Origin of the sequence: Streptomyces sp. NPDC006925, from assembly GCF_042869575.1 — a bacterium.
GTDB lineage: Bacteria > Actinomycetota > Actinomycetes > Streptomycetales > Streptomycetaceae > Streptomyces.
In genome coordinates this window covers 1-57,671 of sequence record NZ_JBIAGB010000021.1, presented here as the reverse complement: position 1 = coordinate 57,671, position 57,671 = coordinate 1, and the positions used below count along the sequence as shown (strand labels likewise).

The window sequence follows — 57,671 nt, the reverse complement described above, 5'->3', positions numbered from 1 at the left end:
TCACCGTGCGCACCCCGTCGCGCACCACCGTGCGGCGGGGCAGCACGGTGGATGTGCCGCTGCGGATCAGCGCCGACAGCTCGGTCGGTACGGGCAGTTACCGCATCCCGGTCTCCTTCGGCGGGGAGCGCCGCACGCTCACCGTACGGGCCTACCCGCGCACCTCCGGGCCGGACCTCGCACGCGAGGCCCGCGCGACCTCCTCCGGGGACGAGACGAAGGACTTCCCGGCCGCCGCGGTCGCGGACGGCAAGCGCGGCACGCGCTGGTCCTCCCCCGCCGAGGACGGCGCGTGGGTGCAGGTCGAACTGGCCGAACGCGCCCGCGTGGGGCAGGTCGTCCTGCGCTGGCAGGACGCCTACGCGGCGCGCTACCGGATCCAGGTCTCCCCCGACGGCAAGCACTGGCGCACCGCGGCCACGGTGCGGGACGGCGAAGGCGGGAAGGAGTCGGTCCGGATGGACTCGCCCAAGGACACCCGCTTCGTCCGGGTGGTGGGCGACAAGCGGGCGACGCGCTTCGGGATCTCGCTGTGGTCGATGGAGGTCTACGCCGTGGACTCCTCGGGCCGGGCCAAGCACGCACGGCGAGACGGCGACAAGGGCGGCGGGTAGCGCCCGGGAGCCAGGGGGCGCCGCGGGGCGGCACCCCCCTCCGGGACGTCTCCGGGACGTACGAAGGCCGCACCCGCGGGGCGGGGGCGGCACGACAAAGCCCGGGTCTCAGGCAGTGGATCTGCCGTCGATCCGGGCGAGATCGTCATCCGCGCCGTACGGCTGGAGGTAGGGGAGCCACCGTGGGTCCCTGTGCCCCGTGCCGATGATGCGCCAGGCGAGGCCGGAGGGCGGGGCCGGTTGGTGACGCAACCGCCAGCCCAGCTCGGCGACCTGGCGGTCGGCTTTCACATGGTTGCAGCGGCGGCAGGCCGCCACGACGTTCTCCCAGGCGTGCGCCCCTCCCCTGCTGCGGGGGATGACGTGGTCGACGCTGGTTGCGATGCCACCGCAGTAGGCGCAGCGGCCGCCGTCCCTGGCGAACAGCGCACGGCGGGTGAGGGGGACACTGCCGCGAAAGGGCACCCTCACGAACCGCTTGAGACGGACGACGCTGGGGGCGGGTATGACGTGGGTGGCGCTGTGCATCAGGGCGCCGGAGTCCTCGAGGCTGATCGCCTTTCCGTTGAGGACGAGTACGAGCGCGCGGCGGAGCGGTACGACGCCGAGCGGCTCGTACGACGCGTTGAGGACCAGGACATGCGGCACGGTGCCTCCTTGTACGTCGGCGGCGCGTGGCTCGCGCCGGGACGATCTCCCCTCAGTGTGTCCCGTGCCCTGGTCACTGCGCCACCACGACCGGGAAAGGAGATGTGCGTGTTTTGGACCACACCGGCCGCCTCCCGGCCGGAACGGCCTCCCCGCCCGAACGCCTGGCCCCATACTGCTCGGTGGCACCAGATGTGAAGCCCCTGCGCCGTTAGTGTGGTGCCGGCATTCGTACGGGTGCCTTGCCGAGGTGACACGCACGGAAGGTCGACCTGTGTACTGGCTGCTCAGCGCATCGCCCCCGCCGGACGGCCCCCAGCCGCCGAAGTCCCTGGAGGACGCCCAGGACAGCGCGGGAGAGGCGGCCGGATGGGTCCAGGAGCACTGGTCGGACTGGCTCGCCTCCGGGGTGCGCATCGTGTTCGTCTGCGTCGTCGCAGTGGTGCTGCGCTACCTGGTCCGGCGCGCGATCACCCAGCTGATAACCCGGATGAACCGCAGGTCCGAGATCAGCGACAGCGGCAAGGCGCTGCGCGGGCTGCTGGTGAGCGGCGAGCGGCGCAAGCAGCGGTCCCAGGCGATCGGCTCCATCCTGCGCAGCGTCGCCTCCTTCGTGATCATGGGCACCGCGGCCCTGACGGTGCTCTCCGGGCTGGGCATCAACCCCGCGCCGCTGCTGGCCAGCGCCGGCGTGGCGGGCGTAGCACTGGGCTTCGGCGCCCGCAACCTGGTGACGGACGTCCTGGCGGGGATGTTCATGCTGCTGGAGGACCAGTACGGGGTCGGCGACCGGGTGGACGCCGGAGAGGCGTCCGGGGTCGTCCTGGAGATCGGACTGCGGGTGACGCAGCTGCGCGGGGACGCGGGCGAGATCTGGTACATCCGCAACGGCGAGATCAAGCGCATCGGCAACCTCAGCCAGGGCTGGTCCATGGCGGCCCTGGACGTCCGGGTACGCGCCGAGGAGGACTTGGAGGAGGTCCGGGCCGTGATCGTCGCGGTGGGCGAGGAGATGAGCAGGGAGCGCCCCTGGGACGAGATCCTGTGGGAGCCCGTGCAGGTGCTCGGCCTGGACGAGGTGACGCTCGACTCCATGGTGGTGCGTGTCTCGGTCAAGACCATGCCCGAGAAGAACCTGGCGGCGGAGCGGGAGCTGCGCTGGCGGGTGAAGAAGGCGCTGGACGAGCGCGGCATCCGGATCGTCGACGAGCCCTCACTCGCCCTGCAGTCCCTGCCGTCGCCCTCCCTGGAGAAGTAGACCCCGCGGATCGTTCCCGGAGGCCCCGGAGGCCCTCACCGAAGAAGCAGTACCGGCGGGCGGCGGCCCGGACCGGCCCGGCGCCGCGCCCCCGGCCGCCGGGAGAGTGCCCGGCGCCGGGGGACACGACCGCCGCCGGGCATGCCGGACCGCCGCAGGGGGCGTGGGGGCGCACCCTCACGCCCCCCCCTGCGGCCGGGACTGCCGTTCGGGACTACCGGGACTACCGGCGCACGAGCGTGATCGTCGTCCACGCGCCCACATGGACCCGGTCGCCCTCCTTGAGGGGGACGGGCACGAACGGCTGGACCGGTTCCTCGGCGCCGTTGATGGTGGTGCCGTTGGTGGAGTCCTGGTCGACGACGGACCAGCTGCCGTCGGGCTGCTGCACCAGCACCGCGTGCTGATGCGAGACCCCGGGGTCCTCGGGGGAGCGGCCCAGATCGATGTCCGGGGCCTCCCCCGTGGACGCGCGGCGGCGGCCGATGGTGACCTGCGGGCCGGTGAGCGGCAGCTGCTGCTCCGGGGAGTACGCGGGAAGGTTGAGCGCCGCCGCCTCGGGGCCGCTGCGCTGCATCATCGCCATGAAGTACGTACGGTCCGGGCCGATCATCGCCGTCCACGCACCGCCGCCCTGCGGCACTCCGCCGCCCTGCGCAGCATGGTCCGGCCCGCCGTGGTCCGGGATGCCGTGGTCCGGGATGCCGTGGTCCGGGGCGGGCTGACCGCCGTACTCCGCGGGCCCGCCCTGCTGCGGGGAGCCCGGGCCGGGGCCGTGCTGGGCCGGTAGGCCGGGCGGGGCCGGAGGCGGCCCGGGATGTCCGCCGGGCGCCTGCGGGGTCGCCGGGGGTGTCGGCGGTGCTGCCGTCTGCTGCTCGGCGGGGCCGGGCGGGGACAGCTCCCAGTCGCCGCCCGCGGGCTGAGCATGCGGACCGCCGTACGGGTCCGCGGGAGGAGCAGGGGGATAGGGCTGTCGGCCCGGGTAGGGCTGCTGGCCCGGGCCGGGGAAGCCGCCGGGGCCGACCGGGCCGGGCGCGGGTGCTCCGGGCCCGCCGGGGGCCTGCTGCTCGCCGCGGCCGTCCGTCCCGTAGCCGTGTCCGGGGCCCTGGCCGGGTGCGCCGGGCATGCCCGGCGCACCGGGCTCACCCGGGTGACCCGGCCCGGCGCCGGGGCCCTGCGGACCCGGGCCGTCGAATCCGGGCGGACCGGACGGGCCGGGGGCCTCGGGACCACCGGGGCCACCCGGACCGCCGAAGGCGGGACCGCCGGGGCCGGGGGGCGGGGGCGCACCGGGGCCGCCCATGCCGGGGCCCGGGGCTCCCGGGTCCGGGGCGCCCGGCCCGGAGGGGGGCGGGAAACCGGGACGGGCTGCCTGCGGCTGCTGGCCCGGCGGGACATAGGTGGTCGGCGAGTGGGTCAGGAAGTTGTAGCGGCACTCCTCGCAGAAGGGCGCCTGGGACTCGCGCGGCGTCCCGCACTGGGGGCACGGCTCGGACGGACCCGAGCCGGGTCCCGGGTAGCCGTAGCCCTGTCCGGGCGGGGGCGGGCCGGGCGCGGGCGGCGGACCGGGCGGGCCCGGGTAGCCGTAGCCGCCCGGGGCGGGCGGCTGAGGAGGCGGCGGTGCGGCACCGGCGGGCGACCCCGGCGCTTCGGCCATGCGGTGGCCGCAGACCTCGCACCAGTCGTCGGCCGCTGACTGGTGGCCGTTCGGGCAAGTCGGCATGGTGGTGCCTCCCCCTCCGTGCTCCTGCTCGTCGGTACCTGCTGGTGCGGGTCACGCCGGTCGTGCGGAGGCGCCGCGGCCGGGACGCTAGCGCTTCACGCGGACCGTCTTGGTGGACCGCGTCTCCAGCGTCATCTCGTCGGCCTCGGCGACCTTCGTCTTCAGTCGAACAGTACCCGTCGCGGCATCCACCACGTCGACCACCTTCGAAAGCAGTTTCGCAGTATCCGTGTTCCCCGACGCGTTCGCCAACTGCACTGCTCGCCCCAGTTTGGCCGTTGCGCCCGCTTCGTCCCCCGCCTTTCGGAGATCGAGACCCGTACGGATCACCTGGGCCAGTTCGGCCTGCCCTGTGTAGTGCGCCACCTGCGGGTTGATGGAGGTGGTGGCCGCCAGGTCGTCCGTCCACACCGCCCGCACCAGCGCCTGCCCGAGTGTCTGCGCGGTACCGCCGTCCGGCGCGGGCAGCACCAGCGAGACCCGCGCGGCGAGCATCTCCTGGCCGATCCCGGCGGCCGGCACCTCCACACAGACGTGGTAGTCGCGCGACTCGTCCCCCCAGGACCCGGTCGGGTAGTCACCGGCGCGCGGACCGGCCTCCGTGCGGCGGCCGGTCAACTCCTCGACCGTGGGGGCCACCTGTTTGACGAACGCGATCCGGGAGCCCTGCGGTGTCCACAGCCGGAGCGCCACGTCGGCGACCTCCTTGCCCATGGCGCTCTCCATCATCCTGGTGAAGTCCGCCGCCAGCCCGTCCGGATCGGCCACGATGTCGGCGGTACCGAGCAGCGCCGAGGCGATCCCGGTGACCTCCTGGACCTCCCAGTCGGTGCCCACTCCCCGTGCGTCGCAGGTGAAGTGGCCCGCGCACGCCTCCAGCGCCGCGCGCAGCGCGGCGGGTTCCTCGTGCTCGTTGCGCCCGTCGGTGAGCAGGATGCCGTGCCGGATGGTGACGTCGGCGGCGCTCAGCAGTCGGTCGGCCAGCCGCAGCCAGGTGCCGATCGCGGTGCCGCCGCCCGCCGACAGGCCGCGCAGCGCGTCCTTGGCCTGGGCCCGGGTGGTGGCGTCGGCGACGGCGAGCGCGCCACCGCCGGGAAACACCTCCTTCGCCCTGTGGGTGCCCGCCACGACGGCGAAGGAGACACCGTCGCGGAGCGTGTCGATCGCGGCGGCGGTGGCGTCGCGCGCGTTGCGCATCTTGGTGGGCGGGTAGTCCATCGAGCCGGAGCAGTCGAGCATGATGACGACCGCCGCGTCGGCCCCCTCCGCAGCCGGAACCCGACCCGGCCCGGTCACCGGCAGCGGTATGCCGCCGGTCGTACCACCCCCCGTGGAGGTGACGGTGACCACGGCGTTGACCTCTTGGGCACCTTCGGGCAGATACGCGTTCTGGTAGACGTCCACCGAGAAGCGCGGCGCGTTGGACTTCGCGAAGTTGGCCATCTGTTCCGCTCCTGTTTGCTCTCCAGTGACAAGTGGACAACGGGGCGGGGCGGAAGCGCGGTGGCACGTGCGGTACTTCCCCCCGGACAGCGCTCCCGTCGCCCCCGGCACCGCACAGCGGCGTCCGAAGGCCCCCCGCAGCACGCTCGGTTCAGGCCGAGCCCGCCCCTCCCGACGGCACGGGGAACGGCAGCACGGCCACCGTCACGTTGTCGTGCCCACCACCGTCCAGCGCATAGCCGACCAGGTGCTGCGCGGCCTGCAAGGGGCGTGCCGAGGCGTCGGCCGGTACGGCCGCGGCCATCTCCCCCGCCGACTCCGCGTAGTTCCACAGCCCGTCGGTGCACACCACCACGACACCGGGCTGTTCGGGTTTGAACGAGCAGGTGTGCGGGTCGATCTCGTAGGCGTCCGCGCCGAGCCAGCCGGTGATCGCGTGCGCCCGCGGGTCGGCGTAGGCCTCGGCCTCGTTCATCAGACCCGCGGCGACCATCTGGGCCGCCCAGGAGTCGTCCTCGGTCAGCCGCGCGGGGGCCGAGGCGCGGTCGTCGGGCACCCAGTAGACGCGGCTGTCGCCGATCCAGCCGACGGTCACGACGCCCTCCACGCTGACCGCGCCGACGACGGTGCAGGCCGGAGCGTTCTTGGACGGCTCGACCGGGGTGTCGGCGGCCAGCGCGTTGACCGCCTCCGAAGCGGCCACCAGCGCGTCGTGCATGGCCTGCTGCGGATGGCGGCCCGCCGGCACCTCCCGGCGCAGCGAGGCACCCGCGGCCTCGGCCGCCGCCGCCGACGCCTCGTCGGGGCGGGTGGCCGAGGAGACGCCGTCGCAGACGACGGCGAGCGTCGCGGTCGCGCCCTCCGGCGTGGCGGCCTCGGCGATGGCGAAGTAGTCCTCGTTGCGGTGGTGCCGCAGCCCCCGGTCGCTGGCGGCCGCGACGGTGCCGAGCGCGGACTCCATGTGGTCGCGTTCCCGGGGCTGCTTGTGGCCGCAGTGCTCGCAGTAGCCGTCACTGTCGATCGTCCCGGTGCCGCAGGCCACGCAGACCGGCCCGGAGGACTGCGGCGCGGCGGCGGCCGTACGCGGATCGGAGGCCGCCGCGGCGGAGCGCGCCGCGTCCGGCTCGCCGCGCGGGTCCGGTGCGGCGGGTGCCACCGGCGCGGCGGACGGGGCGGCCGGGGCGCTCCCGGGCGGCGCGGGGGCCGCCCCGTGCGCTCCGGCAGCGGACGGCTGCGCGGCGTCAGGACCGGTCGGCGCCGGAGGGGGCGGCGGCGGGGGCGGCGGCACGCTCGGGACCGGGGGCACCGGGCCCGAGCCGGCCGGGCCTCCCGCGGGCCCATCCGGTGCCGCGGGAGGCGCCTGGCCGGGTCCGGCCTGCGGCGGAGCCGCGGGGGGCGGTGGCACCTGAGGCGGCGGCGGGACGTCCTGGCCGGGCGGTGCGGCCGCCGGGAGGCCGTCCGGAAGCGTGGGTTCCCGCCGCGGCGCCGGAGGGGTGCCGCGGCCGGCTGCGAGGCCCTGCACGGCGGCTGCCAGGTCCGCACCGCAGGCGCCGCAGAAGCGGTCGCCCTCCTCGAGCGGTTCCGCACAGCTCGGGCAGGCGGAGAGTTGGTCCAACTGAGGCATGGTCACACCCACGTCCTGGGGCGGAAACGGTTGGCCCGCTCCACCAGTTCGATCCTCGCGGTTCCGCTCTGCGCGTGCCGGGCGAGCAGCCGGTAGGAGCGCTCCAGGCCGAAGCGCAGCCCCTCTTCGGTGAGCGGGCTGTCCAACAGCCGTACCCCGGCACCCGGCGGTGCTCCCGGCGCACCCGCAGGCGCGGGCCCGGAGGAAGCAGCCCCCCGGGCGGGAACAGCCTGGCACAGCAGCCAGTCGAGTGCGCACCCGAGTACCTCGCAGGTCAGCTCGTGGCGGCGCACCTCGTCCAGTCCGACGTGCTGGAGATCGGCCACCTGCTGCGCGGCCGCGCGCAGTTCCTCCAGCAGCGGCTCGTGCGGCGAGCGCTGCCGCAGCCGGGCGCGTACCGCCGCGATGCGCGCGGCGGTGTAGTGGATGGAGGACTCCGGCACCGACTCCAGCACCTGGACGGCGCCCGGCCGGTCGCCGGTCGCCAGCCGCACCCGGGCCAGCCCGAACGCGGCGCTCACATACGACGGATCGGTCGTCCACACCAGCCGGTAGTACTCCGCCGCGTTGTCCGACTGGCCGAGCACCTCCGCGCAGCAGCCCAGGGCCAGCTTGGGCGCGGGCTCGCCGGGGAACGCGTCGTAGACCGCGTCGAAGGAGAGCGCAGCGGTCTCCCGGTCGCCGGTCGCCAGCGCCGCCAGGCCGCGGTACCACACGACCCGCCAGTCGTCGGCATGCCGGGCCTCCAGGGCGTCCAGCGCGTCGAGTGCGGCCCCGGCGCCCTCCTGGCCCGCGTCGCTCTCCAGGAGGGCGCGCAGAGTACGCAGCCGCACCTCCGGCGAGTCGGCCGGCGCCCCGTCCAGCGCGGTGAGCAGCTCGGCGGGGGAGGAAGCCGACAGCCCGGCGAGGAAGCCCGCGTTGGGGTCGGCGGCGTCGACGCGCGGGACGGGCAGCGCCAGCGCCGTCAGCCGGGTACGGAACGGGGCCAGCGCGACGCCGCCCCCGGGGGCGGCGGCCGGGCTCTCGCCCCCGGGCTGGGGGAACGAGGCGAGCGGCGCGGGCGGCGCGGTACGGGCGGCCGGCACCTCCGGCGCTCCGGCGGGGGCGGGCGGCGCGGCGATGCCGCCCGCCGCCTGCGGCACCTCCGGAGCGGTGGGCGCGCCCCCGGACGCCGCGGAACGGCCCGCTCCCGCGAGCGCGGCCCGCCGGGCGCGGCGCTTCCCCGCCGCCGGATCGCGCGCCCCCAGCAGGGAGGCGTCGCCGGACTGCGGCGCGAACAGCTCGGTGTCCACGACCCGCGGTTCCGGACCGAAGAGGGTGGACAGGGCGGGGCGCGGCTTCCCGGTCTGCAGCGCCACGACCTCCCGGAGCACCCCCAGAAGCTGGTCGGCCATCTCCTGCGCGGAGGCGAACCTGCGGCGCGGGTCGGGGTCGGTCGCCCGCACCAAAAACCGGTAGAAGGACTCGTACCGCTGGAAGACCCCGATGTTCTCCGGGTTGGGCAGGCTGTCGACGTAGACGTTGGTGTAGCCCTGGAAATCGAAGGTCAGGACGGCGAGGGTGCGCGCCACGGTGTACAGGTCCGAGGCGACCGAGGGACCCTCCTCGGCGACTTCGGGCGCCTGATACCCGACGGTGCCGTAGATGGCGCTCTCGTCGTCGTCCATGCGGCGCACCGCGCCCAGGTCGATCAGCTTGAGCTGGTCGTCCTGCTGTATCGCGTTGTCCACCTTGAAGTCGCAGTAGAGCAGGTTGCGGCTGTGCAGATGCCCCAGGGCCTCCAGGGCCTCGATGCCGTAGGCGCACGCCTGCTCCACGGGCAGCGGGTCGCGCTTCCCCGCCGGGGTGCGGCGGTCGTTGGCGATCTGCTTGAGGGAGCTGCCGCCGACGTACTCCATCACGATGTAGCCGTCGAGGCTGCCGGTGCGCTGGTCGAGGTGCTCGACGAAGTTGTAGATGCGGACGATGTTGGAGTGCTCGATCTCCGCCAGGAAGCGGCGCTCGGCGATCGCCGCCGCCATCGCGTCCTGGTCACCGGTGTCCAGCAGGCCCTTGAGGACCACCCAGCGGTCCGAGACGGCCCGGTCGACGGCCAGGTAGACCCAGCCGAGTCCGCCGTGCGCCAGGCAGCCCGCGACCTCGTACTGGCCGTGCACGATGTCGCCGGGACGCAGCTTGGGCACGAACGAGTAGGGGTGGCCGCACTTGGTGCAGAACCCCTCCGTGCGGCCGGGCCGGTCGCCGCGCACCCGCCCCACCGCCGCGCCGCACTCCCCGTTGCTGCAGAAGCGCTTGCGCTCGGGCACCTCCGGGTCCGCCAGGACGACCCCGGCCGGATCCGGCCGGGGCACCTGCGGGATCTGCACCAGTCCGGCGCCCAGCCTGCTCCGCCCGGAACTCTTGGCGGAGGTGCTGGAGCTGCGGACGGAGACCGAGCGCTCGGTGCCGCGCCCGGACAGCGCGCGGGAGAGCCGCCCGGAGACCGAACGGCGCGAGGAGCGCGAGCGCGCCGAGCCGCGGGAGGAGGTCCGCGCGGAGCCCGAGCGCGCGGAGCCGGAGGAGCGGCTGTGCCGCGCCGGGCCGGTCATCCCGGTGGGCGCAGCGCCCAGCATTCCGCCGGGTGCCACCACGGGGGCGAGCCCGCAGGTGCCGCAATACAGCTCGCCTCCTCCCATGTCCTCGTACACGCCGTCGCACTGCGGCCGCTGGCACGGCCGCTCCGGTGCGCTCGTCTGCTCGCTCACTCTGCCCCCATGTTCATCGCTCCGCCCGCGGCGTCCCGGGTCTGCCGCCGGTGCTGCAGTGCCTCCTGTGCGGCCCGCTGGTAGCGCAGTACGGCGTCCTCCGCGGCCCGCAGGTCGCAGGGGGCGCTCCACAGCATCCGGCGCGCCGTGTCGTAGCGCTCGATGAGCAGGCTGTCCTCGGCGAGACCGTGCTGGGCCACCTTTGCCTTGTACGCGTCCAGGCGGCCGCGCAGTTCCGCCCGCACGGCCAGTGGCGCGGTGACGGCGGAGAGTTGGGCGCGGGCCCGCTGCAACTCGTCCTCGGCACTCACCTCCAGCTCCTCCAGCAGCGGTGAGAGCCGGTGCCACTGCGCGTACCTGCGGTGCCCGACGGCTTCGGCGAGCCGGCTGTGCAGCGCCGCGGGCGGTCCGCTGACGGCGGGCACCTCGGAGGCGGCGATCTTGGCCAGCACCTCGCCGCGTGCCGCGCGAGCCTCGGCGAGTGTGCGGTCGGCGCGGGTGAGCAGGTCGCGCAGTTTCATCAGCCGCTGTTCGGCGTCCTGCCGCACGGCGAGCACGGCGTCGATCTCACGCCGTACCTCCTCCAGCGCGCGGGCGGCACTGTCGTAGCGGGTGGTGTCCGGTCTGCCGCCGCCCGGCGCGCCGCTGCCTCCGGTGGGTGTCCAGAAGGCGAGCGGATCCCGGACGACCTCCTGGCGCAGCACGGTGAGTTCGCCGGTGATGCGTTCCAGATCGTCGGCGGACGGGTGCTCACCGGGGCGCACGCCCACCGAGTGCGCCAGGGAGCGCACGCGGCCCAGTTCGGCAGCGAGCATGTCGATCCGCGCCGGCAGCGCGGACCACACGGAATCGGCCGCCGCCACCACGTCGAGTGCCTGCGCGTACCACCCGTTCATCCGCTCGACGAGCTGCCCGAGGGTCACCTCCTCGGCCAGCTTCTGCGCCCCGGACAGGCTTGCCCCCTCGGTACCGGGCAACCCCGCGCCGGGGACGGTGAGGGTGCCGCGCAGCAGCCGGGTCAGCTCGACCAGGTCGTCACGGCTGGGCCAGCGGCGGCGCTCCCGCAGTTCGCGGGCCTGGCGCAAAGTGCGCGCGTAGACCTCGAACCCGTTCCACAGCGCGGTGATGGCGGCCTCGGCCCGGGCCCAGCGGTGCGCGGTCGTCCCGGCGAGCTCGGCGCCCTCCAGGAGCCTGCGCCCGGCGTGGTCCTGGAGCGCCAGCAAGGAGGACTCCACCGCCTCGTGCTCGGCGTCGAGCCGCTCCAGCACCCGGTCGGTCTCCTCCCGGCTCATCACCTCTCCGGCGGCTCCCGCGGACCCCATCGATCACCTCGCTGTTCGACTCGTACTCACGGACCCGTTCCCACGAACCGGTACGCAACGGCCACTTCGGCAGCCGCCTCGGCGGCCATGTCCGCAGTGCGACCGCCGCGTCCGGTTCAGTCGCGGTAGAGCGGCTCGGGCGGTGCGGGCTTCTTCCCTTCCGTACCCATCATGTCGTCGGCCAGCCAGCGGTCGTAGGAAGACTTCCACTTGTGCTTGCGGTAGTCCTCCAGCACCTTGTTGACCCTGCGGACCAGATCCTCGTCCTCCAGGTTCATCGCGACGCCGTACGGCTCCAGCGTCTCCGGCTCCCCCACGAGTTCGACCGAGGGGTCCTGCGCGGCCTGCCCCGCGCCCAGGGCGCTGTCGGTGACCGTCGCGTCCGCCTCGCCGAGCTGCATCCGCACCAGGCAGTCGAGCTGGTTGGGCACGACGACCGGGCGCGCGCCCAGTCCCGCGTACGCGGGGGTCTTCATCATCTTCTCCGCCGTGGAACCCGAGGCGTAGCACACGTGTTTGCCGCGCATGCTGCTGTCGAAGCCCTTGACGCGCGCGTGCTTCTTGGGCACGACCAACTGCTGGCCCGCCTGGAAGTACGCGGTGGAGAAGGCGACCTGCGCGCGCCGGGAGCAGTTGATGGTCATCGTCCGCACGACCATGTCCACATCACCGCTCTGGATGGCAGGGACACGCTGGTCGGTGGGGATGGTGCGGTAGACGATCCGGTCGGCTCCGTCCTTCCCCAGCAGATCCCGCGCGATGGCCTTGACCAGGTCGATGTCGAAGCCCTCGATGGTGCCGGTGGCCGGGTCCCGGTAGCCCCACAGATAGCTGTTCTGGTCGACACCGACAACCAGCTTGTCCTTCTTCTCGATCCGCTCGACCGCCTTCCCGGAGGCGCCGGACGGCTTGAGGCTCTCGGCGGGATTGCTGCCGTCCGCGCACTTCTCCGGCCGCGGCTCGGCCCCGGGCTCGGTGGCGGAGGCGGGCCGCCCCAGCGCGGCACCCGGACCCGAGCGCACCGCTCCGCGGTCAGCCGAGGAGCCGCTCGGGGCTCCGGTGCCCGCGACCGCGGGGACCAGTACCGCCGCCGCGGCCGCCAGCCCGCCCGCGGCGACCGCCCACGGCCTGCGGGAGGCGCCGCCCGGCCGCCCCCGTGCGGGCACCCGCTCGCTCCGGCGGCCCGGCTCGGGCCTGTCGCCGGGGCTCCGGCCCGCCGCGGCGCCGGCGGCCGCATCGCGTGCGGCGGCGTGTGTGTCCGCGGCGCGCGTCGCGTCCGCGGCACCTGTGGCACCTGTGGCACCTGTGGCACCTGTGGCACCCGCTGCGTCCGCCGCGCCCCTGGCCTCCGGCGCGTCCGATGCATCCGCTCCCGTCGCTCCCGTCGCCGACATGGCGTCCCCCTTCCTCACCTGTACTCCGCGAGCCGCCGCCCGACGCCCAACACCGTGCCCACCGCCCCGAGCACGGCCAGCAGCAGCGCTCCCACCAGCAGCCCGCCGAACCGGCCACGGCCCGCCGCGGCGGCCTCCTCGAACTGGCGCTGCTCGTGCGCCGCGGCCCGGCCCAGGCTCGCGTCCGCCGCGTCGAAGCTCTCCCGCGTGCTGTCCTCGGCACCGATCACCCGGGCGACCGCGTCCTCGTAGTGGCCGCCGTCGTCCTCGGCCCGCGCCTGCCGGTGCCGCTCCTGCCAGGTCCGCACGGCCCGCTGCGCGTCCCGCACCGCGTCACCGCCGCTGCGGTCGTCCGCGACCCGGCGGGCCTCCCCCAGCAGCCCGCCCTCGGCGCGCCGTTCACCAGTGCCCGCGACCGCGGACATCTGCTTGCGGTAGCTCTTCTCGTACGCCGCGCCGCCACCGCGCGCGACCAGCGTCATGTTCTCGTCACCGCGCGCCTGGAGGGTGCCTATCCACGCCTCGTTGAGAGCCTGCAGCGAACGCGCGCCCTTGGTGTCGGACTCGTCCAGACCCGCGCGCGCCAGCATGTGCCCCGCCCCGAGCCACACCAGCAGCGCCAGCACGGCGGCGGTCGCGCCGAGCAGACCACGGTCGAAGACCCGGTTCGTACGGCGATAGTTGCGGCGCTGCGCCCAGCCCAGCGCGGCGAGAGCCAGCACGCCGGTGCCGAGCCCGAGCAGCGGCCGACTCTCGGCGTCCGTGTAGTCGCCGCCCAACTGCTCGGTCTCGGCCGTGTACAGCTTGCGGGCGGCGGGCAGCAGTTCGCCGCGCATCTTCTCGTTGGCGTACCGCAGATAGGCGCCGCCCAGCGGCAGGCCCTGCCGGTTGTCGGCGCGCGCGGACTCCACCAGGCCCGTGTAGACCGGCAGTCCGCGGTTGAGGACGGCGATCTGCCGCTCCGCGGTCGGCGACCCTCCGGAGGCGGCCGCCGCCTCGGCGAGCAGTTCGGACGCCTCCCGGATGTCCTTCTCGTAGCGTCGGCGCTCCGAGCGGGGCTCGTCACCGCCCGCGAGGAAGCCGCTGGAGGCCGAGGTGTCGGCATCGGCCAGCGAGCGGTAGATGTGCGCGGCGTCCGCGCTCAGCGGCTGGCTGTGGTCGACCACGGCGTCCGCCGCCGCCACCCGGTCGGAGACCTGCCACGCCGACACGGCCCCGAACAGCAGCACGAGCACGACCAGGGCCGCGCCGATCGCCCGCAGCCTGCCCGGCTCGGTGGTGGCGGCCGTGCGCAGTCGCCGCACCCCCTCGGACCAGGCCGTGCGGCGCGGAGGCGGCGGCGCCGCGGCCAGCGGCCCGCCGCCCGCGGGGGCCCGGTCCGCTCCCGCCCCGGGCCCGTCCGGCGGCGCCCCGGACAGCGGCGGCGGGGCCGGTGGCACGGTCGGCTGCTGAGTCACGGCTGGAGCCCTCCCCCTCGGTTGCTGGCAGACACCCTGCCGCGTGCGTTCCCTCCGCTCCGTTCCGCGCAGCCCCCGGCTCCCCCGCCCGGGACCGCGAGCGTCGGGACGCTCCGGCCGTGGTGTCCAGGCCAGCAGTATGGCTGCCGCGGGCAGCGGTGACAGGGACTTGGCCGGGATCTTGTTCGGATCGCGACCGAATGCCCGGTCCGGGCACATCCCCCGACACCTGGCGGGGCGCGTTCCCCCGGCCGGCGCCTCCGCCGGTCGAGCGCTGCCGCCGCGCCCGCTCCTGCCCTCCCTCACGCACCCCGCGGGCCGCCCGGTTCCCGGCTTCCTGGGACGGGGGCGTGCCACGTGTGCGGGGGCCCGGGTGGCCCGGCCGCACCCGGGCGTCGCCGCTGCGTGATCCGACCGATGGCCAGGCGAGACGGAACAGATGACCGCGCGAGACCGGAATACGGGATTCAGCCATTAGCCTCCGCTCATGTCCAACGCGATCACAGCCGACGGGCTGCGCAAACGTTACGGGGAGACGCAGGCCGTCGACGGTGTCTCCCTCGAAGTGCAGCGCGGCGAGTTCTACGGCATCCTCGGGCCGAACGGAGCCGGCAAGACGACCACCATGGAACTCCTGGAAGGGCTCCGCGAACCCGACGAGGGAACCGCGCACCTGCTGGGATCCCCCTCCTGGCCCCGCGACCCTGCGCTGCTGCGCCGAATAGGCGTGCAGCTCCAGGCGTCCGCGTTCTTCGAGCGACTGACCGCCCGGGAGCAGATACGCACCTTCGCCGCGCTCTACGGCATCGAGGAGTCGCACGCCGACCGGATGCTGGAGACCGTGGGACTCGCCGAGAAGGCGAACACCCGGGAGGACAAGCTCTCCGGCGGCCAGGCGCAGCGGCTGTCCATCGCCTGCGCCCTGGTGCACGACCCGGAGCTGGTCTTCCTGGACGAGCCCACCACCGGCCTGGACCCGCAGGCCCGGCGCAACCTGTGGGACCTGCTGCGCACCATCAACTCCTCAGGCCGCACCGTGGTGCTCACCACGCACTACATGGACGAGGCCGAGACACTGTGCGACCGGGTCGCCGTCATGGACCACGGAAAGGTGCTGCGGGTGGGGCCGCCGCGCTCGCTCGTGCAGGAGTTGGAAGTCGACACCCTGGAGGACGTCTTCCTCCAGTTGACGGGGCGGGAGTACCGGGAGTGAGAGCGTTCCTCAATCTGTCGCTGGCGATGGCACGCGGGCTGGCCCGCGACCGTGCGGCGGTCTTCTTCACACTGATCTTCCCGCTGATGTTCCTGATGCTCTTCGGCGCGCTGTTCAAGGACCAAGGGGTCGGCAAGTCCGACATCGTGCAGGTCGGCAGCGTCAAGGTGCTCGACGGCATGCCCGACAAGCAGCGCGCCGGGCTGCGGGACATCCTGGAGATCGAGAAGACGGACGGTTCTGCCGCGGCCCGCCGCGAGGCCCTGGAGAAGGTCCGCAAGGGCGACGCCGACGCGGCCGTCTTCCAGCGGGACGGCAAGGTGGAACTGCGCTACTCGGCGGCCGACCAGGTGCGCTCGGGCACCGTACGGGGAGTGCTCAACAGCATCGTCCAGCAGGCCAACCAGCGGGCGACCGGGCAGCCGCCCGCCTTCGCGCTGCAGACCGACACCGTCGAGGACGAGGCCACCAAACCGATCCAGTACCTCACGCCGGGGCTGCTGGGCTGGGCGGTGGCGATGGGCGGCGTCTTCGGCTCCGCCTTCAACCTGGTGAGCTGGCGCCGGAAGCGCATCCTGCGCCGCCTGTGGCTCGCCCCGATCGGTGCGCGCAGCGTGGTCGGCGCCCGGATCGGCGTCAACCTGATGACCGCCTTCGCGCAGACGGCGATCTTCCTGGCGGTCGCCTCGCTGCCCTACTACGGGCTGGAACTCACCGGCGACTGGTGGCTGTGCCTGCCGCTGGTGGTCTGCGGCACGCTGGCCTTCATGTCCATCGGACTGCTGGTCGGCTCCTTCGCCAAGACCGAGGAGGCGGCCAACGGGATGGCGCAGCTGGTCATCCTGCCCATGGCGTTCCTCTCCGGCGCCTTCTTCCCGCTGGACAACGCACCGGGATGGATCCGCGCGGTCAGTGAGTTCCTGCCGCTCAAGCACCTGGCCTCGGCCATGCAGGACGTCCTCACCCGCGGGGAGAGCTGGGGCACCGCGCTGCCCGTCATGGGCGGACTGCTGCTGTTCGCCGCGGTGCTGACGGCGATCGCCGCCCGGGTCTTCCGCTGGGACGCCGCCTGACCGGGGCCGGGGCCGGGGCCCGGCAGCGGGGTCGGTAGTCGACTGCGGTGTCCGCCCCCCGCACCGGTGCCCGGCTGCCGGGCGGTGCCCGACTGCGAGGCGGTGCCCGACTGCGGGGCGGTGCCTGGCCGGGCCGGTTGCGGGCCGAAGGCGCGCCGGGCCGGAGGCGGTGTGATGCGGGGTCCGGAGGAGGGCGCTCGGAGGACCGGTCCTAGGTCCGCGGACCTCCTCCGGGCCGTCTGCGACCATGGACGGGTGATGGAGATTCCGCGCGGCAGTCTGGAAACGCAGACCTTCTACGAACAGGTCGGCGGCGAAGAGACGTTTCGACGGCTGGTGCACCGCTTCTACCAGGGAGTCGCCGAAGACCCCCTGCTGCGGCCCATGTATCCGGAGGAGGACCTGGGACCGGCCGAGGAGCGGCTTGCGCTCTTCCTGATGCAGTACTGGGGCGGCCCCCGCACCTACAGTGACGCGCGGGGTCACCCCCGGCTGCGGATGCGGCACGCGCCCTTCACGGTGAACCGGGCCGCACACGACGCCTGGCTGCGGCACATGCGCGACGCCGTCGACAGCCTGGAGCTGCCCGCCCCGCTGGAGGCCAAGCTCTGGGACTACCTCGTCTACGCCGCCGGCTCACTGATCAACGCCGCGGACTGACCGGCACCGGGACGGCCCTGCCGGGGCGCCGCCGCCGGCACCCGCCCTGGCTGGGACCCATCCGCTGGAAGGGCGGCGCGCGTGGCGGTGCGCCGTGGGCACGGCGGGCCCGCAGCGGGCGGGTCCCGGTGTACGGCTGCGCACGCTCTGTCGCATGCGCTCTCGGGGGTGGTCATGGCCGGGGCCCACCCGCGCGGTGCGGGTGGGCCCTTTTCCGAACGTCGCCGAACGTTCTGCACGCTTCCCCGGCGGCGTTCTGCACGCTTCCCCGGCGGGCTTCCCCCCGGGCGGCCCGAGCCGACGGTCACCCCGCACCCGGCCGTAGGGCTCATACAGGGGTGACGCTCAGCCCGCCGCCCGCTCCGGGACGCTCCCGGCGGCGCACGGCCACAGACCCGTAGACCGTCCGCAGCCGTAGCCACGCCCCGGACTCCAGCAGCGCCGCCGGGTCCGTCCCGCGCAGGAAGCCGAGCGCGTGCGCCGCGTGTGCGGCGCGCAGCGGCAACTGCGTACGCCCCAGCGGCCGGGACCAGATCTCCTCCGCGAGGGCGTCCAGGGTCTGTCTGCCCCGGCGCTCGGGCGGCAGCTTCTCGGCCCGCTCCCGGAACTCGCCGACAGCGGCGGCCGCCACCGATCCCACCGCGTCCACCGGCACCCGGGCGAACTCCTGCCAGCCGCCGCGCGGCGGCAGCACACCCGCCCAGGACGGACCGGTCACGGCCTTCGGAACGGCGACGGCCTCCCGGTCCTCCTCGACGAGCTCCAGCAGTTCACCGGCGGCCACCGTCACATCGAGCTCCACCGGCTCCAGCAACCGCCCGGTGCGCACGGCCAGCACCTCGAAGCGGGCGGGCCTGGCGAACACCCCGGCCACCCCACCGCCCGCCTGGATGCGCACCGCGGCGTTCTTCTCCCAGCGCACCAGCCGCTCCAGGAAGGCGGCGAGTCCCGCCGCCTCCCCGGGGTCGGCGAAGACCAGCCGGTCAGCCGCTGTGGCTGTCATCGATGTACCCCTCCAGGAAGGAGCGCTCGGCGGCCGACAGCCGCCGCGGATAGCCCTCCTTCAGGTTGTACGGCACCACGACCGTCCGTGCCCGGACGAACGGGCCGCCCGCGGACTCCGGGTCCCTGATCTCGTAGCCGAACGTCACCGACGCCGCGGTCAGCTTCACCACCCACGTCTCCACCGTGACCGGATCCGCCTGGTGGACCAACTGCCGCAGATAGTCGACCTCGTGCCGCGCCACGACGGTGCCGCCCGTGAACGCCTCCGGGTCCGCCTCCCGCGCCGCCCGGGTCAGGAAGTCGATCCGGGCCTCCTCCAGATAGCGGAGGTAGACGGCGTTGTTGACGTGCCCGAAGGCGTCCATGTCCGACCAGCGCAGCGGACACCGGTAGCTGTGCCGCACGCGTTCAGCTCCGGGTGAGCTTCTTGTAGGTCGCCCGGTGCGGACGCGCCGCGTCCGGCCCCAGCCGCTCGATCTTGTTCTTCTCGTAGGACTCGAAGTTGCCCTCGAACCAGAACCACTTGCTCTCGCCCTCGTAGGCGAGGATGTGGGTGGCCACCCGGTCCAGGAACCAGCGGTCGTGGGAGACGACCACCGCACAGCCCGGGAAGTCCAGCAGCGCGTTCTCCAGCGAGGAGAGCGTCTCCACGTCCAGGTCGTTGGTCGGCTCGTCCAGCAGCAGCAGGTTGCCGCCCTGCTTGAGGGTGAGCGCCAGGTTCAGCCGGTTGCGCTCACCGCCGGAGAGCACACCCGCGGGCTTCTGCTGGTCCGGGCCCTTGAACCCGAACGCGCTCACATAGGCGCGCGACGGCATCTCGACCTGGCCGACGTTGATGTAGTCCAGCTCGTCGGAGACGACCGCCCACAGCGTCTTCTTCGCGTCGATGTTCGAGCGGCTCTGGTCCACGTAGGAGATCTTGACCGTGTCACCGACCTTGATCGAACCGGAGTCGGCCTCCTCCAGCCCCTGGATCATCTTGAACAGCGTGGTCTTGCCCGCACCGTTCGGGCCGATCACGCCCACGATCCCGTTCCGCGGCAGCGTGAAGGACAGGTCGTCGATGAGCACCTTGTCGCCGAACGCCTTGCTGAGGTTCTCCACCTCGACGACCACGTTGCCCAGGCGCGGCCCCGGCGGGATCTGGATCTCCTCGAAGTCCAGCTTCCGGGTCTTCTCCGCCTCGGCGGCCATCTCCTCGTACCGGGTCAGCCGCGCCCGCGACTTGGCCTGCCGCCCCTTGGCGTTGGAGCGGACCCACTCCAGCTCCTCCTTGAGGCGCTTCTGCCGCTTGGCGTCCTTCTGGCCCTCCACCTTGAGGCGGGACTGCTTCTTCTCCAGGTACGTGGAGTAGTTGCCCTCGTAGCCGATGGCACGGCCGCGGTCCAGCTCCATGATCCAGCCGGCCACGTTGTCCAGGAAGTAGCGGTCGTGGGTGATGGCCACGACGGTGCCCGGGTACTTGGCCAGGTGCTGCTCCAGCCACTGCACCGACTCGGCGTCCAGGTGGTTGGTCGGCTCGTCCAGCAGCAGCAGGTCGGGCTGCTCCAGCAGCAGCTTGCAGAGCGCGACGCGGCGCTTCTCGCCACCGGAGAGGTTGGTGACCGGCCAGTCGCCGGGCGGGCAGCCCAGCGCGTCCATGGCCTGCTCGAGCTGCGCGTCCAGATCCCAGGCGTTCGCGTGGTCGAGCTTCTCCTGGAGCTTGCCCATCTCCTCCATCAGCTCGTCGGTGTACTCGGTCGCCATCTGCTCGGCGATCTGGTTGAACCGGTCGAGCTGCTGCTTGGTCTCCGCGACACCGTCCTGGACGTTCTCCAGCACCGTCTTGGACTCGTCCAGCGGCGGCTCCTGCAGCAGGATGCCCACGGTGTAGCCGGGCGACAGCATCGCGTCACCGTTGGAGGGCTGCTCCAGACCCGCCATAATCTTGAGCACGGTGGACTTGCCCGCGCCGTTGGGGCCCACGACACCGATCTTCGCGCCGGGCAGGAAGCTCAAGGTGACGTCGTCGAGGATCACCTTGTCGCCGTGCGCCTTGCGCGCCTTGCGCATGGTGTAGATGTACTCAGCCAAGAGGAACCGTCCGGCAATCTGTAGGTAGTCGTACGCGGCCAGGCCGCGCGGGTCGTCATGCGGCAGCGGGCCGCAGGTTGAGGTGCGGCCGCTCCAGCTAAGGCATACGCTCCCATCTTGCCGCACCCGGGCCCCGGGCCGGAAACCGCACCTGCGCCCGGCACCGCGCAGCGCACCGGATCCGGCCGGACGCACCCACCCCGGACACGCCGGACGCACCCTCCCCGGGCCCGGGGAGGGCAGGAGGGGACGGCGCCGGGGCACCCGCGTCCGGGACCGGGCGGGGACCGCGCTCACGGCTGGCCCGCTTCCGGGTCCGTGCTCGTGTACAGGCCCTGGCCGGGTCCGCGCCCTGCTCGTGGCCGGGCTCTGGACGCTTCGGGGCCCTGGCCGCTTCGGGGCCTGGCCGCTTCGGGGGCCTGGCCGCTTCCGGGCCCTGGCCGCTTCCAGGGCCCACAGGCCGGGAGGCGGCCTGGCAGCGAGGCCCGAGGCCGGGAAGCGCCGAGGCCGCAGCCTGGGGGCCGTCTCAGCCTCGGCGACGCACGATCCGGAGCGTGGTCACTCCCACGGCCAGCAGCGCGATGGCCACGGCGGCGAACAAGCGGGTGCCGCCACCGCCGCCGGTCTCCGCCAGGTCACCGTCCGATGCCGGGACACTGCCACCACCCACGGTCGCCGGCCGCTCGACCGTCGCGGGCGCGTTCTGCCGGGCCACCCCGCCGCCTGCGGCGGCCGTCGTGCAGTCGAGAACGCCGCTGAACGTCTTCCGGTACCCGTGCGGTCCGCGCACCGGGATCCGGTACGGCTGGTCCTCCGCCACCGGGACGGTCACGGTGCCGTGCTCGCCTCCCGCGATGTCCTCGCGCTGCTTGCCGACCCGCAGCGGGAAGGAGGAGTCGCCGCCGTTGGAGACGGTGATGTCCACCCCGGAGTCGGCGCAGTTCTCCCTCGCCGTGGTGGCGGGAGCAGGCCCGCGCTCGGCCCAGTTGACCGTGGCGGTGGCGGAGACGGTGGACTGGCTCGACCCGGCCAGGATCTGCGCCTGCCCCCGGCCGCGCTCACCGGAGCCGGTGAACACCCGGCCCAGCGGCACCTTCGTGGCGACCTGCGCGGTCAGCGAACCCTTGCCGGCCTCCACGCCCTCGGGCAGCTCGAAGTAGAGCTTTGTGCCATCGCGCGCCGTACGGACCCGCTTCCCTTCCCGGTCGACGATCCGCATCCCCTGGGAGGCGGCGTGCGGTCCGGGCGCCACGCTCACGGCGGCGGCGTTGGTGCGCACGGTCACCGGGCCGGGACGCTCGACGGTACGGCCGGAGACCTCCGCCTTGTCGAAGGTGAGGGAGGCACCCGGTTCGGGCATCGACCGGGCCTTCTTCACGAGATGGTCGGCGAGCTGCTGGGCGGCGGGGTCGGTGGCGGTGATGTCGGGCGGCTTCGGGGGCCCCTCCCCCCTCCCCTCACCCTTCGGAATCCCGCTCGCGCCGTTCTCGGCCAGCCGCCAGATCGCCACCTGGGTGCCCGCCGCCGCGGTCTGCGGGGTGAGCCGCTCGGCGCCCGCGGACTTCGACAGCGCCTGGAGATCGTTGCGTCGCGGATAGGAGTGCTCGACTATCCAGCGGATCTTCCCCGCGTTGCGGTTGCCGGACAGCGACGAGGTCTTCCACTCTCCCTCGGCGTAACGCGACTGCTCCTGTGTCGGGTTGAGCACGTCGAGTCCGTATGTCTGCAGTGTGCCGCCCCCGTCCACGGACATCTCGAAGAGCCCGGCGCCGACCGTCTGCTTCTCGCCGTCGGCGGCGACGACCGCCCGGTCGTGCGTGCGGAGGCCGTCGAGCGCGGCCACCGCTCCGCTGCGCTGCTCGGGCCCTCCGTCGGCGAACGCCCCGCCCGCGCCGGCTCCGGCGGTGGCCCCGGCCCTCGCCGGAGCCGCGACCGCCGATCCGGCGGCACCCGCCGGGCCTATCGCGCACAGCGCGGTGGCCGCCGCGACGACGGTGAGCCGACGGGCCGCCCGCGCCCGTACAGAAGTCATGGTCTTCCCCTCTTGGCGGACTCTCCCCCGGCCGCGTCGTCCGCGAGCCGCCGGCCCACCGCAAAGCTCTGAACCCCCTGGTCAGTACGCGTGGGATGGTAAGGAGCCAAACGCCACGCGATCCCCACAATTCACGGTGGCCACACATTCCGACTCGGAATCGTTATCGCCGAATCCGACGGACCGGGACGATCACGACGCGCCGCGCTGACCCGGAACACCGCCCTCCGTCAGCGCCCCGGGCAGGAGTTCACCATCTGGCATGGCCTCTTCCGGCACGGGACCGGAACCCGGTGTGTCCGCCCCGTCACCCGGCGCCCCGAAGGGCGGTGGTCCTGCTGCGGCCACCGGAGGCCAGGCCGGGGCGGGGCCACGGGTGGACTCCGGGTTCGCGCGGGGCGTCCGCACGAACGCCGAGGTGCCGCGCGTCAGATCGTGCCCCACCGTCGTCGCGAGCAACTCGGCCGAGAGATACCGGCGTCCGTCCCGTTCGTCCTCCACGACGCGCAACTGGCCGCGGACGATGACGGGTTCACCGCGGGCGACGGAGGAGGCCAGATGTCCGGCGAGCCCTCGCCAGGCCCAGACCGTGTAGAAGCTGGTGGAGGCGTCCGCCCAGCGCTGGTTCTGCTTGTCGAACCGCCTGACCGTACTGGCCAGCCGGAACCTGGCGACCGGAAGTCCGGACGGCGAGGTCCAGTGGTCGACCTTCGTCGCCACGTTGCCGGTCACCGTCACATAGGTCTCGTTCATGTGCGTCTCCCCCTGGTCGCTGCCGATTGCCGCCGGTGGACAACGCCGGGGCCGCCGTACGAGGACGGCGGCGGCCCGGCGGAGCCCCGGCGGGTGCCCGAGCGCGGCGGCCCCGGGGCGACCGGCATGCCGCGGTCCCGTCGGGGCCGCCGCAGGTTGCCGCCCTCGGCGCCGTCGTGCGGATTCCAGAGTGGGGGGAGAACGGCGGGCGTGGGGAAAGAGGCTCTCAGCTGTGGATTACTCGGAAGTTGTGCACAACTCGGTCACACCGGTGGGTGACCCCGCGGTGCCGGCACCGGCACCGGCCTCCCGGCCCGCGGCCTCCGACGCGGCGGGGCCACCGAGGCCGCCCGGGCCACGGGAACCACTCGGACCGCCCTGCTCGCCGGTTCCGAACGAGGCTCGCGGGCCGCCCGCGAACGCTCCCGCTCCCGCTCCAGGACCTTCCACGCCGCCGTCCACGCCGCCGGCCGGGCCTCCAGCAGCGGCAGCACCGCCCTGGGCTCCGACGGCCGCAGCGCCCCGCGAACCGATCCAGGCGTCCGACGGCCGCTCCTCCGCGGCCGAGTCGACCGCACCGGCGGCGATGGCGTACTGCTCCCGCACCTGGCGGTAGCGCAGCAGTTCGGCGGCCACCGGCTCCAGCACCCTCGTCCCTCCGCAGCAGGCCGCCAACTGGCGCAGGCGCCGCTCCTCCTCCAGCCCGTAGGTCCGGGCCGGCCCCCGTGCGGCGCGGCGACACGCCCAGGCGAGCCCCGGGCCGGCGAAGGTGGCGGCCGCGAGGAGAACACAGGGCAGCAGTGCGGTGCGGTCGAGCCCGTGGGCGACGAGGGCGACGACGGCCACCCAGCCGGCTCCGGCCACCTGGAGGGCGAACAGCAGCCACTGCCCGGCGAAGGCGGCGGTGTGCCAGGTCGGACGCGGCACGCGTGGCCCGGACCCCGCGGTCCGGTTCGCGTCCGGCGACGTCCCGCCCGTCTCCGGGGACGGCCCGGCGATGTTCCGCGACGGCCCGCCCAGGTCGCGCACGGGTCCGCCGGGTGCCTCTGCCGTCCTCTCAGGTGCCCTGTCGAGTGCCGGGGAGGCCGGTGCTCCCGGCACCCCGGAGCCGACGTCCGGACCATCAGCCGGACCGTCAGCAGGAGCGCCACCGCGGAGCTCCGGGCCGCGGGCGCGGCCGGGGTCGCTCGCGCCGCGGGGGCCCGGAGCGCCGGGGGCGGACTGCTGACCGGGCACGGCCGCTGCCGTGGCGGATGCGGGCTTGGCCGCCTGAGGCGTCTCCGCTCCGCAGGGGAAGTCCGTCAGCGACGCCGTGATGGCGGCGGTCCGCTCCGCGTCCGGCCCGGCGGAGCAGGCTTCCATGACCTCGTCCAACGCCTCTGGAAGCCCGGCGGCCCCGCGGCGGGCCGACTCGCGGACGGTGTGCCCCCAGGCATCGGGCAGACCGCTCGCAGCCGCGTCCGCCAGCTCCCGCACGGCCTGGGCGACCACCGGCCGTGCGGCCAGAGGCTGCTGGAGGGTGTCGCGGCAGAAGCCGGCACCGGGGGTGGGACCGTCCGGCTGTTCCTCGGCCGCCGCCCCGGACCACTCGCCGCGCTCCGCAGTCGGCCTGGAGGCGTACCAGCGCAGCGCGCGTACCCAGGGGATGGCCGAGGAGTGCTCGGCCTGCCGCAGCCACGCCCGCTCCGCGGCCTGGCCCGCCGCCGCGGCGCCCACGGCGACGGCGAGCCGGTCCTCGAAGTCCTCGCGGGCGCGCTCGCTCAACCCGACGGGGCCGCCCTCGGCGCCCGGCCCCGGCTCGGTGTAGACGGGACGCAGCCGGTCCATGGCACCGTCCAGGTCGGCGGTCAGCCGCAGGACCGCGGCACGTTGCTGCGCGACGAACTCGCCGAGTTCCTCCCGCAGCACGTCGATGCCCTCGTGTGTCAGTGCCGAGGCGGACAGCACGACGGCGCCCGGTTCGCCGTGCTCGCCCAGTGCCATGCCGTCCTCGTCCAACAGTCGCCGCAGATCGTCCAGCACGGCGTCCACGGAGTCGCGGGTGAGCCGGTCGGTCTGGTTGAGGACGACGAAGGTGACCTCGGCGTGCCCGGCGAGGCGGCGCAGGTAGTCCTCGTGCAGCAGCGCGTCCGCGTACTTCTCCGGGTCCACCACCCACACCACCGCGTCGACCAGTTCAAGCATCCGGTCCACCTGCTCGCGGTGGCCCGGGGCGGCGGAGTCGTGGTCGGGCAGGTCGACGAGGACGAGGCCGCTCAGCGTGCCGTCGTGCGTGCGGTGGCGTGCGTGCTGCGGGATGCCGAGCCTGTCGAGGAGCCCGTCGGGGCTGCCGTCGCTGTAGCGTCCCGCTTCCCAGGTGCAGGCCACCGGAGCGGCGGTGGTGGGGCGGCGCATCCCCACCTCGGAGAGCCGGCCGCCGGTGAGTGCGTTGAACAGGGACGACTTTCCGCTGCCTGTCGCGCCCGCCAGAGCGACGGTCGTGTAGGAGCGGGGCAGCCCTCTGCGGGTCGCCGCCTCGTCCAGCACGGTGCCCGCCTCGGCGAGCACGTCGGCGTCCAACCGGGTGCGCGACAGCCCGATGAGCTCGCGCAGGGCGCCGAGCCGCTGGCGCAGGACGCTCTCCCCCGCGTCGCAGCGCGGGTCCCGGCGGATGTCCCTGCGGAGGTCCCGGCTGACTTCGTTCCGGTCACTCCGGTCGCGCTGCTCGTTCCCGGTGGTCCGGACGGGAGCCGTGTCGGCGTCCCGTCGCGCGGCACCTCCTGCGACTCCGACGTCGCGGAGAGCGCTTCCGGCGCGATCCTGGGCACAGTTCCCTTCGACACGCCGGGTGGAGTCCCCGAGGCCGCCGCGGGGCGCGGCGGCCGCCGCGGCACCGTCCGGCTCCGGGTGCGGCCGGAGCGGGTACCGGTGTGGGTGCTCCTCAGGTGCGGGGCCGGGGGATTCCGGCCGCGCGCGCGAGGGCGCGGAGACGTCCTCAGCGGTCGCGCGGGGCGCCTGCGCCGCCGAGGAGGGCGGCGTGTCCGGTACGGCAGGGGCGGGCTCCGGTAGGGCACGAGCGGGCTCCACTGCTGCCGCTGCGGGCGCCCGCTCGGCGTCGGCCGGGTGGGTTTCGGGAGCAGTGCCGGGGTCGGTGGCGCGCGGGGGCTCCGGCCAGGGCGTGCCGCGCCAGGGCGGGGGCGCGGCGAATCCCGGCCGGGGGTGCTCCGCCCCGCGGGACGGAGTCTCGGTCGCGGAGGCGTGGCTGCGGGGGTTGGGAGCCCGCGGACCGGTCTCCGGTTCGACGGCACGCTCGGGCCGGGCGGAATGGCCGGGCGGCGCGGAGGGCTCGGGCCGCGCGACGGGTTGGGCCGACTCGGCGGCTCCGGCCGACGCCGCGCGCCCGGTCGACTCGGCCGCTCCGGCGGGCTGGGTGGCTCCGGCCGGGCGGCCCGGCTCAGTCGACTGAACCTGCTGGACCTGCTGGACCTGTCGCGTCTGTTGGGTTTGCTGAGCCTGCTGATTCTGCTGGGCCTGCTGATTCTGCTGGGCCTGCTGGGCCTGCTGGACCGGGGGCGCAGGCGCTACGGGCGGGGCGGGGGCGGGGGCCTCGGCCTGCGCGACCGGCGGGGCGGCACGTTCCGCGCGTGCCCGGCGGGCGATGACGCCGTCGTCCCATCCGCAATCCGGTCCGGCGGCATAGACGTGTGCGTCCTGCGGCTCGTCCTCGCGGTGCGCGCTGCCGCTGTCACCGGGCAGGTCATGGCAGTCGTGGCCAGGACGGTGCTCTGTGGCCGCTGCCTCGGGGGCCGGGGCCGCCGGGGCCGCCTGCGCCTGCGCCTGCGCCACCGAGGCAGTCACGGCTTCCCGAGGATCAGAAACCCTCTGTTCTCCCCGTTCCACCGAACGGCCAGGCCCGCCGACCACGCCATGCGCACCGGGCCCACCGGCCCCGTCCGCTTCACCCGGCCCGCCCGGCCCGCCCGGCCCGACCGGCGCGTCCGGCCCTCCCGGTTCGTCCAGTCCTTCCGGCCGGCCCGGCACGCGTCCTCCCTCGGACGGGCCGTCGACCGAAGCCTCCGACTGCTGGCGCGGCAGTTCCGCCGCCGCGACGTGCCCGTGGCCCTCGGGTCCGTCCGGGCCGCTCCGCGCAGGGGGCTCCTGGGGCGGCGGCTGCTGCTCGTCCAGGCTCAGCTCCAGTTGCCCTTTGACGGGCTCGCTGTGCGGGCTGCTCCAGCCGTCGGGCCAACTGCCGGACCAGCGCTCGGGCGGCTCGCCCGCTCCGGGGTTGGTGGCATCGGTGGATGTCACTGCTGTCACCTCTCCATGTGCGCGCTCTGCAGACCGCGCGCGCCGTTCTCCGTACCGAGCGGTGCACGCGTCGGCGGGAATTCGCGGGCGGTCACGTCCGTCCTGCTCTGCTCCTGAGGGCCGCCCGCTGCGCCCTCCGGCTGCTGCGGCCGGTGAAGTTCCCGCAACTGGTGCGGCTCGTGGAGCCCGTGCGTTCTGGTGAGCTTGTGGAGCACCGAGAACGCGGCGATCAGTTCCATCTGCGGTCCGGGACCGGCGTCGAGCTCCGCCAAGGGGAGGAGGCGCAGGTCGCGCTCCCCGTCCAGGACGCGCCGCACGCAGTGCTCCAGCAGCTCCGCGCACTGCTCGCGCAGTTCGTGGGCGGCTTCCTCGCCGAGCAGGTCCTCGAGTGCGTCGTCGGCGCCCGCGACCCGCACACCGCCGAGCAGGGAGGCGGCCAGCAGGCCGGCGACGTGCTCGGCGTCCTCCTCGCCGCACGAGGCGCGGCCTGCCGCACGGGTCTCCTCCTCGGCCAGCTCCTCGACGCAGCGGCGCCATCTGCGCACCATCACGCCGATCCGGCCGACGGCCTCGTCGCGTTCGCTCTGGCCGCCGGGGAGGAGCCGGCCGCAGCCCTCCAGGCCCGGTACGCCTCGGCGCAGTTCGGCGATCCGTTCGTCGGCGGCGGCTACCGCGCCGGACAGGAGTGCGGTCAGGCCCTCGGCGAAGGCGTCGAACAGTTCTCCGCCGTCGCTGTCGGTGGGGAAGCTGCGCCAGTGCTCGGCGACGTCGCCCGCCAACAGTTCTCCGTCGGCGATGCGGGTGCGCAGCCGCTCTCCGGCGGTCCCGTAGGCGTTCTCGATGTACCGGGTGAGTCGCTCGGCTGCCGCGTGCTGCGCTGCGGAGGAGCCGGCCAGGGCCGTGATGCGGGGACGCAGCGAGGCGAGCGTCCCGTCGGCGGTGCGGCTGGCGGCTGCGTACCGGGCGTCGGCGTCCTGGGCGTGCTCCTCCAGCCAGTCGCGCAGTCCGCTGACGGCGGAGACGGGCAGCAGCCCGGATCCGCCCGCCGATTCGGGCAGTTCCGGGATGGTGAAGCAGGGGATCCTCCCGAGTCCCGCCCGGTCGAGGAGCAGCCCGTACTGCGCCGTGACCTCGGCGGCCATCTGGTGCGGCACCCGGTCGAGGACGGTGGCGAGGGTGACGTCGTACTCCTTGGCGGTGCGCAGCAGGTGCCAGGGGATGGCGTCGCCGTAGCGCGCGGCGGTGGTGACGAGCACCCAGATGTCGGCGGCGCAGACCAGTTCGGCGGCCAGGTCCCGGTTGTGCGCGACGAGGGAGTCGATATCGGGCGCGTCGAGCAGGGCGAGGCCGGGAGGCAGGCCGCTGTCGGTCTCGACTCGGAGGACGCGCGGCGGCTGGTCCGGGTCGGTGTCCCACTCGTACTCCCACTCCGCACCGACTGCGGCGTCCCGGCCCGGGCTCCGGCGGGGGTCCCAGTCGGTGGCCCAGGCGCTGTCCCAGTCGGTGGCACGGTCGGCCGGCCGGCCGGCGAACCGGTCGCCGCTCTCCGCGGCACCGGCCGGATCGCCGGAGCTGCCGGGCGTGTCGTGCGGGCCCGGGGCGCCCGGTCCGCCGAAGGCGCCGGGAGCGGTGCCCATGCCGGGCGCGGCGGGCGTCCCGGGCGGGTCCTGCCGGGGGGTCCAGGCCCGGTCCAGGCGGGGCAGCACCCGCTGTCCGACGAACCAGCCCCGGTCGTCCGGATGACAGACCAGCACGGGTGTGCGGGTCGTGGGCCGCAGTACGCCCGCCTCGCTGACCTTGCGCCCCACGAGGGAGTTGACCAGCGTCGACTTGCCCGCCCCGGTCGAACCGCCGATCACCGCGAGGAGCGGCGCCTCGGGGGTGCGTACGCGCGGGACGAGGTAGTCGTCGAGCTGGGCCAGCAGCTCGTCCCGGGACTGCCGGGCGCGCTCGGCGCCCGGCAGCGGGAGAGGAAAGCGCGCGGCTGCGACGCGCTCACGGAGTGCGGTGAGCGCGTCGAGCAGTTCAAGCCGTACGTCCAAGATCGCCACATAGGGCAGAATGCCCAATTTTGCGGCAGTTTTGAAGCTTATCCACGGTTGCGAGCGAGGAAAATGTGTAGTTTCAGTCGTGAAAGACCACTTTTGAACCCGTTCACCCCGCATGGCCCACCTGCCACCCAGCCGCCCCCATAACGACTACGCAACACCCGCAACCCACACGGCCAAAACCGCTGCGTGAATCGCACCCGCCTGCGATTATCGGGACCGCTTCACGGAACCTCCACATAGCGTCGCGGCCGTGGAGCGAACAGGACGAGCCGCCAGGCCCCCTATCCTTGACACCGCCGGTCACGGGGGGCGGCGAGCCCGCCCACCCGCGACGGAGGACGGCCCCCGTAGCTCAGTGGATAGAGCAGGCGCCTTCTAAGCGCTTGGCCGCAGGTTCGAGTCCTGCCGGGGGCGCCCATAGCCTCTCACCTGCGAAACGCTGGTGAGTCTCTTCCATGCCCGGAAGCACACCGCTCATGGACCAAGCGCTGGCTGCGCACGGCCGTGGGCTCGGCGTCTGCGCCGGGCAGGGTTGCTTGCAGGTCGAGCGCAGACGTTCGGCGTCCCTGCCGCCTGCGCCACCGTGGCGGGGCCGCGGTGGCGTCATGAGCTCTTGCGTCGAGGCTCGGCCACATGGCCACCCGACGTTCCGACATGCGGCCATGTGGCCGAACGAGGGCACCTCATGCAGACGCCGGAACGCCTACCGAGCCCGCTGCGTAGGGACAGTCTTCACAAGAGTGGATTCTCAGGGGATTGATTGTTGAGCGTGAGGCCATGTGCCATCCTCAGACACGTGAGTGCTGAGGATCTGCGATACGAACGTGATCTGAAGACGTCGGCGCTGACGGCCATCGCCCGCCAGCAGCAAGTGATCCGACGGCTGGAGGAGGACATACGTGGCGAGCGGAGAAAGCTCGCCGAACTCGTATGCGTGGCCACCACCAGGACGCCCGGCAACCCGATCCCCTACGGCCGTGTCGAACACGTCGCATGCCTTCTCGGCGTCAAACGCGACCGTATCGCCAAGATCCGCAACGCGGTCCGCAGCAACCGGGCCGGAAGGACGCCACAACCGTCGCAGCCGACAACCACCGTGCCGTCCTCGCTCCACACTGCCGCCTGACCGGCGAGCCGAAGGGAACCCCCACCGCTCATGTCCACCGCACCCCTCGAAGGCGGGATGACGGTCCCGCCCATGCCCGAGCGGACTCCGAAAGCGCTGCGCGCCGCCATCGCCCAGCATGCGCCGCAACTCCTCGTGGACTTCGACCGCCATTGGCGTCGTGACATCGCCGACGCCTACGACCTTGCCCCCGTCCCCGCCTTCATGGCCCGCTGGTGGGGCGAGTACGCCCTCGCCCGTAACCCCGAACTCGAAGCCATGGTCCACCGCCTGGAAGACGAAGCCACCCAGGAGAGCGACTACGCGCGCGCCAAGGCGATGATCGAGGAAGCCGGGCGCGTCCGCCGGAAAGCCGCGAAGGCGGAACCCGGCGAGTGACAGACGACTTCATGGGGCCACCCTGGCAGGCCGACTGGACCACGGAATCCGAGGACAACAGGAACACCCTCCCCGACCGGGCCCGCGCCCTGGTGGATGCCGCCCGCGCCGAACTCGTGACCGCCGCAGACCCGTATTTCCGGGGCATTGACAGCGACCGGGACCTGCCTCCGGGCATGAGCGTCGAACCCGTCCAGTCGACCCGGCCCAGCGGCGAACACATCCTCTACTTCGATCACGGTCGCGGCTGGCTGAGGTACCACTTCACACCCCGCACCACCGACCCGCAAATCGTGATCGACGAATGCTTCTGGCAGTGACTCTCCCACGGTGGAAGCTTCGAGCCCAGCAGGAGACGTGCGGTCGGCCATGGTCAAGGTGTCAGCAGGGCATAGCCCGTGCTTTCGGGCGACCGCCGGGGCGATGTCCACTGATTCCGGCGGGTCAATTCCCCTGCGGCGGCGTTCTCACGCACGAGGGTTCAGGCCACGAGCAGGCAGAGGCCGAGCTCTGCCGCCTCGAGGGCGACGAGGTCGCGGTTACGCCGGCCCACCGGCCCGAGGAAAGGTCGTCCCGCAGTCTGTTCACCGCCCGTTCCTCGGCCTCCGGCCCGACTCTGAGCCATACCGATACCGCGCGGCGCACATGTTCGTCCAGGACACCTCACAGGTTCCAACCGCTTGGCCGCAGATTCGAGTCCTGCCGGGGGCGCCCGCTCAAGGGCCGGCCGGCGGTCGGCGCCGCAGCGCGCCGGGCCGGCCCCACCGAGGCCCGCCGCGGGAGTCGGTCCGGCTCGCCCGTCTTCCTCCGAGTGGGGAGCCGGCCCCCGGCCCGGCGTCATCCGGCGAGCGGCCTCCGGTGTGGCGGGAAGGGGACGGTCACGGCTCCTGCGGGTCGGGCACCCGGGGCGCCAGGGCACGGCGGATGAACCGTCGTTGCCAGGGCACCTCGACCGCGCGGGCGTGGTACTCCTCCCGTACCCAGGTGACGGCTTCCTCGGGGTTCAGGCCCTCGAAGACGCACATCGCCGACAGGGCCGTTCCGGTCCGTCCGACTCCTCCGCCGCAACACACCTCGACACGTTCACTCGCGGCCCGCCGGTGAGCGAGGCGGAGTGTGCGCAGCGCGGTATCGGGGTCGGTGGGGAGCCAGAAGTCGCGCCAGGGAACCCACAGGGACTCCCAGGACGGCTCAGGCGGCCGCCGGCCGGTGAGGTGCACGGTGAGTGCCGGTGTCGGGCCGGCCGGCAGGTCGTGCCGCAGGCCCCGTCCCCTGATCATTCGTCCCGAGGGGAGCCTCAGCACCCCTGGGGCTCCGGATTCCCACACGTCACTGCTCATGATTCCCCTTGTTTCCCTTCCCCCTGGATCGACGGCCACGGAATGCGGGTCGCCGCGCACCGCGCCCATGGCGGCCGGGGTCGCGGCTGTCACGACCCGAGATAGCGCAGCACTGCCAGGACTCGGCGGCTGTAGGCAGTGGAGCGGTCGAGGTCGAGTTTGTCGAAGATGGCGTTGACGTGTTTCTCGACCGCGCTCTGCGAGACGTACAACTGGGCGGCGATGGCCGCGTTCGTGTGCCCCTGTGCCATGGCGGCCAGGACTTCGCTCTCCCGCGGCGTGAGCCTTTGCAGAGGGTCGGAATGGCTGCTGCGGGCGAGGAGTTGCCGCACCACCTCGGAGTCGAAGGCGGTTCGGCCGGAGCCGACGCGTTCCAGTGCGTCCAGGAACTCGTCGACCTGGACGACCCGGTCCTTGAGCAGGTAGCCCACGCCGGTGGCATCGGTGGTCAACAGCTCGGTCGCGTAGCGGTGCTCGACGTACTGCGACAGGATGAGGACGCCGGTTCCCGGCCGGCGGCGCCGGATCTCCAGGGCGGCCCGCAGCCCTTCGTCGGTGTGGGTGGGGGGCATTCGGACATCGAGGATCACCGTGTCGGGTGGTCCGCTCTCCACCGCGGCCAGCAGTTCGGTCGCGGTGCCGACCGAGGCGGTGATCTCGTGCCCCTCGTCGGCCAAGAGCCGCACCAGCCCCTCGCGCAGCAGTGTCGAGTCCTCCGCGATCATCAGTCGCACGGCAGCTCCGCGGTGATGCGGGTCGGGCCGCCGGCGGGGCTGTGGACGGTGAGGTGCCCGTCGAGGGCGGCCACGCGCCGGGCCAGGCCGAGCAGACCGCCGCCCGAAGGATCGGCGCCGCCGCGGCCGTCGTCCTCCACGCGCACATCCAGCACATCACCCCGCTGCTCGACGTGCACCGACGTGTACGAAGCCCTGGAATGCTTGACCGCGTTGGTGACGCACTCGGCCACCACGAAGTACGCCACCGTCCGTACGGTCCGGGGCAGGCCGTCACCCACGCGCGCGGAGAGCCGCACCGGGATTCCCGCACGCGCGGCGACGGTCTCCAGCGCCTCGGGCAACCCGTCCTCGTCCAGTACCGCGGGGTACACGCGCCAGGCGACCTCCCGGAGTTGTGTCAGCGCCTGCTGGGACTCGGCGTGCGCCTGGAGCACCAGTTCCCGGGCCCTGGCCGGGTCCGTGTCGCGGCGTGCCCGGCCCAGCAGCATGCCGAGCGCCACGAGACGCTGCTGTACACCGTCGTGCAGATCGCGTTCGATCCGTCTCCGTTCGTCGTGCACGGCCTCGACCACCCCGGCGCGGCTGGCGGCCAGTTCACCGATACGGCGTTGCAGGACTTCGTGTTCGCTCCCGCCGGCGAAGCGCCGGGCGAGGTGTGCGTCCAGCGACGCCACCCCGTGCAGGCCCTGGGCGCACAGGAAGAGCAGGAACAGCCCGCCGAGAGCGGACAGCAGCACAGTCGCGGGATACTCGATCTCCGCGAGGACGAACCAGCCCCATGCCAGGAACGAGGCGTAGCCGGCACCGACGGCCGCGGCCAGCAGGACGACGCCGCCCAGCAGCCCGACGCCGCACCGCGCCGCGAGATAGGCGAAGGCGGCGCTCCCGCCGGCGGGCACGGCCGGGTCGGTTCCGTACCAGGCGGCCATCCGTCGGCGCTCCCAGCCGGCCAGCCGTCCGGCTGTGACCGCCACCCCGCGCGGCGGGCCGGTACCGGTGCGCCCGCCCGACACGGCGAGCGACCACAGACCGCCCGCGAGAACGAGGACCAGTTCGGCCACCGCTGACAGCGCACCGCAGAGAACCCCTACGGTCACCCGGAACCACCGGCGTCTCAATGTGCGCATAGCCCTCACGCTAGCCGCACCGAGTGCCCCTGGGGACTGCGGAAAACCACACCCTTCCGCTGTGCGTTTCCCCAGCCGGCCGTGCGGCGGTCCGCATACCGGCCCGCCCCTGCGCTTTCTACCGTCGACGGCGTGATCATCAATGCTGCTTCTCAGCTGCCGGCCGGCGGCGTCGCCGGGTGGGCCGCCGATCTGACGGAATCCCTGGGCGCCGTGGGCGCGGGCGTGGCCATCGCCCTGGAGAACCTCTTCCCGCCGCTGCCGAGCGAAGTCATCCTGCCGCTCGCCGGATTCGCCGCCGCCCGGGGGGATCTCTCGCTGGCCGCGGTGCTGTGGTGGACGACCGCCGGCTCGGTCGCCGGCGCGCTGGCCCTCTACGCGCTCGGAGCCCTTCTCGGCCGGGAGCGCATGGTGGCGTTGGCGGCCCGGATCCCTCTGGTGAAGGTCTCCGACATCCACCGCGCCGAGGCGTGGTTCGCACGGCACGGCACCAAGGCCGTCTTCTTCGGACGGATGATTCCCCTCTTCCGCAGCATGATCTCCGTCCCCGCAGGCATCGAACGGATGCGCCTTCCGCTCTTCCTGGCCCTGACCACGGCCGGCAGCGCCTTGTGGAACGCGCTCTTCGTCCTCGCCGGTTACCTGCTCGGCGAGCGCTGGCACCAGGTGACCGACCTCGCCGGGACCTACTCCACGGCGGTCCTGGCCGCCACCGCGCTCGCCGTTCTCGGCTTCGCCGTTCTCCGCCTGGTGAGGGCCGGAAGCGGCGGACGTCGCGCCGGCGGCTGACGGGTCTCCTGACCGGAATTCCCGTTCACCGAATCCGATCCAGCTCTCTGCCCCCGAGGCCCGACCGGCTTCCCGCGTCGGGCTCGCCCTACCGGAAGGAAAGACGTGCCGAAGAAACCGGCAACGGTGCGGATCGCACGATGGAGCGCCGCACATCCCTGGTCCGCCATCGGCCTGTGGGTCGCGTTCGTCGCCGTGTGCCTCTTCCTGGGGGGAGCGGCCGGCACCAATGCGATCAGCGACGAGGAGTCGGGGGTGGGCGAGTCGGGCCGGGCGGGAAGAATCGTGCACTCCGGGGATTTCCCCGAGAAGCCCGAGGAGAACGTACTGATCACCGCCGAGGACGGCGGAGAGCTGGACCGGACCGCCGGACAGGCGGCGGCAGCGGAGGTGGTACGGAGGATGACGGCGCTCGCCGAAGTGGAGAGCGTCGGTGATCCGGTCCTCTCGCCGAACGGCAAGGCGCTGCTGGTCCCCGTCACTATGAAAGGCGACACGGAGAACGCCGACCGGCGGGTCGGGCCCCTGCTCGAAGCCGGCGCGGCCGTCGAGGACGGTCACGAGGGCCTGCGGGTCGACGAGGTGGGCACCGGCTCCACGGCGAAGGGTCTGTCGGAGACCCTCGGCGAGGACTTCGAGCGGGCCGAACTGATCAGCCTTCCGCTGACGCTGCTGATCCTGCTCGTCGTCTTCGGTGCGATCACCGCGGCGGGCGTGCCCGTGGTGCTGGCACTCTCCTGCGTCGGCGCCGCCATCGGGCTCTCCTCGCTCGCCTCTCACGTATTGCCCGAGACCAGCGCGGTCAGCAACGTCATCCTGCTCATGGGCATGGCCGTGGGCGTGGACTATTCGCTCTTCTACCTCAAGCGGGAGCGCGAGGAACGCCGTGCGGGGAAGTCCCACGTGGACGCGATCGAGATCGCGGCGGAGACCTCCGGGCACACCGTGGTGGTGTCCGGCACCACGGTGATCGTGGCGATGGCGGGGCTCTATCTGGCCGACGAGGCGACCTTCGCGTCGCTGGCCACCGGTTCGATCATCGTCGTCGCCGTGGCCGTGCTTGCCTCGCTGACCGTGCTGCCCGCCCTGCTCGCCAAGCTCGGCCGCTGGGTCGACAAGCCCAAGGTGCCGGTGCTGTGGCGGCTGACCCTGCGGCCCGGCGAGTCGCGGGTGTGGCCCGCGCTGCTGCGCCCGGCGCTGTCCAGGCCGTTGACCACGCTGGTGGTGTCGGTGGGCGCGCTGCTGCTGCTCGCCGCGCCGGCCCTCGGGATGAAGCTGAAGCAGCCGGGCTCCGACGACCTCTCCCGCGACATCCCGGTGGTGCGGGCCATGGACCGGCTGACCGAGGCCTTCCCCAGCAAGGGCACTGTGCACCAGGTCGCCGTCCGGGCACCCGCCGGCCGGGCCGAGGAGGTGAAGGCCGCGTTGGAGGCGTTGCTGGAGCGCACCGCGGACGACGGGCTGTTCGCACACGACTCGACTCCGACGATCGAGGAGTCGGCTGACCGCCGAGTGCACACCGTCGACATCGGCACGCCCCACCGGCCCGAGAGCGACGGCGCCCGCGAGTCCCTGGACGTGCTGCGCGGCTGGGTGCCGCAGGCCGTGAACGACGTGCCCGACGCGGAGAGCGCGGTCGGCGGCAAGGTGGCACAGGGCGTGGACTTCACCGGGCATCTGGAGGCGCGGCTGCCCTGGGTGGTGGGCTTCGTCCTGCTGCTGACCTTCGTCACCATGGTGCTGATCTTCCGTTCGCTCGCTGTGGCGCTCTCCGCGATCCTGCTGAACCTGCTCTCCGCCGCTGCCTCGTTCGGTGTCCTGGTCGCCGTCTTCCAGCACGCCTGGGCGGAGGGCCTGCTCGCCTTCACCAGCTCGGGCGCGGTCGTCTCGTGGTTGCCGCTCTTCCTGTTCGTCGTGCTGTTCGGGCTGTCGATGGACTACCACGTCTTCGTGGTCAGCCGGATCCGCGAAGCCGCGTCCGAGGGCGCCACGGTGCGGGCCGCGATCCGCGCGGGCATCACGCGCTCGGCGGGAGTGGTGACCAGCGCGGCGATCGTCATGGTCGGGGTGTTCGCCATCTTCGGCACGCTGAGCATGGTCGAGTTCAAGCAGTTGGGCGTGGGGCTCGCGGCGGCCATCCTGCTGGACGCCGCGATCATCCGGATCTATGTGCTGCCCGCGCTGATGACGGCGCTCGGCCGGTGGAACTGGTGGCCCGGCGGGATATCCGGCAGCGGCGCGGCGGCGCAGGCCGAATCGACGTGCCTCGTGCCCGACGGCCGGCCGCAGCCCGCACGGCTCGCCTCCCGGCAGTCGCACCGGCAGGGCGCACACCAGCCGGCCGGGCTCGCGCCGCCTGCCGGGCAGGGCGGCCATCCGCAACAGCAGCCGCGGCCCGGCCGGCACCGCCGGGACACCCCGTGAGCCGGCCAACGGTAGCGGCCGGCCACGTCAGGAGCCGGGCCCGGCCGCGGCCGTGAGGGCGTCGAGCTGGGTGAGGATCGAGGGGTCGGTGATCTGCTCGTCCTCGGCGAGAAGGAGCACTTTGCTGAGGATGATGCTCGTCATCCGGTCCTCGTCGGCGAACGGGAGGAAGAGCCGGCGGTGTGCCGTGGTGCCGAACGAGGCGGGCACGACGCACAGGTGGCCGACCGGTTCGACGTGGATGCTGCCGCTGGTCAGATGTACCCGGTAGAGGGCCCGGGTACCGCGGACGACGGCCGTGTGCCCTTCGACTGCGACCCGGTCCAGGCCCAGGTCGGCGACGAGCGCCGCGAGCAGTTGTGCCCGGCCCACAGCCTGTGCCGGGGACGGGTACGCCTCCGGCTCGGTGCCGGCGACCGACACCACCAGGTCCAGGTCCCGCATGGCCTCGGAGAACGCCACCGGCGGTACGTCGGCCAGCGGCACCGGGGTGGTGCCGGCGCCGTCCGCCCCGGCCGGGGCGTCGCGGAAGCCGGGGGCGCGCTGTCCGCCGGTCAGGAAGCGGAGCCCGCCGACGCGGACCTCGCCCATCCCGAAGTAGCCGCTCAACTCGCACTCCAGCGCCGCCACGAGGCCGCCACCGACGGTGCGGGTCGCCTGGTGGTCGTCGTACTCGCCGTGGGTGGACCAGCCCCGGCCGGACAGCAGCTGCCCCGCCACCTTGCCGTCGACCGTCTGGCCGGCGAACCGCCAGGAAACGTCGCCTGCCTCGCGCTCCGCCGGGGTGAGCAGATACAGCTCGCGGAACGCCTGTTTGACCGGCTGGCGGAGCCGGCGCCGTACCAGTTGCTTCTGCCAGTGGCCGAGCAGCCGCCGTTCGTGCAGGTCGACGGGGTGGACGGCGGTGACGGGACCGGTGGTGTCGACCTCGTCCAGCAGGCCGATCGTGCCTGCCCGGTCCCGCCAGAGCAGCGCGGGCAGCATCGCCGCGCCGGCGGGCAGCGAGCGCAGCCGCTCCAGTTCGTCGGGCGCCAGCGTCCCGGCGGTGGCGACCAGCCGCTCCACCAGCCCGGTCCGCATCCGGCGGGCCTGCTCCCGCAACCGGTTCTGGTGCGCGCGCAGTTCCTGGTAGCCGGGGTCGGCGCGGACGGCGGCCGGCACCGACTTCAGTGTCCTGCCCGCCCGGCTGACCGTCAGGGCCGGGTCGGCGCCGTCGAACCGCAGCGCGATCCGGTAGGGGCCGGCTTCCGCCTCGGTGGGGGTCTCGGCGGCGAGCCGCGCCTCGCAGTCCCATTCGAGGCGGTCGGCGTCCGGTGCGCCCGCCACCTGGGCCAGATGGTCGAGTGCGACGGCGATCGCGGCGGCGTGGCTGTGTCTGCGGTTCGGGCCCAGCTTGGCGCCTTTCTTCGCGGAGGCGCGCAGTGCCAGATAGCGGTCGAGCACCGTCTCGTCCGCGGCGAGAGGCAGCATTCCGAACGCGGCGATACCGTGCAGCGAGTGGTGCCTGACACGCTTGAGCACCTGGGCCCGGTTCTCGCCCAGAACCGCGGAGACCAGTTCGTTCGGTTCGTGCTCCAACAGGCGGCGCGCGGTGTCCGGCCCGGCCTCCTCGACCGCGGCGAGGAGAGCGGCCCGGTCCTGGCGGGTGACGCCGTCCGGCATCGCCCGGATCAGACGCAACAGCGGCCCGGCCCCTCCCAGGCCGAACAGCGGGAGCAGCGCGTCGGCGTCCCCTGCGCGCCGCCGCCACCCGAACACCCGGCGCTGCTCCTTTGGCGACCGGTCCCGCAGCAGGTCCAGGAGGGCGGCGCGTTCCTCGCCGGTCAGTTCCGCCGCGCCCAGGTGGCGGGCCACCCGGGGGTCGCCCTGCCAGGCCAGGGCCGCCCGGACGAAGCGCAGTCCGCGCGGGGCCGGCCCCTTGGGCAGCTCGTCCCAGTCGGCCGGTGCCGGTGCGGAGACGAGCCGCCACGTCAGCGCGTCGAGGTGGGTCCGTACCGCGTCCACGAAGGCCGCCGGTGGGTCGGTCGCCTCGCCGGCCGGTGAGCGGCCTCCGGCGAGGGCGAGGGCGAGGTAGCGGTCGTCGGTGACGGCCCGTTCGACCAGGTCCGCGTCCAGGGCCCCGGCCCGGTGCAGGGCGCCGAGGATCCGCACGACGGTCTCCCGCCGCAGGGTGCCGAGCGGGGTGCGGATCAGGACCCGCAGCAGCCGGGTGTCGGTGGCGGCGACGGCCCGCTCCGCCACCTCGTCCAATTGCAACCGGTGCCGTACGTCGCAGCCGAGGAAGGTGGCGAGGAGTGCCTTGCGGTGTGCCGTCGGCCACGGCGCGGCCAGCAGTGCGGTGACGTCGTCCTCGCAGTCGGCGGGGTAAGCGGTGTCGTACAGCACGTCGAGTTCGGCGACGATGTCGGCCAGGTGAGGGGTGAGATTGCCGAGGGCCCGGTCGTCGCCCTGCTCGATCCGGGAGCGGATCTCCTCGGCGAGGTCCCGCAGGCCCGCCAGGTCGTCGGCCCGCGCTGCGGCCCCCGCCCGATCCACCAGCCGCCACAGCGCCTCGCGCTGCTCGCGGACCACGCCGCGGTAGTCCTCCGGTATGCCGGGGTCGCCCTCGGAGGGGGAACGCTCCACTGTGCTCAGCCTCCCGCCAGTGCGACCAGCCGCAGGAAGACCACCGGCTCGCCGGGCCGGGGGGTGATCTCCTCGTCGAGGTCCGCGATCTGCCGTCCGCCGACGAACACCGCGAACGTGCCCCGGACGAAGGCCCGGTGTGCCCGCGACACCTGCTCGGGGACGTCCGGGTCGGCCGGCTGCCGCGGCATCCTGATCACGCCGGTGGCGGCCTGGGTCCGGATGTCGGCCTCGGACAGGTACTGACGGTCGAGGGCGCGCCGACTGCGGGCCGCGTCGGTGCGCAGCTCCCGGATCTGCTCCTCGACCGCCCGCCGGATCAGCTCCCGCGCCGTCGCCCGGTCACCGTCCAGCCGTACCCGTACCGTCGGCGGGCGGTCCCCGGGCGGGCCCGGTATCGCGCTGCGCACCTCGACGTCGATCATGGCCGCCACGGTAGTCCTCCCCTCCGACATCCGCGTGTGCACGGCGGGTCGGCCGCGGCGCGGTGCCGCCGTCACCGGGGCGATCGCTGGACTGGGCTTCACCCCGGGCGCGGGTCGCTCTCCTCGAAGTGGCTCGGTCTGCCCTCGCGGTGTACGAGTCGGCCGAGGCGCTCGGCTCGGGCGCGGGGCAGGAGGGTCCAGGTGCCGTCGGTGCGGCGCAGGGCGGCCGAGTGCCAGGGGGTGGTCCAGGCGTCGGGCGCGTCGAGGAGCCGGATGCCGAACTTGGGCGTGCCGTACGGCTGGGGGTGGATGGACAGCCGTACGGCACGGGGGTGGCATGCGGCGATCAGCTCGCCCCAGGCACGGCTGCGCTGGATGACGCCGTAGGCGCGTCGGCGGCACTCGCGCTGGAGGGCCGAGCGGGTGCCGGTGAATTCGGCGGTGTCCTCGACGAGGAACCGGGTGATGCCCCGGTAGAGCGGGAGGGTGTGGTCCGCGGAGCGCACCTGGGTGCGCAGCTCGTCCAGCGACGGGGCGTAGCGCCGGTGCACATGGGCCCGCTTGGCCTCGTGCGGCATGGCGCCGAGGACGTCGCGCAGGTCGAAGACGGAGAGGTGCCCGAGGGACAGGGCGCCGATCAGGCGGCGGAGTTCGTCCGCGTAGGCGTCTATGTGCGCGTCCGGCACGCGGATGAGATCTCCGAAGACATGGCCGTCGGAGCAGATGATCACGCGGGCACCGGGTGCGTGGATCCGCGCGATGTCCGCGCACAGTGCGTCGAGGAAGCCGAGGGAGAGGCGTTCCCCCTGGTCCGGGAGCGGGCCGAGGACCTTGGCGGGGTTGGGCGACTTGCAGGGGAAGCCCGGAAGGGTGAAGACGACGGGTTCCCGGGCGCGGACGAAGCCGTCGATCCGCCGCAGGTGGTGCGGGAACGCCGCGATGCGGGCGGGCGCGCTGTCGGTCGTGCGGCAGTGGGGCAGGAGCAGTTCGAGGATCTCCGCGCTGGTGCTGGTCGCGCCGGTCTCTTCTAGGCCGGTCGCGGCGGTGCCGGTGGAGCCGTTGCCGGTCGCGCTGACGCCGCGGGCATCGGTGCCGGGCGCGAGAGTGCCGCGGGCATCGGTGCCGGGCGCGAGAGTGCCGGTGCGGGTCGTCGAAGGCATGGTGTGTTCTCCGTGACGGTCGGGGGCGGACGTGCGGGCATGGCCGCATGGCGCCTCGGCGCTGGGGGTGCGCCGGGCGGCGGCGGTATCGGGACGGGTGAGGGGCGATCGGTCCGGGCCGCGGTGCGTCGGGGCTATCCCGTCAGGGCGGGAGGGCACGGGCGGAGGGGGTCGGGTCAGTCCCGGCGGTGGTCGTAGCTGACGGGCAGGCTGAGGGTGCCGCGGCCCAGGACGGCCGGGGTCCAGTCGAGTTCCGTGTCGTCGACGGCCAGGCGCAGGCCGGGGAGCCTCGCCAACAGGGTGCCCAGGGCGATCTGGAGTTCGGTGCGCGCGAGTGCCGCGCCGGGGCAGTAGTGGATGCCGTGTCCGAAGGCGAGGTGGGGGTTGGGGGTGCGTTCGAGGTCGAGGGTGTCCGGATCGGGGAAGCGGCGCGGGTCGCGGTTGGCGGCGCAGAGCGAGACGATCACCGAGTCCCCGGCCGGGACCTCGGTGCCGTGCAGGTCGCTGTCCTGGTCGAGGAAGCGCCAGGTGGTCAGCTCGAAGGCGCTGTCGTAGCGCAGCAGTTCCTCCACGGCCCGGGGCAGCAGCGCGGGGTCGTCGCGCAGCCGCGCGAGCGCGTCCGGATGCCGGAAGAGGCTGATCAGTGCGGTGGTGATCTGGTTGGTGACCGGTTCCTGGCCGGCCACCAGGAGCTGGAAGATCATCGAGTTCAGTTCCTCCGGCGACAGCTCCTCGCGGTCGCCGGCCGCGACGAGACGGCTGAGCAGGTCGTCCTCCCCGTGCGCGCGCTTGTGGGCGGCGATCTCGGCGATGTAGCACTGCAGCCCGTGCAGCCGGGCCTCGTACTGCGGGCGCCCGGGGTCGGTCGGTCCGACGGGCTGGACGACCTTGCCCCAGTCCCGGTCGAAGCGGGCGGCCAGTTCCGGCGGGAGCCCGATGGTCTCGGCGAGCACCTGGAAGGGGAAGTGGGCCGCGAATCCGGCCACGAGGTCGGCCGGTCCGGTTGCCGGGAGCCGGTCGACGAGCGTGTCGGCCAGCTCCTGGAAGCGGGGCCGGAGCTGTGCGGTGCGCCGCGGGGTGAAGGCGTCCGTGACGAAGCGTCGCATCCGGGTGTGCTCGGGCGGGTCCTGGTGCAGCAGATGCACTTGGAGCTGGGAGTGCTGGGGCTCGGGCATGATCGAGGCTCTGGCCCGCCAGCGGTTGTTGCCCCGGTCGTGGTTCTTGCCGAGGCGGTCGTCGTCGAGTGCCGAGTGCGCGGCCTGATAGCCGGTGACGAGCCAGGCCCGGACGCCGCTGGGGAAGAGGACGCGATGCACCGGGCCCGCCTCGCGCATCCGGGCGTAGAGGGGGTAGGGATCGGCCTTGTAGGGGCAGCCCAGCAGCGGGACGGGGTCCGGCAGCGGCTCGCGGGAGCCGTCGTCCGCGGGGGCCGGCGGGTCGGGGAAGGACATGGGTGCTGCTCCTCGGAGGGCGAGGTCGGGCTGGGGGAATCGGGGGCGGGCTGGGATCGGGTGCGCTCCGGCCGGAGTCGGCGGCCCTTGCCGGAGCAGGTCGGGTACGGGGTGCGTGGCGGGCGGCTTCACCTCGGGGACGGGAAGTGCGCAGCAGGCGCCGGGGCCCGGGACGCGGTTGTGCCCGCGGATGCCCCGGCCGGTGGGGAGGAGGACGGTTCAGCGGCGCGCGGCCGGCTCCGCCTCACGAGCCGCGCCGTCCGGCGCCGGCACCGGCGCCGGATCGGTGGGCGCGCGGGCGCCGCGGCCGAGCAGTGGCACGGCGAGGCAGGCGGCGCAGCCCGCGAGCACGATCCCGGCCCGGACACCCGAGCCCGCTCCGGCGAGCCCCCAGGTGGCGGTGGCCAGGGCGGGACCGAGGGTGAAGCCGAGCATCCGCGAGAGCTGGACGGTCGATCCGACCGTGGCCGCGCGGTCCGGCGGCGCGGCTCCCATGGCCAGGGCCTGGGTGGGCCCGCCGTTCAGGCCCATACCGGCGCCCGCCAGTACGAGCCGCCACGCGATGTCGGCCGGCGACCAGCCGTCGTCCAGCGGGACGAGCAGCAGCAGACCGCAGGCGGTGAGGGCGGCTCCGGCGACGGCCACGGCACGGGCCCGGAACCGGTCGGCGAGGCGCCCGCCGAGGGGTCCGGCCAGTGCCATGCCGAGCGGGAAGGCGAGCACCGTCAGTCCGGTCGTGGTGGCGCTCGCTCCGGTGTCCCGCTGCAGGTGCAGGGCCAGGACGTAGCGCGCGGCGGCGAAGCCGAGCGCCAGCGTCAGGACCGCTCCGAGCGTGTGCGCCATCGGCGCCGTACGCAGCAGCTGAAGCACGGGGCGGCCGCCCGGTCCGCGCAGCCACCGGTACAGCGGGGGCGCGGCGGCGAGGGTGAGCACGAGCCAAGCGGAGCTGTCCGAGGCGAGGGTCAGGGCCAGGAGCAGGATCGTCACTCCTACCGCGACGAGCGCCGCGTCACCGAGCGAGCGCCGGTCCGGGGCCCGCAGCCGGCCGGCCCGGGGCAGCACACTCTCCCAGGCCGGCGGCCGTCCGTGCAGCAGCGACGGCCCGCGCACCACCAGCAGCACGAGCAGACAGAACGGGATCTTGACCAGGAAGATCCACCGCCAGCCCCACTGGTCGAGCAGCAGCCCGCCGACCGCCGGACCGGTCACGGCGCCGAGGGGGCCCAGGGTCGCGGGCACGCTCATCGCCCGGCCGCGCAGCGCGGGCCGCACCGACCGCAGCGCCAGCACCGGCATCAGCACGAACAGCACCGCGGCGCAGCCGCCCTGGGCGAACCGGGCGGCGATCAGCCAGCCCGCCGAGGGCGCGGCGGCGGCCAGTGCGCTGCACACTGCGAACCCCGCGGTCGCGGCGGGCAGCGCCGTCCGGATGCCCTCCTGGTCGAGCCAGCGGCCGGCCGGGAGCAGGAGCGCGACGACCGGAAGCTGGTAGCCGAGGACCGCCCACTGTGCTGTGCGGTCGGACACCTCCAGTGCTGCGGAGATGTCCGCGAGGGCCACGTTCACGATGTTCATGTCGAGCATCGCCACGAACGACAGCACGCCCGCCACCGCCACCAGCAGCCAGTGGTCCCGGTCGCCGGGCCGGTGCGCGGCCTTGCCGCCGGTCCGCTCCGAGCGCGCTGCACGGTCCGTCACCCGAGCCCTCCCCGTTCACGGGCCGCCCGGGTCGGCGGCCTCGTTCCAGAAGTCGGCGGACGGGGCGGATGAGTTCCGGGGCGGCCCGCAGGCGCCGGAGCGTGCCTCGGCGGGCAGAGGGCCCGCGTCACGACCGGCGCCGCACGGGCGTGCGCGGGGCGGCGCGCACGGCCGACCGCCCGCCCTGGGCATCGTCCGGCGGGCCCGGCAGCTCCGCCTCTCCCGGCAGGTCGGCCTGCTCCGACCGGTCCGAACCGTCCCGCTGCGCCCCCGCGAGGGGGCGCCGGTGGTCGAAGGCGATCAGCGGGTCCCCGGTCAGCGGGTGCTCCACGACCGCAGCGCGCACCCCGAACACCTCTGCCAGCAGTGCCGGGGTGAGGACCGTGCGGGGCGGGCCGGAGGCCACCACCCGACCGTCGTGCAGGACGTGCAGCCGGTCGCAGACGGCGGCGGCTGCGTTGAGGTCGTGCAGGGAGATCAGTGTGCTGCGGCGCCGCTCGCGCAGCAGGCCGAGGAGTTCGACCTGGTGCCGGACGTCGAGGTGGTTCGTCGGCTCGTCCAGCACCAGGACGTCCGGCTGCTGGGCGAAGGCGCGGGCCAGCAGCACACGTTGCCGCTCGCCGCCGGACAGCTCGGAGAACCGCCGCTCCGCCTGGTCGGTCATCTCCACGTCGGCGAGGGCGCGGGAGACCAGCTCCCGGTCGGCGGCGTCCTCCCCTGCGAAGGCGCGTTTGTAGGGCGTGCGGCCCATGGCGACGACCTCGCGCACGGTCAGTTCGAAATCGCCGCCCCGCTCCTGCGGCAGCGCCGCGACGTGCCGCGCGGAGCGGGCGGCGCTCAGCGCGCGCACGTCGGTGCCGTCGAGCAGCACCCGCCCGGCGACCGGCTTCAGATGCCGGTAGACGGTGCGCAACAGGGTGGACTTGCCGCTGCCGTTCGGGCCGACCAGGCCGGTGATCTCGCCGGACGCGGCCAGCAGGCAGGCCCCGGCGACGACCGTGTGCCCCTGGTAGGCGACGCTCAGGTCCTCGATGTCGATCTTCATCCGTCGCTCCCCCGTTCCGTCGTCGAGCGCTCCCCCGGTTCGCCGGGCACGGCGCTCAACTTCCGCTCCCCAACCGCCGGTCCAGCAGATACAGCAGCGTCGGGGCGCCGATCAGCGAGGTGACGACCCCGACCGGCAGTTCCTGGGTGTCCATCGCGGTGCGGCACACGATGTCGACCACGACCAGGAGCAGCGCGCCGAAGAGCGCCGAGACCGGCAGCAGCCGGCGGTGGTCGCCGCCGACGACCAGCCGGCAGGCGTGCGGCACCATCAGCGCGACGAACGCGATGGCCCCGGAGACCGCCACCAGGACGCCGGTGAGCAGACTCGTGAGCGCGAACATCTCCCGGCGCAGCCGTACCACGTCGACACCGAGCCCGGCGGCTGTCTCGTCGCCCATCAGCAGCGCGTTCAGCCCGCGGGCGCGGGCCTGGAGCAGCAGCATTGCAGCCGGGACGGCAAGCGCGGGCACGGCGAGCAGCGGCCAGTTCGCGCCGCTGAGGCTGCCCATCAGCCAGAACAGCACGCCGTGCGTCTGCTGTTCGTCCCCGGCCTGCAGCACCAGGTAGCTGGTGAAGCCGGAGAGGAACTGCCCGATCGCCACGCCCGCCAGCACCAGGCGCAGCGGGGCGAATCCGCCGCCGCGCCGTGCCACGGCCCACACGAGCGCGAAGGTCGCCAGCGCGCCGGCGAAGGCCGCGCCCGAGAGCCCGAGTCCGAGTGCCCCACCGCTGCCGAGGCCGAGCACGAGGGCGGCGACCGCGCCGAGCGAGGCGCCGTTGGAGACCCCCAGGAAGTAGGGGTCGGCCAGCGGGTTGCGGACCAGGGCCTGCATCGCCGTGCCGACCAGGCCGAGCCCGGCGCCGACCAGGGCCGCCAGCAGGGCGCGGGGCAGCCGCAGTTGCCAGACGATCAGGTCGTCGGTGCCGGGCCTGGGGGGCTCGCCGGTGGCCCGGCGCCACACCACGCTCCACACCTCGCCGGGCGGGATCGACGTGGAGCCCCAGGCGGCCGCGGCCGTGAGGGCGGCCAGCAGCGCCCCCGCGAGGAGCAGCGCCAGTGGCCAGGCGGGGACGGTGCGCCGGGCCCGGGCGGGCGCGGCGTCCGTGCGCGGGGTGCGTGCCGGAGTGTCGAGCAACGTCAGTCGACCTTCCCCGGGTGCAGGGTCTTGGCGATCTTCTCGACGGTGTCGGCGTTCGTGACCCCGGCGATGGTGGTCCGCTCGGAGTGGATCCGCAGGAAGCGGCCCTTCTCGACGGCGGTCAGGCCCTTGGTGGCGGAGTTGGTCTCCAGCCACTCCCGGGTCTCGTCGAACGCCTTCTCGTCGGCCGCTTCGCTGCCGCGGTTGCGTACCGCGAGCTGGATCCAGTCCGGGTTCCGGGAGATGACGTCCTCCCAGCCGACCTTCTTGAAGGCGCCGTCGCAGTCGGCGAAGATGTTGCGGGCCCCGGCCCGGGTGATCACCGCGTTGGCGACCTGCCTGTTGCAGACGGCGGTGGGCTGCTTGGTGCCCGCGTCGTAGTCGAAGAGGAAGTACGTGGGCCGCTTGCGCTCGGGGGTGGAGCCGACCGCTTTCTGTACGGCGTCCACCTTCTTCCGCATCCCCCGGACGAGTTCCTCCGCGCGGGCGCCGGTTCCGGTGACCTTGCCGAGTGCGGTGATGTCGTCCTCGACGGCGGACAGGTCGGTCATCGGGGAGGAGCGCCGGGCCGCGCACGCGGTCGACTTGAGGTATATGTGCTTGATTCCCGCCGCCTCGAACTCCTTGTCCGTCGGCGCGTCGCCCATTCCGCCGCCCATCTTCATGGCGGCGAAGGTGTCGATGTAGAGGCCGGCGCCGGAGCCGAGCAGCTTCTCCTTGGGGATGACTGTCTTGCTGAGCACCTTCACCTGCTGCGCCTGCGCGTCGAGGCCGGCCGGGAGGGTGCCCTTGCCGGGCGGGAAGCCGGTGCCGATCACCTTGTCCCCCACGCCGAGGCGCAGCAGCAGTTCCAGGGCGGCGGCGTTGCTGGTGACGATCTTCTCCGGCGGCTTGCGGAACGTGGTCCGGGCACCCTGGCAGTCGGTCACCGTGACCGGGTGGCCGGCCGCGTCCGCTCCTCCCGCGGCCCGGTTCGCGGTGCCGCCGCCGTCGCCGCCGCAGCCTGCCACGAGCAGGGCGCCCAGTACCGCTGCCGCGGTGCCGCCCCATACGCGAGAACGCATCACTCTCTCCTGGATCCACTCGTCCGCGGGTGAACCCTCGCCACCCGGTCCAACAGTCGGACCGGGTGCCGCTCCGGTTCCCGCCCGGTGCGCGGGTCTTTGCCGCGCACCGGGCGGGGGGGCGTGGCGGGCGCGGTGCCGGGGGCGCACGGCGGCTGCCGGTGCGGGCGATCAGTCCTGCGGGTGGAGCGGGTCGCCGGGGATCGCGGCCGGAGGAGCGGAGGAGCGGTTCCAGTCCATGCGGGACCAGGGCAGGGCGAGGTCGTCCGGGCGCGCGACGGTCAGCGGGGACAGGTCGTCGACGGAGGCCGCCTCGTGGTGGCGCGCGAAGACCGTCTCGACGTACCGGTGGCCGGTGTCGGCGGCGATGAAGACGACCGGCCGTGCGGGGTCGAGGCGGTGTTCCCAGCGGGCGGCGAGGTAGGCGGCGCCGGTGGACAGGCCGGCGAAGACGGCGTGCCTGCGCAGCAGGTCGACGCTGCCGGCGCGGGCGGCGTCGAAGGCGAGCCAGTGGATGGTGTCGTAGAGGTCGTGGCGTACGTTGCCGAAGGGGATGGAGCTGCCCACCCCGGCGATGATGATCTCCGGGTCGGATACGTGCTCGCTGCCGAAGGTGACGCTCCCGTACGGCTGGACGCCGACGAGTTCCACCTCCAGCGGGCTGCTCCGCAGGTACCGGGCCAGGGCGCCGGTGGAGGCTCCGGAGCCCACGCCTCCGACGAGGCGCAGGGTCCGGGCGCCGGTCTCGGTCCGGATCCGTTCGGCGACGGCCGCGTAGCCGAGGTAGTGGATGTCGTCGTGGTACTGGCGCATCCAGTGGTGGTCGGGGTGGTCGCGCAGGATCTCCCGGATGCGCGCGACGCGGCGCTTCTGGTCGAGCTTGAGGTCGGGGCACGGCTCCATCTGCTCCAGGCGCGCGCCGAGGACGGCGAGCTGGGTGCGCAGGGTGTGGTCGACGGTGGTGGAGCCGACGATGTGGCAGCGCATGCCGTAGCGGTGGCAGGCCAGGGCGAGGGCGTAGGCGTAGATGCCGCTGGAGCTGTCGATGAGGGTGTCCCCGCGCCGTACGGCGCCGGTGTCCACGAGGTGGCGGACGGCTGCCAGCGCGGAGACGACCTTCATGGTCTCAAAGCGCAGGCAGACGAGGCCGTCGTCGAGGTGTATCAGGTCCGGTCGGCCGACGGCCTCGGAGATGTGGTCGTCCATGGGAGGGGTCCTCGCTCCTGGAGGTGGGGGCCGGGTCGGTGGTGACGTCAGTGGTGAGGCCGGTGGCGGGGCCGGCGCTCGCGTCGGTGGTGAAGGTGACGGTGGGCGTCATGCCGTCGCTGTGCAGGGCGCGGGCGCAGCGGCGCATCCTGCGGTCCAGGCCGGGGGTGCGGGGGTCGAAGAGGAGGCCGGCGACGTTGCCGCTGTGGGCGATCTGCACGCCGGTGGCGCCCGTCCGGTCGGCGATCGCGGTGAGCGTCTCGAACTCCGGGTGGTGCAGTGTGCGTTGGCCGAGCCGGGCGCTCGCGGTACTGACCCGTCCGAGCAGCGCGGGATCGGCGTCCGCCACGGCGGTGCGCAGCATGCGGCGCAGCCGCTCGTAGCGGGCCAGTTCGCGGTCGTCGGCGGTGCGCGCGGGCAGGGACAGGGTGTCGACCGGCGCGCCGCCGCCCAGCGCGCAGCCGACCACCACGGCGGGCGGCAGGGCGGTGCCCAGGGCTTCGAGGACGCGGCCCTGGCGCTGGGCGAAGAGCAGCGGGCCCGAGCCGAGCATCAGCGGGTCGCAGGCGCCCTCCGCGCGCACCGCCAGCCGGGCGATCGTCCCGGGGGCGAGCCGCAACCGGTAGGAGTCGGCGACCGCCCGCACGGTCGCGATGACGTCGCTGGTGGAGGATCCCATCCCGAGCCCGACGGGGATGTCGCCGCTGAGGCGCAGTTCCCCGCCGCAGGGTTCCTCCTCGCGGAGCGCGGCGCACTCGCGCACCGCGAGGAGGGCGGCTGCCCGTGCCTTCGCGCGGCCGGGCGGTGTCACCGACACCGCGTCGGGGCCGTCGTCCGGTCGGCGCAGGAAGGCGGCGTGGGCACCCGGGCCGTTCATCGGCAGGGTGACCAGCGCGTGGCAGGCCCGGCGCCGTTCGTCGAGGAAGACGCCCTGGAGGATCTCGCCGTGATGGCAGGCGGCCTGTCCGGTGCCGACGACGTCCCGGGGTCCGGCCGCGGGCCCGGCCGGGCGGGTGGTGGTCATGATCCGCCCGCCGCCTCGCGGTGGCGATAGCGGTAGAGGGTGGTGGAGTCGGCGCTGAACTGCGAGAAGGGGAACGGTTCCGCGGACAGCGCGGTCACCCCGGCGCCGAGGAAGGCCCGCGCCACCGCGCTGCCGGACTGCGCGTAGACCACCAGTGGCACTCCCCGCTCGCGGCACCGCGTCAGAACGGTGTCGAACGAGCCGTTGCCGAGGGTCATGCCGGTGGCGACCACGGCGTCGGCTGTGTCGAGGACCTCGTGCATGTCGTCGGTGACCGGGTCGCCCCACTGGGTGGTGCGCAGGTTGAAGTCGCAGGGCAGGGGGGTGCCGCCGCGTTCGCGGATGGCCGCGACGAGGGGGTTGACCACGCCGATCAGCGCGACCTTCGCGCCGCCGGGGAGGTCGAGCAGCCCGGCGATGGCCGCGTCCCGGGCCCGGGCCCGGGTCTCGGGGGTTCCGGCGGGCAGGACGACCGGTTCGGCCTCCGCCGCCTCCTGGTGCGGCCGGACGCGGGAGAGGTAGGCGTCGAGCGCGGCGGTCCGCAGGGGGCGGGGGGCGTCGCGCAGCAGCGTGTCGAGCGGGGTGCCGGACGCGTTGCGGCATGTCTCCGGGGCGATCTCCCCCGCCTCGAAGGCGCAGCCGCCGAAGGAGTCTCCCGACCGGACCAGGACGTACTGGTTGAGGTAGGTGGTGTCCCCGCCCGCCAGCCGGGTCCCGTGGTGGATCCAGAACACGCTGGTCGCCACGAGTCCGGCGGGCAGCGGACCGTACTCGCCGGCCAGGACTGCGGCGGTCAGCTCGTCGGTGTTCTTCACAGCCGGCCTCCGGCAGGGGTGCGGACGTTCGGCAGTGCGGCGTCGGGGACGTCGCCGGCCGCCGGTGGGGAGGTGGTTGCCGGGCACTGCCCGATGTCGTCGTGCGGGTCGGTCCTGAGCCGGTGCAGGGGCGTCGTGCGGTTCACGGGAATTCCTCGGATCGGTGGGGATGGGGCAGCGGGGACACGTCGGGGGTTCATCGCGGCTCCGGGAGGGGGTCGGCCTCCCGGACCGTCGGACCGCGGTAGGAGAGGGCGAGGTTGCCGAGGCTGTCGTGCTCGATCCCGGCGTCGACCTCGAAGACGGCGGCCAGCCGTGCGGGGGTCAGGACGTCCGCGGGCCGGCCCGCGGCGACCAGCCTGCCCTGCTGCATGAGCAGGAGCCGGTCGCAGTAGCGTGCGGCCAGGGCGAGGTCGTGCAGGGCGACCAGCACCGTCTGCTCGGTGCGGGTCAGCAGTTCCATCAGCTCCAACTGGTGCTTGATGTCGAGGTGGTTGGTCGGCTCGTCCAGCAGGACGCACCAGGGGCGCTGGGCCAGCGCGCGGGCGATGTGGGTGCGCTGGCGTTCGCCGCCGGACAGCGACTTCCAGTGCCGGTCGGCGAGCCCGGTGAGCTCCAGTCGTGCGAGCGCGGCGGCGACGACGGCCCGGTCGGTGGCGTCGGGGCCGCCCCACCGGTCGCGGAACGGGGTGCGGCCGAGCCCGACGACGTCGGCAACGCGCAGGTCGGTGTCGGTGTCGGCGGCCTGTTCGACGAAGGCGACGTGCCGGGCGAGGCGCCGGGGGCTCCAGCCGGTGACGGGCTCGTCGTCGTACCGTACGGCGCCGGCCGTCGGTGTCCGCAGGCCGGCCAGGCAGCGCAGCAGGGAGGACTTGCCGGAGCCGTTGGGACCGATCAGCCCGACCGTCTCGCCCGCGGCGACCTGCAGGGTGACGTCGTGGACGAGGGCCCGGCCGGACACCGACCAGGTCAGATGTTCGGCGCTGATTCTCACAGTTCACCCCGTTTGCGCAGCACCAGCAGGAACAGCGGGACGCCGAGCAGGGCGGTGAACACGCCGACCGGCACCTCCTGAGGGGCGAAGGCCATCCGGGCCAGGGCGTCGGTCCACACCAGGAAGACGGCCCCGACGAGGGCGGAGAACGGCAGCAGCGAGCGGTGCAGCGGTCCGACGACGAACCGCACACCGTGCGGCACGATCAGCCCCACAAAACCGATGGCGCCGACGGAAGCCACTGCCACCGCGGTCAGTACCGCTGTCGTCAGCAGCAGCACACGCCGCACCGCCCGCACGTCGATGCCGAGCGAGGCGGCGGTGTCGCTGCCGAAGGCGAAGGCGTCCAGCGCGGTGGCGTACAGCCGGAAGAGCGCGAGCCCCGCCGCGCACGCGCCCGCGCACACGAGCACCGCGTCCCAGCGCGTGGAGGCCATCGAGCCGAGCAGCCAGTGGGTGATCGCCCGGGTGGACTCGGCGTCCGCGGACGCGGTCAGCACGAGCGCGGTCAGCGCGGCGAACAGTTCGGCCACCACCACGCCCGTCAGCACGATCCGGGCCGAGTCGAGGCCGGTTCTGCGCAGCAGGAGCAGCAGGGCCCCGAACGACAGCAGCGCGCCCGCGAACGCCCCGCCGGTCACGCCGAACGAGCCCGCGCCGACGCCGAGTACGACCACGCACACCGCGCCGGTCGACGCTCCGGAGGAGATGCCCAGCAGATAGGGCTCGGCGAGCGGGTTGCGGGTGACTGCCTGCAGCACGGCTCCGCACGCTGCGAGCGAGGCGCCGACCAGCGCCGCCATCAGCACGCGCGGTATCCGCAGGTCCCAGATGAGGGAGTCGCGCAGCCGCGGCAGCGGTGTCACGTCGAACCCGGTGCGCGTGCCCACGACCCGGGCCAGTTCGGTGTATCCGATGTCGGCCGCTCCCACCCGCACGGAGACCGCCAGCGACACCAGCAGGGCCGCGGCGCCGAGCAGGAGCAGCCCGGCCCGGGAGACGGCGGACAGTCCCGGGTCCGCAGACGGGGCCGGCCGGCTCGCGGCGGTCGTGCCTGCCCGCCCGGCGGCGCCGGTGTCGGCTGGTGTTTCTTGCGCGGGCTCCGGTGCCGGGCGCAGCAGGTCGATCGGGGGCGCCGCGGCGGGCGGACCCCCCGGGGAGGCGCGCGGACCGCCCGGGTCGGGCGGAGTCCCGCACGCACCCGGAGGGCCGGGGGCGGCCGGGCTAGCGGACATGACCGAGGTCCTTCATGCCCTTGATCAGCAGGCCGAGGGTGTGGGTGGTGCGCACCGAGGGGTCCATCTCGATGCCGGGTGCCTCGATGATCCGGTTCTTCCTGACCGCGGACAGCTCGGACACCGTGGGGTGCTCGCGCATCATGGCGAGCTTGTCCTCGGCGCTGTCCCCCGGCTTTCCGCGCTCGGAGAGATCACCGACGACGATGAAGTCCGGGTCGCGGTCGGCTATCTGCGCCCAGGAGACCTCCGGCCACTCCTCGTCGACGTCGTCGAAGGCGTTCTTCGCCCCCACGAGTCGGCTCATCTCGCTGGGCAGGCCGCCCTTGCCCGCGACGTAGGGCTTGTCGTCGTAGACGGAGTACAGCCACACGACGGTCGGTTCGCCTTCGACACGGTCGGCGGTCCGGGTCGCCTGCTTCACCACGGCCCGCTGTTCGCCGGCCAGCTTCGCCGCCCGCTTCTCGACACCGAAGATCCTGCCGTAGTTCTCGTAGTCGTCGAAGAGGAGGTCGAACGCGGTCTTGTCCGGGTCGTTCCGCTCCGGGCAGTCCACCGCGCTCACGTAGGAGGGCAGGTCCAGTTCGGCGAGTTCCGCGCGGGTTCCGGCCCGGTCCTTGGCGTACAGCTCGGCGGAGGAGGCGACGGCCAGGTCGGGGGTGGCCGCGCGCAGTTGTTCGCCGGTGAGGAGGTCGGGGCTGAGGACCGGCACCCGGCGGTAGGCGTCCCGGTACTTCTCGGCGACCTTCGTCTTCAGGTAGGCGGTACCGGCCATCCGCTCGCCGAGGCCGAGTTCCAGCAGCGTCTCGGTGGCGGACTGGTCCAGGGTGACGGCGCGCTCCGGCGGCCCGTCGAAGGAGAGGGTGCGGCCGCAACTCGTCACGGTCGTCCTGTCCGGCTTCCGGGCGGAAGCGCCGGAGGACTGTCCGGACGAGGAGCATCCGGCGGCTGTGGACGCGAGGACGGCCAGCGCGACGGCGAGACGGGCGGAATGACGCATGGGCTTCTCCGGGGACGGGGCAGGGGAATCGGGCCGTGCCGAGGCGAGGGCAGGCAGGCATCACCTTAACGGAAATGATTATCATTAGACTACTCTGGTCCCGACGCGCTGCCGTCCCGCTCCCGCGCCGCGTCTCCGGCCGGCAGCACCAGTACCGGCCCGCACAGCAGCAGCCGGTGCCGGGCCCGCTCCCGCGTCCGACCCCCGACCGACCCGAACCACTCCGCGAAGAACTGGAGCCCTCGTGCCGACCCCGCCCGCACCCCCCGCACCGCCCGCGGCCCCCGCAGCCGGCCCCGGAAAGCAGCGGACCGTCCTGCTCGACCCCGCCTTCCTCCGCCTGTGGACGGGCGCCACCGCCTCGGGCCTGGCCACCTGGGCCCTCCCCTTCGTCCTCGGACTGGCGGTACTCGACCGCGCCCTCGGCGCCACCGACCTCGGCCTGCTGCTCGCGGCCCGCACCGCGGGCTTCCTCGCCGCGGTGCCCGTCGCCGGAGTGCTGGCCGACCGGCACTCCCGCCGGGGCGTCGTGCTGTGGGCCGGACTCGCCGCCGGGCTCGGAGCACCGGTGATCGCCGCCGGACTCGGGCACTCGCTGCTGCTGATGGCCGCCGCTGCCGCACTGGCCGGTGCCGGGCAGGGCGCCTGCCGGCCCGCCTATCAGGCCCTGACCGCCGAAGTGGTGGACGCCGAGCGCAGGCAGCAGGCCAACGCCGCCATGACCCTGGCGGTCCGGGTCACCACACTCGTGGGGCCCTCGCTGGCCGCCCTGCTCGCGGTCTTCCTGGACGTGCGGGCCCTGCTGGTGGGCATCGGACTGCTGTGGCTCGTCGCCGCGTGCGTCCCCGGACGCGGCGCACGCCCCGGTACCGCGCACAGCACCGAGCAGGCCGCTTCCGGCACCGGACGCACCGGACTGCTCACCGAGTTCGCCGAGGGCGTCCGCGAAGCCCGCAGGCACCCGTGGTTCGTCGCGGGCCTGGGCGCCCTGACGGCGGTCATCGCCACCGGGTACTCGGCCACCGGGGTCACCCTCCCCCTCGTCAGCCGGGACACCTACGGCACCGAGGTCGTGCTGGCCGGTGCGATGACCGCCTACACCGCCGGAGCACTCGCCGGGGCCCTGATCGTCGCCCGCTGGCGCCCCCGCTCCCCCGGCCGAGCCGCCCTGGCCGGCCTCGCCGCCTACGGATTCGCCCCGCTCAGCCTGGTGTTCCCGGTGCACCCCGCCGTGGTGGTCGCCGCCTACGCGATCGCGGGCATCGGCATCGAACTGTTCAACGTGCCGTGGTTCACCGCCGCCCAGCGCGAGATCGCACCGGACAAGCTGGCCCGGGTCTCCTCGCTGGACTTCCTCCTCTCCTACGGTCTCGCCCCGGCCGGGCTCGCCCTGATCGCCCCCGCCATCGACACGTTCGGCACCACCTCGGTCCTCACGGCGTGCGCGGTCGTCTGCTTCACCGTGCCGACCGCCGCCGCACTCGTCCCCGGCGCCCGCACCTTCTCCCGGCAGCACGCCCCCGAGTCCGCACCGCAGTCGAAGGAGACCGCACCCTGATGCACCGATCCGACGCCACGCCGACGCCCGGGCCCGCGGTCCCGGGCGTCGTCCCCACCCGGGTGCCTCCGGACCATGTGCGGCAGGCGCGCACCCTGCTGGACCGCGACGGCGCGGTGCTCCTCACCGGTCGCGAGAACACCTCCGACGCGCTCTTCGCCGCGGCGGCCCAGGTCCTCGGCGACCGGCTGCGCGAGCTGTACCCGCACCGCGTGCGCACCTCGCGCGAGGCCGACCCCGTGCACCTGCACGCCGACAGCTTCGACATCGTCGTCGACATCGCAGGAGTGCCGCGCCGGCGGCGCGATCCCGACGAGGACCACGTCCTCGTCCAGTGTGTGCGCCCGGCACCGGCCGGAGGCGACTCCTTCGCCGTCGACGCCTACGCGTTCCTCGACCGCCTCGCCTCGACCGACCCCGCGCTCCACGACTTCCTCACCGGCACCGACGTCGACCTGTACGGGGCATGGTCCGGACTGCGCGGGCTGCCCGCCACCCCCCGCGTGGGACGGCACGTCGAGTACACGCGCACCGGGCGGCGCCTCGTCCGCCGGACCGACGGCGCGGCACCGGTCCACCGCGCTCCGGACGCCGAACACGTCCACGCCTTCCTCGTCCGCCTGAGCGAGGCAGTGCACGGCCTCGAAGCGCATCTGCCGCGCTTCGCGCTGGCCGCGGGCGACATCCTGCTCCTGGACAACTACCGCTGCTGGCACGGCCGGGACGGCCACCCGGGCGGGCGAACGGTCCGCATCCTCACGCTGCGCAGCGCCGACGCCCGCTGACACACCGGCCGGTGCGGCGGTTCGCGGGCACCCGGCCGCCGCGCGGCGCGAGGCTGTTACACGGTCCGGACACAGTCCCGTGAACTCGAGCCGCGCGGCGGCCATCACACCTCCCGTACGCCGCACTCGCCACGGGTGCGCCGGGAAAGCCCGGCGCCGGAAATGAGGAACCATGACCGCCAAGCTCAACCGCGCCGTCCGCTGCACCGCTGCCGTGCTGGCCGCCCTCGCGGTCGGCGCCGGAGCGACCGCGTGCGACGCGTCGTCCGGATCGTCGGACAAGGCCGCTTCGCACTCGGGGTCGGCCGCGGACTCCTCCTCCGGCACGCAGGACGGCGGCTCGCAGAAGGGCTCCCAGAAGGACTCGGAGAAAGGCTCGCAGGACGCCGGGGACGGGGTGAAGAAGACGGCGGTCAAGGGCTCGCGGACCGACGCGGTGAACCCCGCCTCCGCCCGGACCCGGGAGAGCAAGCGCTGCCACACCGGCGAACTGCGCTACTCCTGGGGCGGTCCGCACGGCGGCGCCCCGGACATGGAGGCCGACTACCAGCAGATCGCCTCGATCCGGCTCACCAACAGCGGGGGACGCACCTGCACCGTGTACGGCTTCCCCGGCGTCCGCCTGGTCAGCGACTCCGGCGACACCTGGGATCTGCGCCGCTCCGCGGACAAGCCGAGCACCCTCACCCTGCACCCGGGTGACGACACCGCCATGGTCTCCATGAACGTCCTGCCGCTGCCGCACGACATGAAGGGCCCCAAGCCCTTCAAGGTGAGCAAGGTCCTGCTGACCCCGCCCGACGAGACCACCCACGTCACGCTCGAGTGGCCCTACGGCGGTGCCCTGGTCGACCAGTCCGGCGCCACCCGGCCCGGCACCTTCGTCAACCCGGTCGGCGTGGGCTGACACCGCCGGGCCGCTCCCGCCGGCCGCCGCCGGCCGGCGGCGCTCCCGTCGGCACCGGACGCGGCCCCGACCCGCCCGCGGGGGGGGGGGGGGGGGGGGGGGGGGGGGGGGGGGGGGGGGGGGGCCCCCCCCCCCCCCCCCCCCCCCCCTCGCCGGTTGACGGTCACCGCTCGCGCGGCCGTCGTACGGCCCTGTGGCCCTACGGCGGTACCCCTGCGAAGCGGCCGCCGACCCGCCTGCTCC

The 57,671-nt window shown here is 73.9% G+C and carries 46 protein-coding genes, 1 tRNA gene and 1 pseudogene (1 of these 48 running past the window's edge); 14 read left to right on the top strand and 34 right to left on the bottom strand.

From position 1 onward, the window contains the following. Positions 1-614 carry the 3' end of a beta-N-acetylglucosaminidase domain-containing protein gene (locus ACFYNS_RS24445; protein WP_388605116.1) on the top strand. The gene continues 2,635 nt to the left of window position 1, outside the view, so only the last 614 of its 3,249 coding nucleotides appear in the window; its start codon lies off the left edge, out of view; it ends in the stop codon at positions 612-614. 108 nt (positions 615-722) lie between these two features. On the opposite strand, the gene ACFYNS_RS24440 is transcribed toward ACFYNS_RS24445, so the two are convergent. Continuing rightward, positions 723-1,262 (bottom strand): HNH endonuclease, encoded by a 540-nt coding sequence (locus tag ACFYNS_RS24440; protein ID WP_019358101.1) that lies wholly within the window; start codon positions 1,260-1,262, stop codon positions 723-725. Positions 1,263-1,536: 274 nt separating this feature from the next. Between ACFYNS_RS24440 and ACFYNS_RS24435 the strand changes: the two genes are divergently transcribed. After that, entirely contained in the window at positions 1,537-2,520 is a 984-nt protein-coding gene (locus tag ACFYNS_RS24435) for a mechanosensitive ion channel family protein (RefSeq protein WP_360303087.1), read from the top strand. A 223-nt stretch (positions 2,521-2,743) separates the two neighbouring features. On the opposite strand, the gene ACFYNS_RS24430 is transcribed toward ACFYNS_RS24435, so the two are convergent. The 7 genes from ACFYNS_RS24430 to ACFYNS_RS24400 form a co-directional block, all read right to left on the bottom strand. After that, complete coding sequence (locus ACFYNS_RS24430; protein WP_388605078.1) at positions 2,744-4,243, bottom strand: FHA domain-containing protein; 1,500 nt, start codon at positions 4,241-4,243, stop codon at positions 2,744-2,746. A gap of 87 nt (positions 4,244-4,330) precedes the next feature. Continuing rightward, a complete protein-coding gene (locus ACFYNS_RS24425; protein WP_360303644.1) occupies positions 4,331-5,686 on the bottom strand; it encodes a VWA domain-containing protein in 1,356 nt (451 codons plus the stop codon). Between the two features lie 151 nt (positions 5,687-5,837). Beyond that, positions 5,838-7,310, bottom strand: coding sequence for a PP2C family serine/threonine-protein phosphatase (locus ACFYNS_RS24420; RefSeq protein ID WP_388605114.1), 1,473 nt, complete (start codon positions 7,308-7,310; stop codon positions 5,838-5,840). Between the two features lie 2 nt (positions 7,311-7,312). Beyond that, a complete protein-coding gene (locus ACFYNS_RS24415) occupies positions 7,313-9,985 on the bottom strand; it encodes a tetratricopeptide repeat protein (RefSeq protein WP_388605112.1) in 2,673 nt (890 codons plus the stop codon). 65 nt (positions 9,986-10,050) lie between these two features. After that, positions 10,051-11,376 (bottom strand): hypothetical protein, encoded by a 1,326-nt coding sequence (locus tag ACFYNS_RS24410; RefSeq protein ID WP_388605076.1) that lies wholly within the window; start codon positions 11,374-11,376, stop codon positions 10,051-10,053. Between the two features lie 116 nt (positions 11,377-11,492). After that, complete coding sequence (locus tag ACFYNS_RS24405; protein WP_388605074.1) at positions 11,493-12,542, bottom strand: glutamate ABC transporter substrate-binding protein; 1,050 nt, start codon at positions 12,540-12,542, stop codon at positions 11,493-11,495. A gap of 242 nt (positions 12,543-12,784) precedes the next feature. Further along, positions 12,785-14,227, bottom strand: coding sequence for a hypothetical protein (locus ACFYNS_RS24400; RefSeq protein WP_388605072.1), 1,443 nt, complete (start codon positions 14,225-14,227; stop codon positions 12,785-12,787). A gap of 487 nt (positions 14,228-14,714) precedes the next feature. On the opposite strand from ACFYNS_RS24400, the gene ACFYNS_RS24395 reads away from it, so the two are divergent. From ACFYNS_RS24395 to ACFYNS_RS24385, 3 genes are all read left to right on the top strand, one after another. Further along, entirely contained in the window at positions 14,715-15,440 is a 726-nt protein-coding gene (locus ACFYNS_RS24395) for an ABC transporter ATP-binding protein (protein WP_360301506.1), read from the top strand. Further along, positions 15,437-16,513: an ABC transporter permease gene (locus ACFYNS_RS24390; protein ID WP_360301503.1), complete on the top strand. Its 1,077-nt coding sequence runs from the start codon at positions 15,437-15,439 to the stop codon at positions 16,511-16,513. Before ACFYNS_RS24395 ends, ACFYNS_RS24390 begins: the two co-directional genes overlap by 4 nt. A gap of 255 nt (positions 16,514-16,768) precedes the next feature. Then, positions 16,769-17,173 carry a globin gene (locus ACFYNS_RS24385; protein ID WP_360301500.1) on the top strand — a complete coding sequence of 135 codons (405 nt, stop codon included), beginning with the start codon at positions 16,769-16,771 and terminating at the stop codon, positions 17,171-17,173. A 328-nt stretch (positions 17,174-17,501) separates the two neighbouring features. On the opposite strand, the gene ACFYNS_RS24380 is transcribed toward ACFYNS_RS24385, so the two are convergent. The 7 genes from ACFYNS_RS24380 to ACFYNS_RS24350 form a co-directional block, all read right to left on the bottom strand. Beyond that, positions 17,502-18,176 (bottom strand): hypothetical protein, encoded by a 675-nt coding sequence (locus tag ACFYNS_RS24380; protein ID WP_388605069.1) that lies wholly within the window; start codon positions 18,174-18,176, stop codon positions 17,502-17,504. Then, positions 18,157-18,582: an acyl-CoA thioesterase gene (locus tag ACFYNS_RS24375; RefSeq protein WP_388605067.1), complete on the bottom strand. Its 426-nt coding sequence runs from the start codon at positions 18,580-18,582 to the stop codon at positions 18,157-18,159. The genes ACFYNS_RS24380 and ACFYNS_RS24375 overlap by 20 nt, the downstream gene beginning before the upstream one ends. Positions 18,583-18,586: 4 nt before the next feature. Further along, positions 18,587-20,251, bottom strand: coding sequence for an energy-dependent translational throttle protein EttA (gene ettA / locus ACFYNS_RS24370; RefSeq protein WP_360302230.1), 1,665 nt, complete (start codon positions 20,249-20,251; stop codon positions 18,587-18,589). Between the two features lie 526 nt (positions 20,252-20,777). Further along, entirely contained in the window at positions 20,778-22,283 is a 1,506-nt protein-coding gene (locus ACFYNS_RS24365; RefSeq protein WP_388605065.1) for a thioester domain-containing protein, read from the bottom strand. Between the two features lie 192 nt (positions 22,284-22,475). Further along, a complete protein-coding gene (locus ACFYNS_RS24360) occupies positions 22,476-23,036 on the bottom strand; it encodes a single-stranded DNA-binding protein (RefSeq protein WP_360302236.1) in 561 nt (186 codons plus the stop codon). 237 nt (positions 23,037-23,273) lie between these two features. After that, entirely contained in the window at positions 23,274-27,323 is a 4,050-nt protein-coding gene (locus ACFYNS_RS24355) for a GTPase (protein ID WP_388605063.1), read from the bottom strand. A 5-nt stretch (positions 27,324-27,328) separates the two neighbouring features. Then, a complete protein-coding gene (locus ACFYNS_RS24350; protein ID WP_388605062.1) occupies positions 27,329-29,374 on the bottom strand; it encodes an ATP-binding protein in 2,046 nt (681 codons plus the stop codon). Between the two features lie 341 nt (positions 29,375-29,715). Here ACFYNS_RS24350 and ACFYNS_RS24345 point away from each other — a divergent pair. The 4 genes from ACFYNS_RS24345 (at position 29,716) to ACFYNS_RS24330 (ending at position 31,198) form a co-directional block, all read left to right on the top strand. Continuing rightward, a tRNA-Arg gene (locus ACFYNS_RS24345) sits at positions 29,716-29,788 on the top strand. A gap of 382 nt (positions 29,789-30,170) precedes the next feature. Then, positions 30,171-30,500, top strand: a complete 330-nt coding sequence (locus ACFYNS_RS24340; protein ID WP_360295218.1) for a hypothetical protein — start codon at positions 30,171-30,173, stop codon at positions 30,498-30,500. A gap of 30 nt (positions 30,501-30,530) precedes the next feature. Continuing rightward, the gene (locus ACFYNS_RS24335; protein ID WP_360295215.1) at positions 30,531-30,878 is read left to right on the top strand and encodes a DUF6247 family protein; all 348 of its coding nucleotides are present in this window, start codon (positions 30,531-30,533) and stop codon (positions 30,876-30,878) included. After that, a complete protein-coding gene (locus ACFYNS_RS24330; RefSeq protein ID WP_388605059.1) occupies positions 30,875-31,198 on the top strand; it encodes a hypothetical protein in 324 nt (107 codons plus the stop codon). Before ACFYNS_RS24335 ends, ACFYNS_RS24330 begins: the two co-directional genes overlap by 4 nt. A gap of 161 nt (positions 31,199-31,359) precedes the next feature. On the opposite strand, the pseudogene ACFYNS_RS24325 reads toward ACFYNS_RS24330, so the two are convergent. From ACFYNS_RS24325 to ACFYNS_RS24310, 4 genes and pseudogenes are all read right to left on the bottom strand, one after another. Next, positions 31,360-31,535 (bottom strand): annotated as a pseudogene (locus ACFYNS_RS24325) (MerR family transcriptional regulator); the annotation flags it as partial. A 221-nt stretch (positions 31,536-31,756) separates the two neighbouring features. Beyond that, positions 31,757-32,158, bottom strand: coding sequence for a protein-tyrosine phosphatase family protein (locus ACFYNS_RS24320; protein WP_388605057.1), 402 nt, complete (start codon positions 32,156-32,158; stop codon positions 31,757-31,759). Positions 32,159-32,307: 149 nt separating this feature from the next. Beyond that, complete coding sequence (locus ACFYNS_RS24315) at positions 32,308-32,943, bottom strand: response regulator transcription factor (RefSeq protein WP_276478905.1); 636 nt, start codon at positions 32,941-32,943, stop codon at positions 32,308-32,310. Then, positions 32,943-34,082, bottom strand: coding sequence for a sensor histidine kinase (locus ACFYNS_RS24310; protein WP_388605055.1), 1,140 nt, complete (start codon positions 34,080-34,082; stop codon positions 32,943-32,945). The genes ACFYNS_RS24315 and ACFYNS_RS24310 overlap by 1 nt, the downstream gene beginning before the upstream one ends. A gap of 132 nt (positions 34,083-34,214) precedes the next feature. On the opposite strand from ACFYNS_RS24310, the gene ACFYNS_RS24305 reads away from it, so the two are divergent. Continuing rightward, positions 34,215-34,871, top strand: coding sequence for a DedA family protein (locus ACFYNS_RS24305; protein ID WP_388580909.1), 657 nt, complete (start codon positions 34,215-34,217; stop codon positions 34,869-34,871). Between the two features lie 105 nt (positions 34,872-34,976). Next, positions 34,977-37,295: an MMPL family transporter gene (locus ACFYNS_RS24300; protein ID WP_388605053.1), complete on the top strand. Its 2,319-nt coding sequence runs from the start codon at positions 34,977-34,979 to the stop codon at positions 37,293-37,295. 27 nt (positions 37,296-37,322) lie between these two features. Here the strand turns inward: ACFYNS_RS24300 and ACFYNS_RS24295 are convergent, their stop codons facing one another. The 15 genes from ACFYNS_RS24295 to ACFYNS_RS24225 all read right to left on the bottom strand — a co-directional run bounded on the left by ACFYNS_RS24295 (position 37,323) and on the right by ACFYNS_RS24225 (position 54,178). After that, positions 37,323-39,920: a DUF4132 domain-containing protein gene (locus tag ACFYNS_RS24295; RefSeq protein WP_388605051.1), complete on the bottom strand. Its 2,598-nt coding sequence runs from the start codon at positions 39,918-39,920 to the stop codon at positions 37,323-37,325. A 5-nt stretch (positions 39,921-39,925) separates the two neighbouring features. Then, positions 39,926-40,345, bottom strand: a complete 420-nt coding sequence (locus ACFYNS_RS24290; RefSeq protein ID WP_360295197.1) for a hypothetical protein — start codon at positions 40,343-40,345, stop codon at positions 39,926-39,928. Positions 40,346-40,443: 98 nt separating this feature from the next. After that, positions 40,444-41,505 carry an L-tyrosine/L-tryptophan isonitrile synthase family protein gene (locus ACFYNS_RS24285; RefSeq protein ID WP_388605049.1) on the bottom strand — a complete coding sequence of 354 codons (1,062 nt, stop codon included), beginning with the start codon at positions 41,503-41,505 and terminating at the stop codon, positions 40,444-40,446. Positions 41,506-41,681: 176 nt separating this feature from the next. Continuing rightward, positions 41,682-42,956 (bottom strand): cytochrome P450, encoded by a 1,275-nt coding sequence (locus tag ACFYNS_RS24280; protein WP_388605047.1) that lies wholly within the window; start codon positions 42,954-42,956, stop codon positions 41,682-41,684. Positions 42,957-43,175: 219 nt separating this feature from the next. Next, a complete protein-coding gene (locus tag ACFYNS_RS24275; RefSeq protein WP_360295189.1) occupies positions 43,176-44,654 on the bottom strand; it encodes an MFS transporter in 1,479 nt (492 codons plus the stop codon). A gap of 127 nt (positions 44,655-44,781) precedes the next feature. Then, positions 44,782-45,699 (bottom strand): ABC transporter ATP-binding protein, encoded by a 918-nt coding sequence (locus ACFYNS_RS24270; RefSeq protein ID WP_360295186.1) that lies wholly within the window; start codon positions 45,697-45,699, stop codon positions 44,782-44,784. A gap of 55 nt (positions 45,700-45,754) precedes the next feature. Further along, on the bottom strand, positions 45,755-46,837 hold the full coding sequence (locus tag ACFYNS_RS24265) for an iron ABC transporter permease (protein ID WP_360295184.1): 1,083 nt from the start codon (positions 46,835-46,837) through the stop codon (positions 45,755-45,757). Positions 46,838-46,839: 2 nt separating this feature from the next. Beyond that, a complete protein-coding gene (locus ACFYNS_RS24260) occupies positions 46,840-47,904 on the bottom strand; it encodes an ABC transporter substrate-binding protein (protein WP_388605044.1) in 1,065 nt (354 codons plus the stop codon). Between the two features lie 171 nt (positions 47,905-48,075). After that, positions 48,076-49,110, bottom strand: coding sequence for a pyridoxal-phosphate dependent enzyme (locus ACFYNS_RS24255; protein ID WP_360295179.1), 1,035 nt, complete (start codon positions 49,108-49,110; stop codon positions 48,076-48,078). Beyond that, entirely contained in the window at positions 49,031-50,134 is a 1,104-nt protein-coding gene (locus ACFYNS_RS24250; RefSeq protein ID WP_360295177.1) for a GHMP kinase, read from the bottom strand. The genes ACFYNS_RS24255 and ACFYNS_RS24250 overlap by 80 nt, the downstream gene beginning before the upstream one ends. Next, entirely contained in the window at positions 50,131-50,949 is an 819-nt protein-coding gene (locus ACFYNS_RS24245) for a Rossmann-like domain-containing protein (protein ID WP_360295174.1), read from the bottom strand. Before ACFYNS_RS24245 ends, ACFYNS_RS24250 begins: the two co-directional genes overlap by 4 nt. After that, positions 50,946-51,095 (bottom strand): hypothetical protein, encoded by a 150-nt coding sequence (locus tag ACFYNS_RS24240; protein WP_360295172.1) that lies wholly within the window; start codon positions 51,093-51,095, stop codon positions 50,946-50,948. The genes ACFYNS_RS24245 and ACFYNS_RS24240 overlap by 4 nt, the downstream gene beginning before the upstream one ends. Before the next feature lie 50 nt (positions 51,096-51,145). Then, positions 51,146-51,943 (bottom strand): ABC transporter ATP-binding protein, encoded by a 798-nt coding sequence (locus ACFYNS_RS24235; protein ID WP_360295169.1) that lies wholly within the window; start codon positions 51,941-51,943, stop codon positions 51,146-51,148. Further along, on the bottom strand, positions 51,940-53,178 hold the full coding sequence (locus tag ACFYNS_RS24230) for an iron ABC transporter permease (RefSeq protein ID WP_360295166.1): 1,239 nt from the start codon (positions 53,176-53,178) through the stop codon (positions 51,940-51,942). The genes ACFYNS_RS24235 and ACFYNS_RS24230 overlap by 4 nt, the downstream gene beginning before the upstream one ends. Further along, the gene (locus ACFYNS_RS24225) at positions 53,168-54,178 is read right to left on the bottom strand and encodes an ABC transporter substrate-binding protein (RefSeq protein ID WP_388605041.1); all 1,011 of its coding nucleotides are present in this window, start codon (positions 54,176-54,178) and stop codon (positions 53,168-53,170) included. The genes ACFYNS_RS24230 and ACFYNS_RS24225 overlap by 11 nt, the downstream gene beginning before the upstream one ends. A gap of 244 nt (positions 54,179-54,422) precedes the next feature. Here ACFYNS_RS24225 and ACFYNS_RS24220 point away from each other — a divergent pair, with 244 nt between their 5' ends. From ACFYNS_RS24220 to ACFYNS_RS24210, 3 genes are all read left to right on the top strand, one after another. Next, entirely contained in the window at positions 54,423-55,736 is a 1,314-nt protein-coding gene (locus ACFYNS_RS24220; protein ID WP_388605040.1) for an MFS transporter, read from the top strand. Next, the gene (locus ACFYNS_RS24215) at positions 55,736-56,521 is read left to right on the top strand and encodes a TauD/TfdA family dioxygenase (RefSeq protein ID WP_360295157.1); all 786 of its coding nucleotides are present in this window, start codon (positions 55,736-55,738) and stop codon (positions 56,519-56,521) included. The genes ACFYNS_RS24220 and ACFYNS_RS24215 overlap by 1 nt, the downstream gene beginning before the upstream one ends. A 172-nt stretch (positions 56,522-56,693) precedes the next feature. Beyond that, the gene (locus ACFYNS_RS24210; protein WP_360295155.1) at positions 56,694-57,428 is read left to right on the top strand and encodes a DUF4232 domain-containing protein; all 735 of its coding nucleotides are present in this window, start codon (positions 56,694-56,696) and stop codon (positions 57,426-57,428) included. The last annotated feature ends 243 nt before the right edge of the window (positions 57,429-57,671 follow it).

Coding starts and splice junctions, on each gene's coding strand:
- ACFYNS_RS24430 (WP_388605078.1), bottom strand. CDS start 4,243: ATGCCGACTTGCCCGAACGGCCACCAGTCAGCGGCCGACGACTGGTGC.
- ACFYNS_RS24425 (WP_360303644.1), bottom strand. CDS start 5,686: ATGGCCAACTTCGCGAAGTCCAACGCGCCGCGCTTCTCGGTGGACGTC.
- ACFYNS_RS24420 (WP_388605114.1), bottom strand. CDS start 7,310: ATGCCTCAGTTGGACCAACTCTCCGCCTGCCCGAGCTGTGCGGAACCG.
- ACFYNS_RS24415 (WP_388605112.1), bottom strand. CDS start 9,985: ATGGGAGGAGGCGAGCTGTATTGCGGCACCTGCGGGCTCGCCCCCGTG.
- ACFYNS_RS24410 (WP_388605076.1), bottom strand. CDS start 11,376: ATGGGGTCCGCGGGAGCCGCCGGAGAGGTGATGAGCCGGGAGGAGACC.
- ACFYNS_RS24395 (WP_360301506.1), top strand. CDS start 14,715: ATGTCCAACGCGATCACAGCCGACGGGCTGCGCAAACGTTACGGGGAG.
- ACFYNS_RS24380 (WP_388605069.1), bottom strand. CDS start 18,176: ATGACAGCCACAGCGGCTGACCGGCTGGTCTTCGCCGACCCCGGGGAG.
- ACFYNS_RS24365 (WP_388605065.1), bottom strand. CDS start 22,283: ATGACTTCTGTACGGGCGCGGGCGGCCCGTCGGCTCACCGTCGTCGCG.
- ACFYNS_RS24360 (WP_360302236.1), bottom strand. CDS start 23,036: ATGAACGAGACCTATGTGACGGTGACCGGCAACGTGGCGACGAAGGTC.
- ACFYNS_RS24335 (WP_360295215.1), top strand. CDS start 30,531: ATGTCCACCGCACCCCTCGAAGGCGGGATGACGGTCCCGCCCATGCCC.
- ACFYNS_RS24320 (WP_388605057.1), bottom strand. CDS start 32,158: ATGATCAGGGGACGGGGCCTGCGGCACGACCTGCCGGCCGGCCCGACA.
- ACFYNS_RS24315 (WP_276478905.1), bottom strand. CDS start 32,943: ATGATCGCGGAGGACTCGACACTGCTGCGCGAGGGGCTGGTGCGGCTC.
- ACFYNS_RS24310 (WP_388605055.1), bottom strand. CDS start 34,082: ATGCGCACATTGAGACGCCGGTGGTTCCGGGTGACCGTAGGGGTTCTC.
- ACFYNS_RS24290 (WP_360295197.1), bottom strand. CDS start 40,345: ATGATCGACGTCGAGGTGCGCAGCGCGATACCGGGCCCGCCCGGGGAC.
- ACFYNS_RS24285 (WP_388605049.1), bottom strand. CDS start 41,505: ATGCCTTCGACGACCCGCACCGGCACTCTCGCGCCCGGCACCGATGCC.
- ACFYNS_RS24280 (WP_388605047.1), bottom strand. CDS start 42,956: ATGTCCTTCCCCGACCCGCCGGCCCCCGCGGACGACGGCTCCCGCGAG.
- ACFYNS_RS24270 (WP_360295186.1), bottom strand. CDS start 45,699: ATGAAGATCGACATCGAGGACCTGAGCGTCGCCTACCAGGGGCACACG.
- ACFYNS_RS24260 (WP_388605044.1), bottom strand. CDS start 47,904: ATGCGTTCTCGCGTATGGGGCGGCACCGCGGCAGCGGTACTGGGCGCC.
- ACFYNS_RS24255 (WP_360295179.1), bottom strand. CDS start 49,110: ATGGACGACCACATCTCCGAGGCCGTCGGCCGACCGGACCTGATACAC.
- ACFYNS_RS24250 (WP_360295177.1), bottom strand. CDS start 50,134: ATGACCACCACCCGCCCGGCCGGGCCCGCGGCCGGACCCCGGGACGTC.
- ACFYNS_RS24230 (WP_360295166.1), bottom strand. CDS start 53,178: ATGTCCGCTAGCCCGGCCGCCCCCGGCCCTCCGGGTGCGTGCGGGACT.
- ACFYNS_RS24225 (WP_388605041.1), bottom strand. CDS start 54,178: ATGCGTCATTCCGCCCGTCTCGCCGTCGCGCTGGCCGTCCTCGCGTCC.
- ACFYNS_RS24215 (WP_360295157.1), top strand. CDS start 55,736: ATGCACCGATCCGACGCCACGCCGACGCCCGGGCCCGCGGTCCCGGGC.
- ACFYNS_RS24210 (WP_360295155.1), top strand. CDS start 56,694: ATGACCGCCAAGCTCAACCGCGCCGTCCGCTGCACCGCTGCCGTGCTG.